Origin of the sequence: Pedobacter agri PB92 (assembly GCF_000258495.1) — a bacterium.
Taxonomy (GTDB): domain Bacteria; phylum Bacteroidota; class Bacteroidia; order Sphingobacteriales; family Sphingobacteriaceae; genus Pedobacter; species Pedobacter agri.
On record NZ_AJLG01000006.1, the window covers coordinates 1 to 57671 of the forward strand.

Genomic DNA, 57671 nt, shown 5'->3' on the forward strand with positions numbered 1-57671 from the left:
ACGTACACACTATTGAACAGCTTTTTACTATAACACCTCAACCTTTCATAGGGAGAAGTGTTGTAACATTTCCATTTCCTTATAGATTTAGCACCTGCATTATCTAACTTGCAGCATCCAAACTAAATTCATGAAGAAATATTTACTTTTCCTACTGTTGTGTACAGGAGAATATACTTTTGCGCAACAAATAGCCCCATTAACAGTCGAAAAAATAATGCGAGACCCAAAATGGATGGGAACCTCCCCTACTAACTTCCGCTGGACAGGAGATAGCAAAACATTATACTTCAATTGGAATCCAGATAATAGGGCTAAAGAAGAGTTGTTTAAAATTTCAAACTCATCAACAAAACCTGTAAAAGCTGCTGAGAAAGAAGATGAGAAATTGTTAGGTTTAAATTACATCTACAATAAGGATAAATCGTTAGGTTTAGTAGAAAAAAGTGGCGATATCTATCTTCAGAACTTCAAAACGAAGAAAGAAACTCGTTTAACCAATACGATGGACAGGGAAAGCAACCCTGTTTTTTTAACCAATGGTGATGTTGCTTATCAATTGGGCGACAATATTTTCCAGTTGAATATGAAAACTGCCGAAACCAAACAAATAACCAATTTTGTTAAGGGAAAAGCAGCGGGAAGAACACCAGCAAAACCTACTACTGAACAAGATAGCTGGCTAAAGGCTCAGCAAACTGAATTATTTGATATCATTAAGAAAAGAAATGCTGAAACGCGTAATGGCGGTGCTCGTGGAGGAAGAGGTCGTTTTGGTTCATCATCTAGTGAAACCAAATCTTTAAAATCACTTTATACAGATGACAAGTTTCTTAATGGAGTAGTGATTAGCCCTGATGGTAGATTTGTAACTTACAAATTGACTGCGCCGGCTCAAAACAATCGCAGCACCATCGTGCCAAACTATGTTACAGCTTCTGGTTATACGGAAGATATTCCTGGCAGAACAAAGGTTGGCGAAAATGAGAATATCTCTCAGGGATTTATTTTTGACACACAAAGAGATACTGTTTATGCCATACAAACGGCAACTATTTCCGGCATTAAAGACATTCCGGATTTCTACAAAGACTATCCTAAGCAATTAGATTCTCTGAAAAAGAAAAACGCTGACAGGCCTGTTAATTTCTTTGGGCCGATTTGGAACGAAAGCGGCAGTACCGGAATTATGGTTGCTACATCAGCTGATAATAAAGACCGCTGGATTTTAAAATTAGATGAATTAACAGGAAAATTCGATTTAATCGACCGCCAGCATGATGAGGCCTGGATTGGAGGCCCCGGTATTAGTGGATTCTATCAGGGAAGCACAGGGTGGATTGACAACAATCGTTTTTATTACCAGAGTGAGGCTACTGGCTATTCGCATTTATATGTTGCAAATGTTTCAACCGGAAATAAAAAACAGCTGACTTCCGGTAAATGGGAAGTTCAATCTGTTCAACTATCAAAAGATAACAGTACCTTTTACTTAAAAGCAAATAAAGAGCATCCTGGAATTACCAATCTCTTCAAAATTAGCGTAAACGGGGGAGAACTTGTTCAAATTACAACCATGAAAGGTTTAAATGACCTTACACTTTCTCCAGATGAAAAATACGTAGCCATAAATTATTCCTACCTGAATAAACCCGGTGAATTGTATCTGCAACCCAATAAAGCTGGTGCAAAAGCAATAAAGATTACCGAATCTACAACTGCAGAATTCAATTCTTACAAATGGCGTGAGCCCGATATGGTTTCATTTAAAAACCGTTACGGTGCTGATGTTTATGCAAGGGTTTACAAATCTGATAAGCCTCATCCTAATCATCCTGCTGTAGTTTTCGTTCACGGTGCGGGCTATCTTCAAAATGTACATTTTGGCTGGAGCACTTATTTCCGTGAGTTTATGTTTAATAATTTACTGGCTGATAATGGTTACACGGTAATTGATATTGACTATACCGCAAGTTCAGGTTATGGCAGAGACCACAGAACCGGGATTTATCGGCACATGGGTGGAAAAGATTTAACGGACCAGGTTGACGGAGTTAAATTTTTGGTGGACAAGTATGGCGTTAATCCTAAACATGTTGGCTTGTATGGTGGGTCGTACGGAGGTTTTATCACCTTAATGGCCATGTTTAATGAATCAGATGTTTTTGCCAGTGGTGCCGCCTTGCGTTCTGTTACAGATTGGGCACATTACAACCATGGTTATACTTCGAATATTTTAAACGACCCTTTCAACGACCCGATTGCCTACAAGAAAAGCTCTCCTATTTATTTCGCTGATAAGCTGAAAGGAAACTTATTAATGGCGCACGGAATGGTTGATGTGAATGTTCATTTTCAGGATATCGTTCGCATTACCCAACGTTTTATCGAGCTCGGAAAAAATAATTGGGAGCTGGCTGTTTACCCTGTAGAAGACCATGGTTTTATCGAACCTAGCAGCTGGACGGATGAATACAAAAGGATATTTAAATTGTATGAAAATACATTGAAGAAATAGAACTTCGAAACCCTCTTAATCTTAATTAAGAGGGTTTTTTTGTTTTCCGTCGGCTGAAGCCAGACGGCAATGAAATAAAACCATGTACCTTATAAGCTTTTGGGATTCCATTCCGTTGGTTTCAACCAACGGAATGAATGATAATAATAGTGCTGGCTTTAGCCGAAAGTGCAAATGCATTTAAATCCAACCCAAGAATTACCATAATTTATTAATAAACCCGATAGAAGTGAAAATACTTTTTGTAGTACAAATAAAATAGATTGCCACGTCGTTCCTCCTCGCAATGACGACCATAGTGTACAACAGAAGCCAAAAAGATTGTAACGAATAGCGGGACTGCAAACTGCCAAAAGCATCATCCGTTCATTTTCAAATAATTAAATAGCGACAAATTATAAATTTCAAAATGAATATAGTTTTTGACTATATCGTTATCAATAAATACGATGAATAATTAATAAATCCGGGTTGATTAGGAGTTCTTTTCGCCGTACCTTTGTGGCACAAAATTAAAGACAAAAAATTATGGCAATAGTAGGTAAAAAATTCCCGAGTGTTAGTATTGATGCAATGTCAGACATGGGTGATGACTTGAAAATCAACGTATTTGAAGAAGCTGTTAGTAAAAACAAAAAAGTTATTTTATTCTGGTATCCAAAAGATTTCACTTTCGTTTGCCCTACAGAATTACATGCTTTCCAAGCTGCTTTACCTGAATTTGAACAAAGAAATACAATTGTAATTGGTGCATCTTGCGATACTAACGAAGTTCACTTTGCTTGGTTAAATACACCAAAAGATAACGGCGGAATTGAAGGTGTTACTTACCCAATTTTAGCTGATACGCACAGACAGTTATCTGGAATTTTAGATATTTTAGATCAAGAAGTTAATTATGATGAAGAAGGAAACGAATCATTCTCAGGTTCAAATGTTTCTTTCAGAGCAACTTATTTAATCGACGAAACTGGTAAAGTTTTCCACGAAAGTGTAAACGATATGCCTGTTGGCAGAAACGTTAAAGAATATTTACGTTTAATTGATGCTTATGCTCACGTTCAAAAACATGGCGAAGTTTGCCCTGCAAACTGGGAAGAAGGAAAAGAAGCAATGAACGCAAACAGAACTGGCGTTGCTGAATATTTAGCTGCTAACTAATTAAATAAAACATTATGTTTTTAGAATTAACAGAAGATAATCTTCAACAGTATTTAGCCGATAACTCGAAAGTTATGGTTCAGTACGCTGCATCATGGTGCGGTAACTGCAGAATCATGAAACCCAAGTTTAAAAAGCTGGCTGCTGAAAATGAAGATGTAGCTTTCTTAATTGTTGATGCCGAGAAACTTCCAAACTCACGCAAATTTGCTAACGTTGATAATTTACCAACTTTCGCAGCTTTTGAAGGTGGTAATTTGGTAGACCAGGTTCAAACCAACAAAGCGGAAGGTTTAATTGAACTTTTTAACAAGATAAAGTAATGAAGATTCCGGTTATAAGACAATTATTTCAAAACACGACTCCTGCTCAATTGGAGACAACTTTAGAAGTGTTAGAGGCTTTCTGCGAATTCAGAGGCGTTAGCGAACATGAAGTTGATGTTGCTGGCGAAATGATTACCAATATTTGCGGTGCGCTTGAGGTGCATCAAATGGTAAGCGAAGGTGCTGCTGAAAAAGATGCACTTAACGCTTTCGGCCAAAAAGTAATGGGTTCGATTGATAGATAATTTCTTTAATCAGGCTCTTTAAAAATAACCCCTTTGCATTCCTGCAAAGGGGTTTTGTTTTTTTAGGCATCTCATATCGGGAACGGATATAGCCACCACGTCATTGTTGCGAAGCACGAAGCAATCTTAGTGCAGCAAACGTTTTAATATTGCTTCGTGCCTCGCAATGACTACCGTTAATGGTTAGAAACAAAAAAAGGTCTGTGAAAACACAGACCTATAAACGCTTTAAACTTATATTTTCTTAAATGTTATATGGTAAATTAAACCGTGACTAAACCTTAAGCTAAATTCCTGCCTGCATTTACAATACCAAAAACCGTTCTAACAGCTAATTTTTCTAAAGCTGCTTGATCTTTCTCGTTCTGGTCGTGCTGTAGTTTTTCTAAAGCGAAATGCTGAATTAAAACTAATGGCAAAATAATCTTTTCACGGGTAGCGATAGATTTTTTATCAACCGGATAATTAGCCATTAAAACTTCCTGTCCTGATAGTTTTAGAAGCATTGTTTTAGTTAATTCAAACTCATCGTGTAACTGGGTCCAAAAGGCACCAAACTCTTTGTCGTTGGCTAAATGAGCTGTAATCACAAAGTCTGATTTGCTCATGCTCATCATACAATTATCTACAATGGTTTTTAGATAATCAGAATCTTCATAAGCCTTTACAACCTTATCCCAATTACCGGCTTTTTCCTGATTCCTCATAGCAGTTCCCATGCCGTAAAACCCTGGAACATTTTGCTTCAGCATGCTCCAGGCTGTAACGAAACTAATCGCCCGCAAATCTTCCAGCTTCATTTCTCCGCCGCCATTTCGTTTTACCGGTCGACTGCTGATATTTGCCTGAGAAAGTAATTTCAATGGAGAAAGCTTTTCCAAATAACTTACAAAAAAGCGGGTGTTCGCGTAAATCAACAAAAGCTTTGTAACCATCTTCTGCCATTTCATCAAGGAGCGCTTTATTTTCAGCGTCTAGAAGCACATTATGTTTTTCTTTTAATCCTGATGAAATACCGGCATTAATTAATTGTTCAATATTAAATTCAGCACTTTCCACTGAACCATATTGAGAACTAATGGTTTGGCCCTGAACCGTTAATTGAATATTTTTATTTGCAATTTCTTTACCCATTGAGGCATAAAAACGATGGGTTTTACCTCCACCGCGAGCTGGCGGACCACCTCTGCCATCAAAAAATGCCAGTTGAATATTATGCTTTTTAGAAATTTCTGAGAGTGATGTTTTACCATTAAAAATAGACCAGTTGGCCATTAAATAACCTCCATCTTTTGTACTATCGGAGTAACCAAGCATAATATCTTGTTTATTACCACGAGTGGCCAAATGTGCTTTATAAAACGGATTGCTATAAAGCGTATCCATAATCGCCCCAGCTCCTTTTAAGTCGTTAACGGTTTCGAAAAGCGGCACAAAATCAATGGTTAAAGCATCTTTACTCCAGCCATTCCAAAGGAAAAGTTCTATCAGTTGCAGGATATCGCTAGCCTGCTGGCAATTACTGATGATGAAACGATGGCATGCTTTCTCGCCGTTTCGTTGTTGAATACCTTTAATTTCTTTAATCGTTTGAATGGTATCCTCAATCAAAGCATCAGCTTCTGTAACATAAACAGGTGTCGCCTCTTTAAATGAAATCAGTTTCAGTTTCTCCGCTTCAGAAAGCTTATCATAATTTTCTGGATATAAAGATGAAATCGGTTTATTCTGGCGACAATAAGCATGCACACTTCTCAATACGCGGCTATCCTGACGGATATCTAAAGAAGCAAAATAATTGCCGTACAAATCAATTTTACGGATTAAATCGTTCACTAAATCAACAAACAGACCCTCATGTTCCTTTAAAAGTGTTTCCTTAATCTGATTGAGGTTTTCTCTCAATTCATCAGAAATATCATGAATTTCACAAGATTGGTCGAAGGCATTTTTGTAAAGCACATCTTGAAGTTTGGAGATGTTTTCTTCCACACCTCTAAAAGTTATGCGGCGTTTAATTACCCTAAAATCACGATAGTAACAACGGAAGAGAATTTGGCGCAACATTTTAGAAACCTCCAAAGTGGTATCGGCATGGATATTCGGATTTCCATCTCTATCGCCACCCGGCCAGAAACCCAGTTCCAAAATCTTTTTGGTTTCCAAATTATACTCATCCAGATTCTGGTCAATTTCTTCCTGAATATTTGCCGCAGCGAAGTAAAATGTATTTTCTAAAAACCAGGCCAGGTTCAATGCTTCATCGACAGGCGTCGGCGATTTTTTGTTGAAAAATGGCGTTTTACCCAACTGCTGCAACAGGGCGTTCATAGAAGTGATATCATTATCTCTAATGGCTTTTGTTAAATCTGTAATAATCGCCAAAACACTTCCTGGATAAAACTGAGTAGGGTGTGCTGTTAAAACCAAACGTAGAGAAAGTTCATCAATTAACTTTTCTATCTTAGCCAGCATAGGCTTATTATCAGCATTCTTTTTTAAGATAAAAGCTAACGTACTTTGCTCATCTGTAGTGTTTAACTTAGTGAATGAAGCATCCTCAACCGCATCAAAAAGCACAACCTGACGCTCTATGTATTGAATGAAACGAAAGAGCAAATCGGTAATATCTTTCCTATCGGTATAGCTTGTAAACTTTGCAAAAAACTCTTCTATTATTTGAGCAGGTTTTTGTCCGTTAGCTATTCCATCTTCACAACTTTTAAAGAATAGTGGCAGCAGTGTTCCGGTATCTTTAATTTTATAAAAAGGAAGGGTTAAAAAAAGACTGTTAAAGAGCTCGAATTTTGAGATTACCTCATTGTTAAAAATAGATTCCCGTTGTGTTGTTAAACGAAGTTTAGGCATAGCTTAAGCAATAGTTTTGTATATCGTAATACTACAAAAAATGCGTAAGGTATTAAAATTCTAGGGCTTACAATTTGGAAAATTATAGAATAATTTTTAATTTTAGAATCTTATTTGGCTACTAGCTAGCTTAGTAAGAACATTTGCAATGTTTAAGGGCATTGCATTGATTGTTAATTTTTTGGGTTAAAACAGCCGATGTAATAAAATACACCGGCTGTTTTTATTTTATGATATTTTTCAGGCTAATTTCTTGCCAATTTTAATGCGCATCGGTTACAATGTTTGCATTTTTCTTAAATTTCTGAAGATATAGTAGTGGAATAGAGAATAACATAGTTAACCCTGCCACCCAATATGCATCGTTGTAAGTTAATAACATGGTTTGTTTAATTACGCTTCCTTCTATGGCTTTCATCGCCATCAGCTTAGCATCAATAAACGATGAACCTTTGGCCATAAACCCGCTTGTTAGTGCATTTAATTTTTGAATAAATGCAGGGTTATATTCGTTAATATTGGCAAGCAAACTACTTCTATGAAAGCCCGAACGAACATGGATTAAGGTGGTTAAAGCTGCGATACCAAAAGAACCACCCAGCTGTCTGCTCATGTTATTTAAACCAGAACCCTGGCCAATCTCTGCTCCAGATAAATCCTGCATCGCCAGAGTTGTTAACGGCACAAATAATAAAGCCATACCAAAACCTCTAATTACCAACGGCCAGAAAAAATCTCCAGTTCCGGAAGCCAGAGTAGAGTTACTTAACATCCAACAGAAAACGAAGAACAAAAACATGCCGCCGGTAGCCATAAATTGGGCAGGAACACCCTTTTTAAGCATAATACCAATGAATGGCATCATGGCAATGGTACAAATTCCGCCTGCGATAAATAATTTTCCGGTTTGTAATGGTGTAAAACCTAGCAAGTTTTGTGCAAAAACCGGGAAAACAAATACCGAACCGTATAACCCAAATCCTAAGATAAAGGAAGTAAACATTCCGATAGAGAAACTTCTCTTCTTCATAATGCGAAGATTCACAATGGGGTGGTCTGTTGCGGTCTCTCTCCAAATAAATAACAATAATCCAAAAACAGAAACCACTGCTAATGCGGTAATGTATGGTGTAGAAAACCAGTCTTCGCTCTCGCCTTTTTCCAACACAGTTTGTAAACTACCTACAGCGATCGCCAAAAGTGCAATTCCCCACCAATCTACAGGTTTACCCTGTCCATCCTTGGGCGTTTCTCGAATAAAGGTGTATGTACAGTAGGCGGCGAGGATTCCGACGGGAATATTCACGTAAAAAATCCATGGCCAATCGGCAATTTCTAGGATATAGCCACCAATAGTTGGACCAACTGTTGGACCAACAACGGCACCCAAACCAAATAAAGCGGTTGCAATACCTACATCTTCACGTGGCCAGGTTTCAATTAAGATTGCCTGTGCCGTTGAAATTAAACCACCACCAGCAACGCCCTGCAAAATCCTGAACAAAATCAGCTCATTTAAGGATGTTGCGTTACCACATAAAAAGGAAACCAGGGTGAAAACGATAATGGAGGTTAAGAAATAATTTTTACGCCCGAAACGACTACCCAACCAACCTGACATGGGTAGGATGATAACGTTCGCAACGGCGTATCCAGTAGATAACCAGGCAATATCCTCGAGGGTAGCGCCCAGGTTTCCCTGTATTTGAGGGATTGCTACGTTTACGATGGTCGTATCAATCAACTCCAGTAAAGAAGCTGTGATTACCGTAAAAGTAATAATCCACTTTTTTAAACCTACTTCGGCCATTTGACTATTAGTTTGTAGAAACTGAAGCTTTTACGCTCATTCCAGGGCGTAATTTTGCTAACAATTCTTTTGATGGATGAATTTTAATTTTTACAGGAATACGTTGTACAACTTTAACAAAGTTACCTGTAGCATTATCTGGAGGTAGCAAAGAACCTTTTGCACCAGTAATTGGAGAGAAATTGTAAACTTCACCCTGAATTTTTTCTTCAGGATAAGCATCAACCTCGATTTCTACTTTCGAACCCGTTTTGATTTTTTCCAATTGAGTTTCTTTGAAGTTAGCGGTTACGTAAATGCTACCATCATTCACTACAGAAAATAAAGATTGACCGGCTTGCACCAATTGCCCTTTTTGCACATTCTTTTTAGAAACAATACCTGTTGCCGGCGATTTAATATCAGTATAAGATAATTGAAGTTTCGCAAAATCGATATCGCTTTGGCGTTGGCTAATCACATTACTGCTTACTGCCAGTTGCGATTGTGTTGTTCCAACCTGTTTAACGGCGGCGTTGTATTGGTCTTGCGCTGCCTGAAATGCGGCCTGTGCAGACTGCCTTGCTGCTTCCGCAGATTCTTTATTTGCTTTTGCCTGGTCAAAAGCCTGTTGTGTAATCGAACCGTCTTTTACAAGGTTTGCATAACGAGCGTAATCCTTTTGTGCTAAATTAACTTTAACGTTTGCTGCCTGTACATTTGCTCTGGCCGATTCTACATTTGCTTTAGCCGTGCTTGTATTGGCTTGTGTGGCCACAATTTGCGATTGCGCAACACCTACACCTGCATTAGCACCTTTTTGACCAGCTTGAGTTTGCTCTAGTTTAATTTTGAAATCAGCATCATCCAGTTTAACTAAAATTTCACCTTCAGTTACGCGGGTATTCTCTTCGAAATTAATGTCTTTAACATAACCACTAACACGAGCAACAACCGGACTGATGTCACCATCAATCTGAGCATCATCCGTATCTACGTGTTTGCTAAAATAATTCCACTCGGTGATACCGAAAACGATACCAATGATTAGTAAAACACCTAAAATGATGGGTACTACTTTGCTCTTCTTTTTATTTTCAGTTGTCATTGTTGTATTTATTGCGTTATTTTTCCTGTTGATTTTAGTAATGTGTAGTAAGCCAAACCTGCATCAGCTTTAGCTATTTCTAAATTTATTTTTGCCTGATACAATAAGGTTTCAGCATCAATTCTATCCGTAACAGATGCTACGTTGTTTTTATATTTTGATGCCAGTAACTTATCATTCTCGGTAGCCTGGGCGATGGAAGTTTCCAAAACCTGAATCTTATTCATTGCTACCTGGTAATTTTGAAAGTTTTTGTTGATATCCGTTTTTACATTATCAGATAAAATATCTTTTTGGATGCTAATTTCGCTTTGCTGAATTTTAGCTTCCTGTACTTTATTTCTATTGTTCCAAATACTACCAATATTCCAGCTTACTGTTGCGCCTAGAGTTATAGGCATTAAGTATTGGTTTACTGGCGGAATAAAATTACCGCTTGGGTTAATGTAGTATAAGTTTGCACCCACGCCAACCGTTGGCAACGTATTCGCTCTGATGGTTTTGATATTGTAATCAGCAACTTTATTCTGCGCATCAAGTTGTTTCAGTTCCTGGCGGTTTGCCATTGCCAGGCCAATATATTCGTTTAATGAACTGGTTGCTTTTAAACCTGCGTTCGGATCGCTGATTTTAACTTCGGTATCTTCTGGCAAACCTAAAAGAATGTCAAGATTGTAATTGATAATCTTGCGGTTGCTCTCAATGTCTAGCTGCGTAAGCGTAACATTTGCCTGTTGCAATTGAAAGCGCAACACATCGTTTTTAGTTACAATGCCTTGCTCAAAGAAACGTTGCGCTTGCTTAATTTGAGCCGCAATTGATTCTAAATTCTGGCCAACTACTTTTTTACTTTGCTCTACCTTATACAAAGCATAATACGTACTAATTACCGCGTAAGTAATTTCTTCTTTGTTTTTATCTGCATCTAAACGGGCAACATCGGCTAATAACTTGGTCGACTCTTTTGCATATTTTAATTTTCCACCGCCATAAACCAATTCCTGCACTGCTGCTGTACCTACAAAAGCATCAGCTCTGCGTGGTAAATGTAAAGAAGAACCACCGCCCGGCAACGTAAATGTACTGGTTGGAATTTCTGCGTGGTTATACATAAAGCTTGCGTTTGCCGTTGGCAGTACATTATCTTTTACCACTGCTAACTGCGCCTCGGCTTGCTGTATTTTATTCTGAGATAGTTTTAAGTTTTTACTATTGGCTATACCAAGTTCTATTGCCTGATTGATATTTAGTTCTTTAGTGCTTTGCGCAAATAAAGCCGCTGGAACTAATGATGCCACAAGCATTAATCTAATCGATTTGGGTATCATTTTTTTGATGTTAAATAAACGGTTACAAGGTTTTGTAAATGAGCAATGGCTCGCTCTTTAATAAGTTTGTTATCCTTCGGGTTGCTTAAATCGATAACCTCTCCCTGAGAAATTTTATGTGGCGCAATTACAACATTGGTTAGTGTACCCATAATGGTAGAAATTACCATTCTAACATCCACATTGCTGAAACTACCGTCTTCAATTCCATCTATGATAATTCTATCCAGGATTGCCATGTTGTGGCTCATCGCATTTTTGATTTTATCATACATTTCGGGCCTTTGTGTAAGGGAAAGCTCACGATGCATCATTTTATGAAAAGCGATGTTGGAGAAAATTCTGTTTGCATAGCCTTCAATAACCTTGTGTAATTTCTCAAGTGAAGAGATTTTATCTTCATTAATAATTTTTAACTGAGATGCGAATCCCGCGATGCGATTATTCATAATCTCAATAAATACGCCCTCTTTCGAGCCGAAGTAATAATTAATCATGGCCATGTTGGCACCCGATTCTTTCGAAATCTGTCGGGTTGAAGTTCCCTCATAACCCGTTTCACAAAACAACTTCTCAGCAGCTTCTAAAATGGCTTGTTTTTTATCTACTTTTTCTGTCTTCATTTCTTTATTAGGTGGGACAAAATTAATCAAACGATTGATTAATTTCCAAATGTTTATATATATCTTTTACATTATCTTGATAAAAGCCTAATTTTAAGAGAATAAATCTTTCTAAAATGAAAAACCGCTCAATTTTCTGTGTTGCAATATTCCTTTTAGCGGCATATTTTATTTCTTTTAAAAGCGCTAATAAACTAGAGCAGCAAAGCTGGATAAGAATAAATTTACTGGGTTATTCTCCTTCAGGAATAAAAGTTGCAATATGGGCAAGCAAGTCTGATAGGGTTCCTGTGTTGTTTGAATTGGTAGATGAGCAAACCAATAAAGTTGTTTATACTTCTTTAAATATTAAAACATTCGGTAAATATGGTCCCTTCAAGCAAACAGCAAGGATAAATTTTTCTGGCTTTCGAGGTTCTGGAAGGTTTTACATTAAAGCAGATGGCATTAAATCACCTTTGGTTATTATAAATGACGATGTTTATAAAGGTGCGGCTGACTTTTGCCTGCGTTACATGAGGCAGCAAAGAAGTGGATTTAATCCTTATTTGAAAGATAGCTGCCACACTCATGATGGTTTTGCATTGTATGGTGCTAAAGCCGGCATTAAAGACAGCACCCATTTCGATGCTTCGGGCGGCTGGCATGATGCAAGCGATTATTTACAATATTCCACAACTTCTGCAAATGCAACCTATCATTTACTAATGGCTTATCGAGATTTTCCTCAGGTTTTTAGCGATGAGAAACAAGCAAACGGACTTGATGGGCAAAATAATATTGCCGATGTTTTGGATGAAGCCAGATGGGGATTGGATTGGTTGCTGAAAATGCATCCTAAAAGAAATATTATGTTCAATCAACTTGCTGATGACCGGGATCATATTACTATGCGCATCCCTAAAGAAGATAATCAGTACGGTAAAAATTTTGAAAGGCCATTATACTACATATCTGGAGAGCCGCAGCAACGTGGAAAATTTTTAAATCACACCACTGGTACAAGTTCTACGGCGGCAAAATTTAGCAGTGCGTTTAACCTTGGCGCATTTTTATTTAATAAAATTGATGTTAAGTATTCAAAACGACTTAGTGCCAAGGCTGGTACAGCCATGCGATTTGCAATGAAAAAGCCGGGGGTTACACAAACTGCCTCCGTAAAATCGCCTTATATCTATGCAGAAGACAATTGGGTTGATGATATTGAACTTGCCGCTGTAGCATCAAACTTCAATAAACCCAAACCAGTTAAAAATAATTTGTTAGCCGCTATAAACTTTGCAGAAAGAGAAAAAATTACGCCCTGGATGGCAAGAGATACCGCAGCACATTATCAATATTACCCATTTATCAATATTGGACATTATGAACTTGCAAAACAGTTAGATGGTGAGGAAAAACTCAAAATAACAGATTATTATAAAGCCGGAATAAATGAAGTATGGAACCGGGCAAAACAAAATGCTTTCTATCGTGGTATTCCATTTATTTGGTGCAGCAACAATTTAACGGTTTCTTTCGCAATTCAGTGTTCGTGGTATGCAGATTTAACTGGCGATAAAAGTTTCATGGAACTTGAGCAGGCTAATTTCGATTGGCTTTTCGGCTGTAACCCATGGGGAACAAGCATGGTTTACGGTTTACCAAGCTGGGGCGATACCCCTATCGATCCGCATTCGGCCTTCACGCATTTAAAAAATTACCCAATTGATGGTGGGTTGGTTGATGGTCCTGTTTATACGAATATCTACAACAGCTTGATTGGAATCAAACTATCTGATGCAGATGAATATGCTGAATTTCAAAGTGACTTGGCGGTTTACCACGACGATTATGGTGATTACAGCACCAACGAGCCTACCATGGATGGAACGGCATCACTCATTTATCTCCTGGCGGCAAAAGAACATCAGGGCAAAGCAATCCAGCATAAAACCTACAGCTTAGGTGCGAATACCAGGGGCGATTCTACCGTAAAAAAGATTTCATTAATTTTTACTGGCGATGAATTTGCGGATGGCGGAGAGAAAATATTAAAAACACTGCAGGAAGAAAATGTAAAAGCAGCCTTTTTCTTAACAGGTAACTTTTATCGAAACGCCAATTTCAAATCCTTAATAAAAAAAATAAAAGCAGCCGGGCATTATCTTGGTGCCCATTCTGATAAACACTTGCTTTATTGCGATTGGAAAAATCGCGACAGCCTGTTACTTACCCAAAAACAATTTAGCGATGATTTAAATGCTAATTATGCGGCGATGTTGAATTTTGGTGTTGAAAAGAAGGACGCGAAATATTTTTTGCCGCCATACGAATGGTATAATGAAACCATAGCTAATTGGACAGCCAAGCAAGGATTAACGCTAATCAATTTTACACCAGGAACCCGTTCAAATGCAGATTATACCTTTCCTGAAATGGGCAAAAGTTATCGCTCCAGCGAGGAGATTTTTAAATCAATAACCAATTTTAATATACAGAAAAATAATGGCCTGAATGGATTTTACTTGTTATTGCACATAGGCACTGATCCAAAACGAAAGGATAAGTTTTATGATCGGCTACCAGAGTTGATCCGTTATCTCAAAAAAGATGGATATAAATTAGAAAGAATTGATAATTAATTAGAATATTGAGAGGCATTCACAAATTAAAATTTAAAATAAATACTAACTTTGCCTCCAAATAACAAAAACATGAGTGTACAAGAAAACAGCAACAATAATTTTAACTGGTTATATTATGCCTTAGGTTTATTCTTCGGAGTTTTAACTGGAGCAATCATTACACAAAATTACATATTTGCACTTTTAGGTGGCGTTTTAGGTTTGTTAACTGCAGGCTTATTTTTAAATGCTATCGTTAAAGGAAGAAAATACTAATCTATCCCCATAGTAAGACATCCCTTTTTAAGGACATTTTAATTATACCACAGCAAATGAAAAATATCTTCATTGTTGTTTTCGCTCTTTTGTGTTTTAGCGTAAAGGCTCAGGAAATGTCATCCAGTGAGGTTAAGTTCCCTGTTGCAGATCCAAGTCCGGCAGATATTGTTTATTTTCCGTTAAATGCACCTAAGGCTAAAGATGCAACTAAACCTGTCATCAAAATTGTTTATTCTCGCCCACAGCGCAAAGGCCGTGAAATTTTCGGCGTTTTAGAGCAATATGGAAAAGTTTGGCGTTTTGGCGCTAACGAAAATACAGAAGTTCGTTTCTTTAAAAAGGTAAGCATTGGCGGCAAGAAAATCAAAGCCGGAACTTATAGTTTGTTTGCCATTCCAAATAAGGATGTGTGGACAATTATTGTAAATAAGCAGACCGATAAATGGGGAGCCTTTAGTTACGATCAGACGATGGATGTTGCCCGGGTTAATGTTCCTGTTAAAGCATTATTAAAACCGCTAGAGTACTTCTCCTTAACCTTTACCGCAAAAGAGGGTGGCGCAAACCTGATTATTGGGTGGGATAAAACCCAGATAGAATTACCGATTTCTTTCTAAATATAAAAAAATTGGAGGCTTCAGAACTAAATCTGAAGTCTTTTTATTTAAACAACATTTCCCATAAACGGATCTGAAGTCGTAACCTCTCCGGTTTCTACCTTTCCGGCATAGCGGTGTTTGAAAATTGAATTTCCGGCTTCGGTGATGCTGAAATCATACCAGTTTGCATTTTTTTGAAAGTTTCACTGCTACTTTGGTTAGTTGTTTTGGTTTGAGGCTTAAACGCTGAACGGCTGCTTTAAACTTGTTGTCTACGATCTGAATTTTTATTGGCGAGGAACTTCTATTCTCTATTGAGAAAATTAAATTCCCGGTTGACTTTTTGGTAAGCAGCCCACTTTGTTCTGCCTTTGCTTTTATATTGATGTGATTTTTGTTACTTCCAACAAATTGTCTGTAAAATCCGTTCGGACCAGCAATCCTAAAATCGTAAATCTCATCATCAAAATCTTCAATATTAACTTTATCAACAAGAGTTTCACCAGCTTTAACACCATAAGCCCAAACTTTGCCTTTAACACCTTTAAAACTAGCAATGGTATTCATGGTAAAAGGTGCACCAACGGTTTCAGTTTCACTTCCAAAAAGCGTTTTCACAGAAGTGAAAGAGAGTTCAATTTCATTACCAACAACAGCTGCATCTACCTCAAGTTGATACGGCAAGGCGCAAGCAGGTTTAGTTCCTTTCTCCTGCTTTGGTGCATGCACTGATGTTTCTGGTGAGAAAGCCTCGAATCTATTAATTTTTGCAACTTCTGTTTTATTTAAGGCTGTTGGATTTACCTGAGCGGGTTTGTTCTTTGCATTTCCAATATTGGTTACAACTGTTTCGCGTTTCAAAAATTCGGGAGATTTTATTTCTTCGCCATTATATGGTCTGAATGCGGATGTTAAATCGCCGCAAAAATTTCTTCTCCAATCGCTGATATTATTGCTCTTAATGATTTTTCCAGTTTTCTTACTCAACCATTTTTCCATAAACATCAATGAAGAAGTGTGGTCGAAAACCTGTGAATTAACAAAGCCCCCTTTACTCCATGGTGAGGCAATAACCATTGGCACACGGTAACCTAAGCCGATCGGACTACCTTTCCTGCTTTCAAAATCAGTAGTATAGTTTATTCCTTCCGAAACCTTTCCACTTGAAGGATCTTCGGGATTTGGTACCACAAATGGAGGTTGATGATCAAAATACCCATCATTTTCATCGTAGGTTAATACGAATATTGTTTTTTTCCAAACTTCCGGGTTTTGAGTTAAAATATCCAAAGCCTCACTTACATACCATGTTCCGTACAATGGAGAGCTGGTATGATCTGAAAATCGTTGTGGTGCCACCAACCATGAAACAGTGGGAAGTTTACCTTCATCTACATCCTTTCGGAACTGATGAAAAATATCACCTTTAGGAATATTGATGGTCTCTGATTTTCCCTGATCGTTGGTGAATGTATATGGAGCCAGTTCTAAATAGTCCTTTTGACTAATATTCGTTTGAAAAGCTTTATCAATGAGGTTTTTTTCCCGTTGGGATAACTGATTATATTTCGCCTGAACTTCGGAAGGAGTTAAAACCGGTTTTACAGTATGATCACCATTCTTCCTAAAGTAAGCAGAAAGTTTAACATTGTGCCTGGTTACATATTCAACAGGATTGTCGCCATAGTTGCCTAACCAGTCATCAATTTCCCCTTCAGGAAGTTTTGATGTCCACAGTTCATTCTGATAAATGCGCCAGTCAATTCCATTATCTTCTAGCGTTTCCTGAAAAGTTGGCCAATCTACAAAAACATTATTTTGAGATTCTGCCTGGTCGTTATTTACCACGGCAACTTTGTTCAGGCTTTTTTCACCCCTTACTGTTCCGGTAAAAAAGAATAATCGATTTGGTGTAGTTCCGGTTAATGAAGAGCAGAAATGTTGGTCGCAAACAGTAAATGCATCGGCTAAGGCGTAATAGAAAGGTACATCGTTCCGATCATAATAAGATAAAGTCATTGGTGCTTTAGCAGGCAACCATTTATCATATTTGCCTCCATTTCTGGCTGCAACCTGATCATTCCAGGAGTGTGGCAAACCACCTTGCCAAGTAATTTTAGTTTTGTTGATATCAACATGAAACGGTGCGTAGGTATACCCCTGACCATCTTTCTGCAACCAAACTTTATTTCCGTCGGGTTGAATGTGGGGATGGGGATCATTAAAGCCACGAACACCTTTCATTTTGCCGAACATGTGGTCAAACGATCGGTTTTCCTGCATTAGGAATACAATATGTTCTGCATCGTAAAAAGTAGTTCCGGGTTCGGCATTAATTGCCATCGCTTTTAAAACAGAACCCGGCAAGGTATTGGCCAGGCCTGTGGCGCCTGTAAACAAAGCTGCTTTTTTCAGAAATTCTCTGCGTGAATCCATGTTAAGCTTTAATGATGATTACTTTTGAAAAACCCTGACGTAATCTACCTTCATCGTTGCAGGAAAGATTGCATCGTCAACTCCATTTTTTCCACCCCAATGTCCACCAACTGCCAGGTTTAAAATGACATGAAAGTTTTGATCGAAAGGCCAGTCGGCGGCGCCTTTGCCGGTATTTTTAAAAGTCAGGTATTTTTGGTCATCTACAAAGAAATCAATTCGATCTTTAAACCATTCCACAGCATAAATGTGGTAAGCATTATAAGGATTAATTTTAACACCCTTACCCACCTGTGTTTTCAATACGTGATTAAACTTTTCGGTGTGAACAGTTCCGTAAACGCTATCGGGTTCGTAACCTACATGTTCCATAATATCAATTTCACCACTTTTTGGCCAATCTCCGTATTTCCAATCGGTTGGAAGTGCCCAAATTGCTGGCCATAATCCCCTGCCTTTTGGCAACATAGCCCTCACTTCTACCCTTCCGTACTTAAAATCGAATTTATTCTTCGTTACTAACCGGGCTGAAGTGTATTTACTATTTTCTTTGTTTGCTTCAACTGCTGTGATATTCAAATTTCCTTTAACAATTTTCACATTTGTAGTATCTGCCTCGGTATAATATTGTAATTCATTATTGCCCCATCCTTTTCCACCAACATCGTAACCCCAGTTTTTGCTCAGTGGCAAACCTTTATCATCAAATTCGTCGGCCCATTTTAATTTCCATCCACTTTTAACGGGCGTTTTCTTTAACTCTTCGAAAGTAAGCTCTGGCTCATTGGTGGTGATGTAATCTACATTATGGGCCAAAAGCCACTGCATTTCCGGGGCGGTGTTTACCGTCCAGGCGTTAACTGTTAAACCTAACTGATGTGCATTTTCAATCCAACCATCTTTTTGATAAACGCTGTAATGATAATCTACACCCGTTAATTTATCAGCTTTCAATTGCGCTGCGCTAATTTCACCCCGTAAATAAGCAACTTTAGCTTTTGGTAAAACTTGTAAAATGCGTTTACAGTAATCATAATCAAAGCTGATATATTCTGTCCAATCTAAAACACCCACCTTTTTAACCATATCGATACAGGCATTGGTAAGTTCAATACCGCGTTCTTTGCTAATGAGCGATGGTTTTATCTCTAAGATGAGTTTGGTTGTTTTTTGCTTTTTACCTGCTGTTAAATAGGCTTCTAACGTTGGTATCTTTTCACCATTGCTCATGGTTTTGGTAAGCAACTCTTCATACTTAACTTTCTCAATTGTTAAACCTTGAAACTCGGCATCATGGTTTACCACTAAAACTTTGTCTGCCGTCATCCAAACATCGAATTCAGAGCCGTAGCAACCTAAACGCACTGCTTCATTTAGTGATGCGATTGAATTTTCGGGGAATTTATTTTTTTTCCATGCACCGCGATGGGCAATGACCTGGTTTTTATTCCAGTTAAACTTTTGGGCAAATGAGCTGGTAAAAACGAATACCATACAGGTTAAAATAAGTGCTTGTTTCATATTTGGTATGATTGTACAAAAAGTCAAAAGTAGATTTTTAGGAGAATACTCGCTTAAAATTTATGTAACCTTTGTATTAATAATAACAAGGTAAAGATTTTTAAATTAATATAGGTGTTATTGCCTGGAGCTATAAAAGAACTAGTTCACCGAAGCCAAACGGCAATGAATTAATGGCGAAGTTCATTCTTTCAAGGTTACTTTAGTTGCCTGTATTATGTTGGAAAATTCAGACTTTAGCCAAAAGCAACAATCTTAGTTTAATAAACCCGATTGTAGCGGAAACAAAAGCTTTTTCTGCTTTTGTTGTAGCAAAAAGCGGGACTGAAAACCACCATGGAATACCAAACATTGTTTTCCAGGTTATAATTTTCGCTTTTGAATAAACTATTTGAAATAAACACGTTACCTTAAGGAGGTTTCTTTAAATTGCTGAGAACAATTTTTACATTTACGTTGATATGGTGAGCAATAATTACAACGATTTGTTGAGGAAGATAGATGAGTTTATCCGTAAATTTTATTTAAATAAGATTTTGCGGGGTGCCATTTATGCTGCCGCGATACTGCTTGCGCTATATTTGCTTGTATTTTTAGGTTTGTACTATTTGAACCCAACAGCCGGATTTAAAACCTTCATCTTCTTTGCTTATTTGCTGCTGGGTTTATTGTTAATAGGTTTCTTGATTATCAAACCTTTACTTTCGATGTTGAAACTGGGCAAACATTTGTCTTTTGATGAGGCTTCGGTTATTATCGGCAACCACTTTACTGATATTAAGGATAAGCTTTTAAACACCCTTCAACTGCATCAGCTTTCTGAAAATTTGCCAGAAAATAACCGGCTGATTCTAGCCAGTATTGACCAAAAGATTCTGGAGCTGAAGCCCGTTCCCTTCTACACCGCCGTTCGAATAAACGACAACAGGAAGTACTTAAAATACCTATTTATTCCGCTTTCTATCATTGTGCTGATTGCCCTTATTGCGCCTGCCATTTTACGTGAGGGAACCAATAGTTTCTTTAAATATGATGAATATATCGCTCCAAAAGCACCTTTTAATTTTACAGTGCTGAATAAAAAGTTAGCGGTTACGCAAGGCGATGACTTAACCATTAACTTAAAATTAACTGGTGATGAGTTACCTGCCGAAATTTATGTAGAGGATGGAAAAAATACCTACAAACTGGAAAAAGAAAACATCAGCCATTTTCATTACAGCATTAAAAATATTCAAAGTGATAAAAAACTTATTTTTAAAGGTGGCGGATTTAATTCATCGGCTTTTACGGTAAGCGTTAAACCTCGTCCTGAATTATTGAGTGCCACTGCAACTTTAAATTATCCGTCTTACCTGGGCAAAAAATCGGAAGTGATTGCCAACGTTGGCGATATTCTTTTACCCGAGGGCACGCGAGTGACTTGGAACTTTAAAACTGGCAAAAGCAATGCGCTCTTGTTTAATTTGAATGGAAAGGAAAATATGCTAAAAATTGAAGATAATGAAGCGGCCTTTCATGCAACAATTCACAATCATTCTAAATACAGCATCACGCCTAAAAATGATTTTGTAACACTTAGCGATTCTCTTTCGCACCAAATTTCGGTAATTAAAGATCAGGCCCCTACTATCCATGTTGAAGAAAAACCGGATTCTATAAGTAACAAAGCACTATACTTCAGCGGACAGGTTTCAGATGATTATGGTTTCAACAGGTTGACTTTTAAGTACAACATCAAGGAAAACAATAAGATAGTCAATACGGTAAGTAAGAACATCAGCATTAAACCAAATTCAACAGAAAATACATTTTTCTATTTTTGGGATTTAAAAGCATCGGCAGCCAAACCAGGACAAGAAATTGAATATTATTTTGAAGTAGCTGATAATGACGGTGTTAATGGTTCTAAAATTACCCGTTCTGAAATAAAAACATTTAAACAACCTACAAAAAAGGAAACTGCAGAACAGGTAAGTGCTAACAGCCAGGTGTTAAAACAAAAAGTACAGTCTGCTATACGCTTAGCCAACACCATAGAAAAGGAAAGTAAAAAAGTTGCAGAAAGCCTGATTGATAAAAAACAGATATCGTTTGAGGATAAAAAACAGATTGAGGCTTTGCTGGATAAGCAAAAGCAGTTGGACGAGGCCGTAAAAGAAATTAAGGCGCAAAACGATAAAAATATTCAGCAGCAGGAAGACCAAAAACAGACAGAGGAGCTTTTAGAGAAGCAAAAACAGATTAAGGATTTGTTTGATAACGTTTTGGATGAAAAGACCAAGGAGCTTTTGCAGAAGTTGCAAAACCTGATGAACGAGAAGAATAAAGACCAAACGCAAAACGAATTGTCGAAAATGCAACTGGATAATAAAACGCTCAAAAATGAATTAGACAGAATCTTAGAACTCTACAAACAGCTTGAATTTGAGCAGAACCTGCAAAATGATATCGATCGTTTAAATGAATTGGCTAAGGAACAAAAAGAGCTTAGCAAGGAAACCGCCGGTAAAAAGCAGGATAACGAATCACTAAAACAAAAGCAGGATGCCTTGAATAAGGAAATGAAAGATTTAAAGGATGATTTAAAGAAGCTCGAAGAGAAAAATCAGGCTTTGGAAAAACCTAATCCATTTGAAAATCCGGAAAAAGATGTGCAGGATATCCAAAAAGAACAACAAGAAAGTAAAGATGCTTTAGATAAAAAAGACTCGAAAAGTGCTAGTCAGAAACAGCAAAAAGCTGGCGAGCAAATGGAAAAACTTTCTAAAAAGATGAGTGAAATGCAGCAGCAAGGCGAAGAAATGGAAAACAATCTGAATGCCAGAGAGTTGCGTAAACTATTAGAGAATCTTCTCAACACGTCTTTTGAACAGGAGAAGGTAATGCTGACGTTGAAGAAAATGACCGCCGCAGATCCTTCATACGTGACCAATGTTCAAAAACAAAGAAGTATTAAAGATAATCTAAAAACCATTGCGGATAGTTTGTATGCTTTGAGTAAACGTGTTCCTCAGATAGAATCTACCGTTAATGAGGAAATGAATAAAATAAACTTCAATCTTGACAAGAGCTTAGAAAGCCTTGGCGAAAGAAGAACGCCTGAAGCCAATCGTTATCAGCAGTTTACCATGACTTCAATTAATAATTTAAGTTTAATGCTGAGTGAGGCTTTAAATCAGTTGCAGAATATGCAAAAAAATTCGAAACCTGGTAGTGGTAAAAAGCAAAAACAAGGAATGAAACAGCTTTCGCAAATGCAGGAACAGCTGAATAAAAGTATGCAAAAGGCTCGTGAGCAGATGCAAAAATCTGGCGGCAACCAGGGAACTGTTGGTAAAGGACAAATGAGTCAGGAGTTTGGAAAGATGGCACAACAGCAGCAAATGATTCGCCAGGCTTTAGAAAAAATAAACCGGGAAGAAAATAAAGATGGTTCTGGCAAAATGGGTAATCTTAACGAGGCCATTAAGGAGATGAAACAAACGGAAAGTGACCTGGTTAACAAGCGTTTGCAGCAGGAAACATTAAATCGCCAAAAAGAATTGTTAACCAAGCTATTAGAAGCCGAAAAAGCAGAACGTGATCAGGAAGAAGATTCCAAACGCGAAAGTAAAGCGGCAAAAGAGTTTCCGCCATCATACCGAAAAATGTTAGATGATTTTAAAAAGCAGCAGCAAAATGGAAATGATATGCTACAAAAATTACCTCCTAGTTTAAATTATTACTACAAAAATAAAATTGCTGAGTATTTGAAATCATTGAATACTGTCAGGTAAGTTCGATAGCTATAAAATTCTTCGCTGTCTATTGAATGACAAAGACGACGAATATTTCTTAAATTTGCGGCTTTAAACCTCATCAATATGCCTGCGATTTCATTTTTTACTGAATCTGTTCGTTACAATCTTCCACAAAAGTTAAAGGTTAAAAAGTGGATTAAAGCGACCATCGAAAAAGAGGGTTTCGAATTGCAGGAACTAAATTTCATTTTCTGCAGCGATGAATATTTGCTGGGCATCAATCAACAGTATTTAAATCATGATACCTACACCGATATTATTACTTTCGATAATTCGGACGTAGAAAAACAGATTGTTAGCGACATTTTCATCAGCATTGAGCGTGTTAAAGAAAACGCAAAAACTTTCAAAATAAATGAGTTTGATGAAGTTTGCCGCATTATGATTCATGGAACCTTGCACTTGCTTGGCTATAAGGATAAAGGCAAAGCAGCGAAAACCCTAATGACTCAAAAAGAAGATGAATATTTAAGTTATAGAAGTTTAGTTGAACTGATTTAACCTTTCACTCCCCAAAAAGAATCGCGAAAGCAATATTGATTATTAAGTGATGTAAAGCCCGCTATTGCCATGCTTGTTCTACCATGGTCATTTACTTAATATAGATCTTCTCTACATTTTCTTGTCATTCAAAAGTCCATTTTCAATGTATTAACTTCCTGTTCGTCTAACAGTTTAACACGTTGGTCGATTAATTAGCTATGCTGGTATATTCTAACCATATCTTGTGCAACATTTATCGCTTATTGCAGTCATATAGAAAAGCAGCAAGATAATATGAGCGGTGTACAAAACTAGTTGTTAGCCTCATGAAGATAAAGTTTAGTTTTAGTTAATGATTGAAGCAGCGGCGGAGCGATTCCAGCCGCTGTTTTCTTTTAATTTCTTCCTGGTTAACAAGTAGCTACCTTTAAAAAATCAGCACTCTGCCATTTTTACCCTCATAAAGCAGCTTTGCAATAACATTTTAGTCAACCAATTATTTTATCCGTACTTTTGCACTAATTTTCTTTTATAAATCCGAAATACAAAAAATTTGAGCACACTAATTGCGGCAGAAGGTCTGGGTCATGGTTATCATGACGAATGGCTATTTAAAAATTTAACTTTGGGTATTAACTCTGGTCAGCGTGTAGCGTTGGTCGGCATTAATGGCGCTGGTAAGAGTACACTTTTGAAATTACTGGCAGAGAGATTTCCTCCACTCGAAGGTAAGATTGTTAAAAATAAAGCTGTTAAGATTGGCTTCTTAGATCAGGAACCTCAGTTTACGGAGGGTTTTTCAATCAGCGATCATATTTTCTCTTTGGAGAATAAGCAACAACAGTTGATTAAAGAATATGAAGAACTAATTGAAAATCCTAACCCGGATGAAAAAACGCTCAATCGTTTATACGAAGAATTAAGTGAGCATAATGCCTGGGAATATGAGCATGAGATCAAAACCATTTTAAACAGAATGGGCATTACTCATTTGCAACAAAAAATTGCTACGCTCTCTGGTGGACAAAAGAAGAGGTTGGCTTTGGCTAAACTTTTAATTGAAGATCCTGAAATTTTAGTGTTGGATGAGCCAACGAATCATTTGGACATTGATACCATTGAGTGGCTTGAAAAATTGTTGACTACCGGACAGAAAACCATCCTATTGGTTACACATGATCGATATTTTTTAGATAATGTTTGCAATACAATAGTGGAACTGGATCGGGGCAAGATTTTCAATTACAACGGAAATTATGCTTATTTTCTAGAAAAGAAATCCGAAAGAGAAGCTTTAGACGCGACTGTTCAACATAAGAATCAGCAGCTACTAAAGAAAGAATTAGAGTGGATGAGGCGTATGCCACAGGCTCGTGCAACTAAATCTAATGCCAGGATCAATGCTTTTTACGAATTAGAGGAAAAAACAAAGAAAAAGTCTGATAATCAGACTATTAACCTCCAAATGAAGATGTCTCGTCAGGGAGGCAAAATTATTGAACTTGATCACATCGCGAAGTCGTTTGATGGACGTGCCATCATTAACGATTTTAGTTATACTTTTAAAAAGGGAGACCGCATTGGCTTAGCCGGTAAAAATGGTACAGGTAAATCAACATTACTAAATGTTATCACCAGTCAGCTAACGCCTGATTCTGGAACGGTTGATACCGGAGAAACTACAGTTTTTGGTTATTACAAACAAGGTGGCTTGACATTCGATCCTAAAGAAAGAGTGATTGATATTGTAAAGTCAGATGCGGAATATATCAAAATGGCCGACGGTTCCGTGATCACTGCTTCTGCCCTATTAACACTTTTTCTCTTCCCACCGAAGAAACAACATGGCATGGTAGAGAAGTTAAGTGGTGGAGAAAAGAAGCGTTTGAATCTGATGAAAGTTTTAATGCAGAATCCAAACTTCCTGATATTAGATGAGCCAACAAACGATTTAGATATTGATACGCTAAATGTGCTTGAAGAATTTTTAGAAAATTTCCCAGGTATATTAATGTTGGTTTCACATGATCGATATCTTTTAGATAAGATGAGTGATCAACTTTTTATCATGGAAGGTGAAGGTGTAGTTAAGATTTACAACGGTAATTATTCAGAATATCGCCTAAGTCTGGAACAACCAAAGACAAAGAATGAGACTAAAAAAGTAGCCGAAATTTCAGCAGAACAAGTATCAGTTAAAACTATAAAAAAATTAAGTTTTAAAGAACAAAAAGAACTTGATGATAGTGAAAAAGGAATGGCTGATACTGAAAATAAAATCGCTGAGTTGACTGAAAGCTTACTTAAAATTGATACTTCAGATTATATCAAAATTCAGGAAGTATCAAGTGAAATCGAAAAACTGAAACTAAAACTGGATGAATTTACAATGCGTTGGTTAGAACTTTCTGAGTAGTTTTCTTTATAATTTCATTAAGATTTAACCGTATGTTTCACGTGGAACGTTCAAGATCGTAGACCTAAATTTGCATTGGGTATGAGCAATCTTGAAAACCACGAAGTATTACAAGTTACCAAAATGTTCCACGTGGAACGTTATTAGAAATAAATAAAATGTTTTCAAAGTACGATTTGATTGTTGTTGGTGCAGGCCATGCGGGATGTGAAGCTGCTGCTGCTGCTGCCAATTTAGGATCATCTGTTTTATTAATTACAATGAACATGGGCACCATTGCCCAGATGAGTTGTAACCCTGCAATGGGTGGCGTAGCAAAAGGACAGATCGTTCGTGAAGTAGATGCGATGGGCGGTTATTCAGGCATCATATCTGATAAATCAACCATTCAGTTTAGAATGCTAAATAAATCTAAAGGCCCTGCGATGTGGAGCCCAAGAGCGCAAATAGATCGAATGCGTTTTGCAGAAGAGTGGCGTTTGGCTTTGGAGCGAACACCTAATTTAGATATCTGGCAAGATAGTGTGGTTGGATTATTAGTGAAAGATAATACAGTTTATGGCGTAAAAACTTCATTAGGTATTGAGATTGAAAGCACAGCCGTTGTATTAACAAACGGTACCTTCCTGAATGGCATCATTCACATTGGAGAAAAGAAATTTGGCGGAGGCAGAACAGCAGAGAGAGCATCAACGGGCATTACGGAGCAGTTGGTGGAACTCGGAATGGAAGCCGGCAGAATGAAGACCGGTACCCCACCACGGGTGGATGGTAGAAGTCTTGATTATACCAAAATGGAAGAACAGTGGGGAGATGAAGACCCAGGAAAATTTTCTTATACTGATACAGGAGTTTCGAAAGACCAGCGTTGTTGCTGGATCACCTATACAAACGGTGATGTTCACGAAACCTTGAAGGAAGGCTTTGAAAAATCGCCAATGTTCACTGGCCGAATTAAAGGTTTAGGTCCTCGCTATTGTCCGTCTATCGAGGATAAAATCAATCGCTTTGCGGAGCGTGATCGTCACCAGATTTTCGTTGAACCTGAAGGATGGAATACTTGTGAAATCTATGTAAATGGATTTTCAACTTCTCTTCCGGAGGATGTACAATTTAAAGCCTTAAGATTAATACCTGGTTTTGAAAATGCGAAAATGTTTAGACCGGGATATGCCATTGAATATGATTTCTTCCCACCTACCCAGTTATCGTTAACATTAGAAACCAAACTGATCAGCAATTTATTTTTAGCCGGACAGATTAATGGTACCACAGGTTATGAGGAGGCAGCATGCCAAGGCTTCATGGCTGGGATTAATGCTCACCAAAAAATCAATCAAAAACATGAGCTGATTATGAAACGATCAGACAGTTATATTGGTGTTTTGATTGATGATTTGGTAACCAAAGGAACAGAAGAACCTTATCGTATGTTTACTTCCAGGGCAGAACACCGTTTATTGTTAAGACAAGATAATGCAGATATCCGCCTATCTCCTATTGGTCATCAGTTAGGGTTGATATCTGATGAACGTTTAGCAAAAGTTAATCAAAAAGTTTCAGCTGCTGATGCATTAGTAAAATTTACCAAGTCTCAAGGTATAGAAATGGCAGATGCTAACCCAATGCTTGAAAGCTTGGGATCTAGTATATTAAATCAGAATGTTAAGATTCATAGTTTGGTGGGTAGACCGCATGTAGGCTTGCAAGATATTATCAAAGTAAGTAAGCCGTTAGCTAATGCAACTGTTAGTTTAGATAGTGAAACGATAGAACAGGCCGAAATTAAGATTAAGTACGAAAGCTATTTTGAAAAGGAAAATGAGATTGTAGCCAAAATGTTAAAAATGGAAGACAAAGAAATTAAGCCTGATTTTGACTATAATAAAATTGTTTCTATATCAAAAGAAGCCCGTGAAAAATTATTTAAGATAAAACCTCGGACTTTAGGTCAGGCATCGAGAATTTCTGGTGTTTCTCCTTCTGATATTTCCGTTTTGATGGTTTATATATCTAAGTAATTGATAATCAATACCTTAAATAAAAAATTTATAGATTAAAATAAAGCGATATAAGCTGAAAAAAACATTTTTTAATATTATATCTCCAAAAACAGTAAAAATTCGTCAGAACGCTTAAAATATGCCAAATTTAAAAGCTCAGTATTTTCACCTTAGAAATTTATTGGTTGTCGTTACTTCACTCCTACTTTCTGGCTGTGCAAGTATGCAAACGCCACAAGGTGGACCAAAGGATACTACTCCACCAAAAATTTTGAGCATGACGCCAAAAAATCAAACACGTAATTTTAATGCAAAAAAGATCACGATAGAATTTGACGAATATTTTAAACTTGTAGATGAATCCAAAGAGTTTAGTATTTCTCCGGAACAAGAGCGAGCACCTATTTTAAAGGTGAGGTCAAAACGCCTGGAAATTGAACTTCAGGATTCACTGGAGAAAAATACAACCTATACGTTAAATTTTGGTAAGGCTGTTGCAGACATCAATGAAAGCAATGTCGTTAAAAATCTTTCATACGTCTTTTCAACCGGTAACGAAATTGACTCTTTATCCATAAGTGGAAATGTTAAAAGCTCCCTTAATGATGAAGCGGAAAAGGACGTTACGGTACTTATTTTTCCTATTGAACGCGATACACTTTTTGGAAAGAAACGACCATCAATTTATACCTTAACAGATAGCTCCGGAAATTATAAATTAAATAATCTTCGTGCAGGCTCGTACAAAATTTATGCAATTAAAGAAAGTAGTGGTGGAGGTGATAAAATCTATCAGCAGGTATCAGATGAGGTTGGTTTTCTAAAGGATCCTATTAAAGTAGATAAGAATCTTGAAAATATCAATCTGCAAGTTTTTAAGGAAGTTGCTTCAGATTTCAGGGTTCTTGATCGTAAATTGGCTAATGATGGTATCATCACTATAATATCCAATCAACAACTTAAAAATCCGAAAATTACAGTAACTGATCCTGCCAAAGTTGATGTAGGCAAGTATGTACATTTCAGCAAGACGAATGACACGGCGAAAGTGTGGCTCACAGATTTTGGATTTGACTCTGTTAAGGTAGCGATCCAGTCGGACGGAAAGATTTTACAAACCCTAAATTTTAACCGAGGTAGAAAGGACACTTATGTACGCGATGTTACCATCACAGATAATGCAGGAAACGGAAAGTTAAATCCTTTTCAAACATATACATTAACCTTCCCCTTTCCAATCACTTCAGCAGATGCGACAAAAATCACACTATTAGAAGATTCAGTAAAGAGAACGACATTCCAGCTGGTAAAAGACAGCACTGATTTTTTAAAGTATTATCTACGATATCCCTGGAAGCAGAAAAGAACATACGACATCATGTTTGCCGCTGGAACTTTTACCGCAATATTTAATGCTAAAAACAAAGAAATAAACAAAACTTTTAAACTTGAAACTACTGACAGTTACACCACACTGGTATATAATGTAAGTGTACCAGATTCCAGTAAAAATTACATTGTCCAATTTCTATCCGAGAAAAAAGATATCATAAAATCGTTCCCGATTAAAGGAAATACGAAATTACGTTTTGCTAACTATCCTGCCGGAAAATATATGATCCGTGTAATTTATGACGAGAATAGAAACGAAATTTGGGATACCGGAAATGTTAAACTGGGTACGCAACCAGAAAAAGTGTGGTACCTGAAGGCATTACTAGATCTTAAACCAAACTGGGAACGGGAAGATCCTTTAGCGATACCTCCACCTCCCAACGAATAACTATGGGTTAGTGAACCACCCTGAATACATGATATAATTATCCGGTAATTTATTTAATAAAGCCCTTTGCTCATCGGTAATGGGCTTTATCTTTTTTGCAGGAGTTCCGGCATAAAGAAATCCTGTTTCGCATACTGTATTTTCCAACACGACTGCACCAGCTGCGATGATACAGTATTCTTCTACAACAGCGTGATCCATTACAATAGCGCCCATACCGATTAAAACGTTATCCTGGACTGTGCAACCATGTACAATAGCATTATGCCCAACTGAAACTCGATTACCAATATGTGTTGATGCTTTTAAATAGGTAGCATGAATTACGGCACCATCTTGTATATTAGATTCATTTCCAATCGTAATCGCGTTTACATCGCCTCTAATTACCGCATTAAACCAAACGGAGCAATTGTTACCCAATACCACATCGCCTACAATAGTAGCATTTTCTGCAATAAAATTATCTGTACCTATTTGAGGAACTTTATCTTGAACTGGAAGTATTAAAGGCATATTATAATTATTTTTTGTTGTCCTATTAAGATTGATTAACTATTCTAAAAACTAACAAACTAGAATACAGTATCAATCAATTCTTTTGCATGATCAGGGTAATCAGTAGTGAAATGCAACCCTCTGCTCTCCTTACGTTGCATGGCAGATTTAATGACTAAATAGGCGGTTTGAATCACATTACGCAACTCACAAAGTTTAACAGAGACCTTATTATTTTTATAGAATTCTTCCGTTTCCTGATAGATTAGAAATAATCTCCTGTGTGCTCTTTCTAACCTGAAATCAGAACGAACAATTCCAACATAATCACCCATAACTTTTTGTAACTCACGCAGATTATGTGTTACCAGAACATCTTCATTACTTTGTGTTACACCTTTAGCGTTCCATTCAGGAATATTATCAGGAATTACGTTGTTCTTAAAGTTTTCAATTGCATCCTGATAAATGCGATGAGCGAACACGGTAGCTTCTAATAAAGAGTTGGACGCCAAACGATTGGCACCATGTAAGCCTGTCGAAGAAACCTCACCACAGGCATACAAATTTTTAATTGATGAACGACCATATTCATCAACCATAATACCTCCACACATGTAATGGGAAGCTGGCGTAACCGGTATATAATCTTTAGTCATATCAATACCGATAGATAAACATTTCGCATATATATTAGGAAAATGTTTCAAAATATCGGCTTTCTTACGCATGGTGATGTCCAGATAAACAAAATCATCACCAGATTTTTTCATCTCGTTATCTACGGCTCTGGCTACAATGTCACGAGGTGCTAACGACTTACGCTCATCATATTCATGCATAAACTCCTCACCATTCTTACGACGAAGAACACCACCAAAACCTCTAACTGCTTCAGAAATTAAGAACGAGGGATACTCTCCAGGATGGTATAAAGCGGTTGGATGGAACTGAATAAACTCCATATTTCTAACTTTTCCCTTAGCACGATAAACCATTGCCATTCCATCTCCTGTTGCAATTACAGGGTTTGTTGTAGCAGAATACACATGTCCGGCACCGCCAGAGGCCATAACCGTAACGTTTGCCACAATCTTTTCCACATCGTTAAGCTCTGTGTTAAAGGCATATATCCCATAACAGTTGATATCTTCAGTGCGTTTATCCACAAACTCACCCAGGTGATGTTGCGTAATTAACTCGAGTGCAAAGTAGTGTGTTAATATCTCTATGTTCGGATTCTCGTGAATTTCCTTCAATAATACACGCTCAATCTCATAACCTGTGATGTCTTTATAGTGCAAAACACGGTGTTCAGAATGGCCACCCTCTTTAGCTAAGTCGTAAAATCCAGAGTTGTCTTTATCGAAATTTATACCGTAGTCAATGATCTCCTGGATTCGCTGAGGTCCCTCTTTTACAACGATTTCCACAATTTTTTCATCGCATAATCCGTCACCGGCAATGAGCGTATCCTGAATATGTTTCTCAAAAGAATCATCTTTATCCACCACAACGGCAACACCGCCTTGAGCATATTTTGTATTCGATTCATCTTCATTTGACTTCGTTACGATTAAAACCTTACCAAATTTGGCAGCCTTCAATGCAAAACTCAAACCCGCTATACCTGAACCTATTACCAGAAAATCTACTTTTCTCATCTAAAAAACATTTACTTTATCAACGCTGTTGATAACTATAGAACAACTGTTAGCTTTATGTAGAAATAAGACTAACAAATAAATTTGAATGTTTAAAGCTACTCTAAAAAGACAATTTGCCACAATCTTTTACCCAATTTTTAAGCACATTTGTACAAGTAATTAACTTTTCACACACTTATAAACAATTAACATTCCAATATTGATAAAATTTAAGTCACTTTTCGATAGTGCTGAAAATCAATCTTATCATATTACAAAAATGTAATTCAAATGTTAGTAAACGATTAACAACTTAGATTAAAGAACTTTTTTTCGAAACTTGCCAACAATACTAACACACTAATAAACAAACAAGATTTATTTATTTAAAATAACTTATTAATTATTGAGACGTGGAAAGCTTTATCTTTGGCCAACGTCAAAATTCAAAAAAGGAAAATTTAAAAATGAACATAGATGTATTAGAAGAAATCAATAAAAAAGGTTTCGTAGATGAGGAGATAGATCCCACATTGGATCTGTTTGATGAAATTGAAAAATTAAAAAAAGAAAAAAATGCGATCATATTGGCGCATTATTATCAAGAACCTGATATTCAAGATATTGCAGACTATATTGGTGACAGTTTAGGTTTATCTCAAGAGGCTGCAAAAACTGATGCTGATGTAATTGTATTTGCAGGTGTGCATTTTATGGCTGAAACGGCAAAGATTTTATCGCCTTCAAAAAAGGTTTTATTACCAGATGTAAAGGCAGGTTGTTCTTTAGCTGATAGTTGTCCGCCTCATTTGTTCAAAAAGTTTAAAGAAAAATATCCAGATCATTTGGTGATCACTTATGTGAATTGCACAGCCGAATTGAAGGCTTTAAGTGATATCGTTTGTACCTCAACAAATGCCGTACAAATTGTGGAGAGTTTACCAAAGGACCAGAAAATAATTTTCGGTCCGGATAGAAACCTGGGAGCCTGGGTGGCAAAAAAAACAGGTAGAGATTTGGTGCTGTGGAATGGTGCCTGTATGGTTCATGAGATTTTTTCGAAAGAGAAAATTACCAAATTAAAAGAACGCCATCCTAATGCGAAGTTTATCGCTCACCCTGAATGTGAAGAGGCAGTACTTCAAATGGCTGATTATATTGGGTCTACAACTGGTTTATTGAAATATTCTATCTCGAATCCTGCTACAGAATTTATTGTAGCCACTGAAAGTGGAATTATTCACCAAATGGAGAAAGCCTGTCCGGATAAAACTTTTATTCCGGCACCTCCAAATAACAGTTGCGCTTGTAACGATTGTCCGTACATGAAGCGAAATACTTTAGAAAAACTATATTTATGTCTTAAAAATGGATTGCCGGAAGTAACTGTTCCTGAACATATTATTGAACAGGCTCGTAAACCAATTCAAAGAATGCTTGATATTTCAGCAGAACTAGGACTGTAAACAACAAAATTAACGTGCTTAAAAAAATATTTTTTCTCTCCATTATTACTTTTTGTTTTGCCTGTAAGTCAGTCGATAAAATAAGTAAGTATAATGCTTCAATCACAACGGATAAACATGCTGTTGCTGATTTAAAAAAGGATGTTGACTTTACTCATACACTGCTTAAAGATGGCCATCCAGGTTTGTATTGGTATATCTCTAAACAAAAATTAGATTACAAGTTCGACAGTTTAAAAAATTCGATTGTTGAGCCTTTAACCAGTGCAGAATTTTATAAAAAATTAACGCCGGTTGTAGCTGCAATAAAATGTGGGCATACGTCTGTAAAGTTTCCCGCTATTCAATACAAGAAAGAGGAATTGAAGGATTTGAGTAAAAAAACATTTCCTATAAATCAATTCACCTATAGCATTAACAACGATAAACTTTATGTATTGGAGAGCAAAAGTGAGAATAAATCCATCAGGCCAGGTACTGAAATTGTAGCAATAGAAGGCATTAACACACAGTCAATCTTGAATGATTTCTATAAATTAATCAGTTCTGACGGGTATAATACCACCCATAATAGCAGATCTCTAGAAAGAAATTTTGCTCAATATTTTAAAATTTATTATCAAATAAAAGACAGCGTAAATTTTCAGTTCAGAACTGTAAAAGACAGTATAGGAGAAACTTACATTACTACATTAAAGAAGAGTAAAGCAGATACCTCAAAAAATCAGATTAAGTCTAAGCAAGCAAGATATCCAAAATATGTAGGCCAATATAAAGACGGAAAAGCACAAATGGATTTTAGGTTTTTGGATGAAAAACGTAACTATGGTTATCTAAAAATTCAAAGTTTCTCCATTGTTGGTGCTGATTATAGTCGTTTTTATAAACAAGTATTTGATAGTATTGCAAAAGTAGGCACTGATCATTTAGTTATCGATTTGCGGGGCAACGGTGGAGGATCACTGGAACATAGCAGAAACCTGTTCTCCTATTTAACAGATAAAGATTTTGTTTATTTACAAAAATCGTTAACCAATGGTCAATACGATTACCGTAAATATGGGAATAAATGGCAGAGGTTTATGTATTTCATCAACGGACATGATGATAGAGATTATGTAAGGCAGGATAAAAACGGCAATCTTTATTCTTTTATGAAAGGAATTTATCCGCTTTCGGCAAACCCTAAAAATTTTAAAGGTAAACTTTATGTTTTAATTGATGGATATACCTTTTCTGCAGCTTCTTTACTAAGTGCAAATTTAAAAGGAATTAATAGGGCAACGTTTATTGGAGAAGAAACAGGTGGTGGTTTTAACCAATGTGTAGCTGGTAATTTACCTGTGGTAAAGCTTAAAAATTCAAAATTGGCCATACGATTTGGTTTATACAAAATGTCGCCTAATGCTAAAAGCGATGTTGTAGGTAGAGGAATTTTTCCTGATGTGGAAATCACGTCATCTTTAAACGATAAAATTACGGGTTGTGATAGAGAAATTGATTGGATTTTGAATAATGGAAATGGCTAAAATTTAAGACAATGAAAAACAGCATTCTTAAAAATTATTCGGGTTTACTTTGGCTATTGGCAGGTATTACGGCAGGTAGCATTGTAGGTTTAATTTTTGGAAAGCGTGTGGAAAGTATTAAGCCTCTAGGCGATATTTTTCTAAATTTATTGTTTACAGCAGTAATTCCATTGGTATTCTTTGCAGTTTCTTCTGCTATTGCAAATATCGATCGAACGAAAAAACTAGGAAGACTATTGACAATAATGGTTTTGGTTTTTCTTTCTACTGTATTAATTTCTGCGGTATTAACCTTGGTTGCTACTTGGCTTTTCCCAATTCATCAGGCGCTTGGCAATAATCCTATCCCTACAGAAACTGAAAAAATTCAATCGTTTGGAGAACAAATGACGCAACTTTTGACAGTTGGGGAATTCTTTGAAATTGGGAGCAGAAAAAATATGCTTGCGCTAATTATTTTCTCTGTGCTGGTCGGATTTTCTACTTTATATTCAAATAAAGAAGGAGATGGATTTAAGAATTTTTTGGTTTCGGGTAATGAAGTGATGAAAAAGCTCATCATCTTAATTATGAAACTTGGTCCGATTGGTTTAGGTGCTTATTTCGCTTACCAGGTTGGTGTTTTTGGCCCGCAGTTATTTGGAACTTATGCGAAAGCATTAGGCTTATATTACGGAGTTGGAGCCTTCTACTTCATTGTATTTTTTACCTTATATGCCTTTATAGCAGGTGGCTTTAAAGCCATCAAAGTATTCTGGAAAAATAATATTGTTCCATCTTTAACATCAATAGGAACCTGTAGTAGCATTGCTACTATTCCTGCAAATTTAGAGGGAACATTGAAAATGGGCGTTCCGGCCTATATTACCAACGTAACCATTCCATTAGGATCAACATTACATAAAGATGGTTCAAGTATCAGTTCAATTATTAAGATAGCGGTTGTATTTGCTATTTTTGGAAAAGATTTGGTGCATGTTGATACGATTATTCTGGCTTTAGGGATAACCGTTTTAGTGAGCATTGTGGAAGGTGGAATACCGAATGGAGGATATATCGGAGAATTATTAATGATATCTGCATACCAGTTACCACCAGAAGCATTACCACCAGCGATGATCATTGGTACCTTGGTTGACCCAATGGCGACGCTTTTAAATGCTACTGGCGATAATGTTGCGGCGATGTTGATTGCCCGTTTTACTGAAGGTAAAAATTGGATGGAAAGTAAGATTTTGTCATCCTGATGAAATAGGAATCTGCAAAAAATGAATGGCTAGTGCTTTTTAAAGGGCAGATTCTTTAGTCCTCAGAATGAGAAGATTAATTTAAAAAAAAATCGGGGCTTCGCCCCTTTATTGCAAAAAGAAATAAGCATATGTTTGAAAATAAAGAGCGTACAGATATTAATGAATTAGGTGAATTTGGTTTAATCAAGCACCTGACGTCTAATTTTAAAATCAGGAATGATTACTCGGTAAAAGGCGTTGGCGACGATGCGGCTGTTCTGGATGCAAAAGGTAAACAAACCCTCATTTCAACTGATTTACTTTTAGAAGGTATCCATTTTGATTTGGCGTATGTACCTCTAATGCATTTAGGTTATAAGGCGGTTCAGGTTAATCTGAGCGATATTTATGCCATGAACGGAAAAGCGAGCCAGATTACGGTTTCATTGGGTTTATCCAGCAAATTTCCGTTAGAAGCTGTTGAAGAGATTTATAAAGGAATTGAGTTGGCCTGTAATAAATTTAATATCGATTTAATTGGCGGCGATACTTCATCCAGCAAACAAGGTTTAGTAATTAGCATCACCAGTATTGGTTACGCTGATGCTGATAAAGTAACTTACAGGAATGGTGCGCAAGAACATGATTTACTCTGCGTATCCGGCGATTTAGGTGGTGCCTATGTTGGTCTACAGATTCTGGAAAGAGAAAAGTTGATCTATCTTGAAAATCCACAAATCCAGCCAGATTTAGAAGGTAAAGATTACATCATCGAAAGGCAATTAAAGCCGGAAGCACGCATGGACATTGTGGCACTTCTCGAAGAAATGGACATCAAACCGACTTCAATGATTGATGTTTCTGATGGTTTAGCTTCTGAAATTTTGCATTTGGCCGAACAATCTGATAAAGGAATTACCATTTATGAAGAGAAGATTCCTTTAGATCCGATGACGTATGAAACCGCCCGTGAATTAGGAATAGATCCAACGGTTTGTGCCTTAAGTGGTGGCGAGGATTATGAATTATTGTTTACCATCAGCCAGGATGATTACAAGAAGCTAAAGCACGATGTGGATATTACCGTCATTGGCCATGTAACAGATAAAAATTCCGGCTGTAAAATGGTTTCCAAATCTAATAATGTTCATGAATTGAAAGCACAAGGATGGAACGCTTTTAATAAGTAGATATGAGAGTATGCGTTATTGCGAGGCACGAAGCAATCTTAATGCTTGGGTATTATAATCCATCGTTGTAGGATTGTTTCGTGCCTCGAAATGACGAAATTTCTCCTTTCGCTATCGATGGGTTTCCTAACTAACCGATAATAATCTATTCTCCATCCAAATATTTCATATCGATTTGCTTGGTAGCTTTGGCACCTAACCTTTTAATTCTCTCTGAAGTATTGGTCAAATTGCCAGAACCAACAGACAACTTATTTAGGGCTTTATCATAAGCATCCTGACCATTTTTAATGTGTTTACCGATGTTTTCCATATCGGCCACAAAACCCACAAATTTATCGTACATCGCACCGCTTAAACGGGCAATTTCCATAACGTTCCTATTTTGCCTTTCTTGTTTCCACATACTGGCAATGGTACGTAAAGTAGCCAATAAAGTCGAAGGACTCACAATCACTACCCGCCTATCCCATGCAAAATTAAATAGTTCTGCATCTTTCTGCACCGCAATACTAAAAGAAGACTCGATTGGAACGAACAACAAAACAAAGTCTGGAGAATTGATTTTATATAAATCCTGGTAATTTTTTGAAGACAGCTCCTGAATATGATTTTTAATAGAAGCCAGATGCGCTTTTACGTAGCCCTCACGCTCTTCTTCTGTCTCTGCAGATACAGAACGTTCATAGGCAACCAAACTCACCTTAGCATCAACCACAAGATGTTTATCATCTGGTAAATCGATGACTACATCCGGCTGGTATCGTCCGCCTTCGGCGGATGTATGCGAAGCCTGAATGCGATACTCCTGATCCTTAACCAGGCCAGATCGTTCTAAAACCTTTTCTAAAATCACCTCGCCCCAGTTTCCCTGACGTTTATTGTCGCCTTTCAACGCTTTGGTTAAGTTATTAGCATCTTCCTGAATCATTTTACTTTGGATCTGTAATTCAGAGATTACCCCTTTCAATATGTTGCGCTCATCAGATTCTGCCTTGTAGACCTTTTCTACCTTATCTTCAAAAGCTTTAATGTTTTCTTTTAAGGGATTCAAAATAATATCGAGGTTAGTTCTATTCTGTTCGATAAATTTCGATGATTTTTCTTCGAGTATTTTATTGGCAATCAGTTCGAAATCTTTATTAAGTTTCTCTTGAGATTGTTCGTAGCTCAGTTTTTGTTCCGCGAGTTTTTCCTTTTCGGCCAGGTAAAAAGACCGCGTACTTTCCAACTCGCGGTTAGCATCAGCCAAACGATCGCGTTCAGCCTGCAACTCATCAATTAAACGTTGCTGTTCTTGTTTTAATAGGATGGTGATATGATCTTTTTCTGTACCGAGATTGGAAACGCGTTCATCAGCTTTGGCCAAAGCTATTTTCAACGCATCGTTATCTGCTTTAATTCTTTCAAATTCATCAATAGAAATAATATTTATGGCAGTCTGCGGTTTTTTGAAGAATAAAAGAACTAAAACCAGTAGTATGATAACGAGAAGCCCAATTGCGGCAATTTCCATAATGATAAAAATTTTAGTAAAAATCGAAATTTAAAACAGCTTTACCAAAATATTTTGCTATGATTAATTCTATCGTGACAACAGCTGTTTATAATTTTTGATTTTTATGATGAGTTTCAGAAGTAAAAATGGCTCATCAGTTAATAAATATTATACGCTGATAAAATTTCTGCCAATGAATTTCTTATCATTGGGTATAAATTATGATTAATGAACGAATTAACCATCCTCATTTCCTGTCCGGATCAAGTCGGACTTGTTACTAACATCACCAGCGTATTAGCGGCTCATCAACTGAATATCATAGCCATGCGAGAATTTGTTGATGAAGCAAACAAAGCATTTTTTACCCGCATAGCCTGTACCGGTAATTTAGAGAATAAAACCCGTCTGGAGCAGAAACTTCTAGAATCGTTACCACCCGAAGCGGAGGTGAATGTAATTGATCAGCAAGAAAAACAAATTGCCATTTTGGTTACTAAAGAATATCATTGCCTGGCAGAGATTCTAATTAAAAACCAATTTAAAACGCTTGGTGCAAATGTTAAATGCGTAATTGGCAACTATGAATCGCTTCGCGATTTTACTGAAAAACTGGGCATTCCTTATTTTTACGTCGATCATAACGGCAAGGATAAAACTCAATTTGAAAAAGAAATTAAAGCAATATTGAATCAGTTTGATTTAAATTACCTGGTGCTCGCCAAATTTATGCGCATTCTATCTGCAGAATTTGTTAAAGATTACGATGGTAAGGTAATTAATATCCATCATTCATTCTTGCCCGCATTTATTGGTGCAAATCCTTACCGCCAGGCATTTGAAAGAGGCGTGAAAATCATCGGCGCAACGGCCCATTTTGTTACAGATCATTTAGATGAAGGGCCTATTATTACCCAGCATACTACACACATTGATCATAATTTTGGCGTGAAAGAAATGGTTAGAGCAGGAAAAGAAATTGAAAAAAAGGTGCTTTTAGAAGCATTGGAGTTAATTTTTGAAGATCGGGTTTTTGTTAGTGGAAATAAAACTGTTATCTTTAAGTAACACACAAATTTCCTTTTATGAAACTGCTATTTTGCCTTCTTGTGCTCTGCTCAATTGGAGTAAAAGCCCAAACTGACCTAAAATTTGATAAACTTTTAATCGATTGTGAAGATAAATGGGTTGCGGTAAAGGCTGAAGATTCAATACATTACTACTTTGGTTTCATTTACCTTGATAATTCTGCAGGCTTGACATTTAACCTGGAGGGTACTTTTCGAATTGATAGTCTATCCAGGTACATAGCTAGAAAGAATAAGAATATGAAGTTAAGGTTGGCGCCTAATAAAGTTGTGGTGGCAGAAATTCCCGCTAGCCGGCTAGCGGAATTAAAAGTACAGGCCAAACCAGACTGGCTTAGCCGATTCCGGACAGATGATCAAAATGCAGATCGCTTATTTAGGTGGGGCAGCACTTACAATAGGTGGGGCGATGCTAAAAAAGCGCTAAAGTTTTTGAAACAAGCTCGAAGCAAAGACCGTAACTATCCGGGCTTAGATCGGGAGTTCTTCTGGGCCTATAATGGCCAAAAACAAGAAGTATTGGCCAACTTATATTTAGGAGAAGCATTGGCTGATGTTTCTGAAGGAAGACAAACTAATTGTGAATTATATAAGTCGCTTGTATTTAAGCAAACCAATTCAAACGAGTTAAAACAAGCAGAAGAAATGTATTATTATGCCATTAAAGAATGCATTGATGAAACTGCAAAAGCAGATATGGCTTTTAATATTGCCTTTCAGTATTATAAACTAATGAACAAGGAAAAACTGAAACAATGGGAAAATGAGGTTACCCGCTGGATCGTACCAAATGAAAGTTATTCCGAGAAAGTTAAAAAGATGAGCACTGCACTTAATTAAAGGCCGGATTTAATAACGAGTTCTGCAACATCTTCTCCACTTTGCGAACCTATTGCTATTCCCATGCCATTGCACCTGGTAGCGCAGAAAATATCATGCTCCACTTCAGCAATTAATGGTTCTAGTGTATTGCCAAAGGCCATAATTCCGCTCCATCTCAAATCGATCTCGAATTTTTGGTTTGGCAAAATCACGGTTTTAAGTAAATTTTCTAAAGCCAACTGAACAGATGGTGTCTGTCCGAATGTGGTAGTTTTCTCTGCCTCAAAATCGATATTTCTTCCTCCGCCTAATAAAATTCGGTTATTGATGTTTCTAAAGTAATAGTAGCCCTTATCGTAATGGAAAGTACCTGCGGCTTTTAGGTTCTTAATAGGTTTCGTGATGATAACCTGCCCTCTTCCCGGTTCGATATTAATAGATGGAATTAATTTTTGATGTAAGCATTTGTTGCTAAAATTAACTTTTTGCAGGTAAACTGACCTTGATTGGTGGATACAGTAATTTGTTTCGACCGGTTTATCTGATTTATCGAGCAGTTGTTCAGAATAGTAATCCCTATCGATTGCGCATATCGAATTAAGGCAAACATCATCTTTCCGGTATCAATCTGTGCTTCGTATTGGTTGGAGATTATATGGTTAATCCTTCCAAAACCAAACAAATTAATTTTATCATTACTTAAAGAAAAGGCATCTTCACCTACAATATTTTTAATCAGATAATTGAAATGTTCAATTTTCGATACACAAAGATTAAGTAGATCAACATCCTCATTCTTAAATAATTCATATCCTCCTAAAGGCTGATAATCTATAGTCTTATCGCCTAGCAGTTTCCGGAGTTTAAGTAGGCCTCGCCAGCGCCTTTCAATGATGCGATATAGGCCATCTGGATTGGTGTTTTTTTCCTGTTCGATCAGTTCAGAAACGCTGCCAAAACATGCAAAACCTGCATTTTTAGTGCTGGCGCCCGAAGGTAAAAATCCACTTTCCAAAATGGCAACATTCAAATTTGGAAAAGACTTTCTTAGGTGAATAGCAGCATTTAGACCAACAATGCCGCTGCCCACCACAATAACATCATAATTGAAAAAACTGCTTTTCTCCCAATAAGAAATATTATTATCCATGGTATAAATGTAAGATAAAATGAACACCAAATATTATGGGAACGCTTTTTGATATAAGTCAAATTGAAAAACATACAGAAAAGAAATGGGAGTTTATTTAGTCATAATCATCCCGGTATTATTGCTGAGCATGTTTGTGCAGTGGCGTTTTAGAAACAAGTTTTCTAGATATGCAGAAATGCAACTCAGCTCAGGTTTATCGGGCAAAGAGGTAGCAGAAAGAATGCTACATGATAACGGAATATACGATGTGAAAGTGATGAGCACCGAAGGACAATTAACCGATCACTACAATCCATCAGATAGAACCGTAAATTTAAGTACAGACGTTTATTACAGCCGTAGTGTAGCCGCTGCCGCAGTTGCCGCACATGAATGTGGGCATGCCGTACAACATGCGAAATCTTATTCGTGGCTCAACCTGCGCAGTACAATGGTACCTGTAGTAAGCATATCATCAAACCTGTTGCAATGGGTATTGCTGTTAGGGGTAATGTTATTGGTTTTCTCTGTAACGCCAATCGTTTTGGCTATCGGTGTTGTAGGATTAGCCTTGGTTACCATATTTAGCATCATTACCTTACCAGTTGAGTTCGATGCGAGTAACAGAGCACTGGCTTGGTTAAAGAACAATCCAGGTGTGATGCAAACGCAAGAGGAGAATTCTCAAGCAAAAGACGCCCTATGGTGGGCTGCGATGACTTATGTAGTTGCTGCTGTTGGTGCTTTGGCAAACTTACTTTATTATGCTTCGATGCTTTTTGGAAGAGGCAGAGATTAAATTAAAATATTATCTATGAAAAACGAAAGCGGTTTAGGAAATTCCTAGCCGCTTTTTTGTTGAACTATCTTTAATTTTCTGCTTGTATCAAAATGAGGATTCGAAGTTTTATTAATTCTTTTTCAAGATCGATTTTAAACGATAGAAATCATTTTAGATCTACGTGTCTTATCTGAGGCAATCAGTAAGAAATTATAAATGAAGAAGGAATTAATTTAATTTATACGGCGCCACCAACTGAAACTCCGGAATATCTACATCAAACTCCGATTCATCCATTAAACGTTTCATTAAATACATTCCTCTCATGCTACCCATATCTGTTTTTAGGTTACATCCTGAAACGTAAACATGTGTTTCTCCTGGCTGAATAATAGGTTGAAGACCAACAACGCCCTCTCCCTCTACTTCTCTCCGACTACTGTTAGAATCGAAAATAAACCATTGGCGACGCATCAGCTGAACAGCATAGTCAGATAAATTTGAAATTTCTACACGATAAGCAAACATAAAATGTTCATTAACCGGATTGGAGTATTCTGGTTGGTAAACAGTTTCTACCGAAACTTTAACACCGTCTGTAATTGCTGTAACCATGGTTGTAACGAATGTAAAAAAAATCAATTCAAAAATCACGCCAGTACTTTTGTGGCGTCATAGTTGGCAAACTTCTCTGCCACTTCTTCTAAAATACTGTAAATGTTATTGATATCTGGTTCTGCAACCAGGCGCATGCGATATGGTTTAAAATCAGGCAAACCCTTAAAATAGTTAGCATAATGCCTTCTCATTTCAAAAATTCCGGTTTTTGGACCTTTCCATTCCAGTGACTTATCCAAATGGGTACGGCAAACGTCAATTCGCTCTTCAATGGTTGGTCCAGGTAAATGTTCGCCGGTTTTGAAGAAGTGTTTTACTTCACGAAAAATCCAGGGGTAACCAATGGCGGCCCTGCCAATCATGATGCCATCAACTTCATATTCCATGCGCCAGTTCGCCGCCTTTTCCGGACTATCAACATCACCGTTTCCGAAAATTGGAATCTTAATACGGGGATTGCGTTTGATTTCGCGAATCAAACTCCAATCGGCCTCCCCTTTGTATAATTGTGCTCTTGTTCTGCCGTGGATGGTGAGCGCCTGAATGCCAACATCCTGCAAACGCTCGGCAACTTCATAAACGTTTTTGCTATCGTCATCCCAACCTAAACGGGTTTTTACCGTGACAGGTAAATGCGAAGCTTTAACCACGGCTTCAGTCATCTTAACCATTTTATCGATATCGCGAAGTAAGCTGGAACCGGCACCCTTACAAACTACATTTTTAACGGGACAGCCATAATTAATGTCCACTAAATCTGGCCCTGCAGCTGATGCAATTTCAGAAGCTTCACGCATGTGCTCGATATCGCCACCAAAAATCTGGATGCCAATTGGCCTTTCATATTCAAAAATATCTAGTTTCTGCAAGCTTTTTGCCGCATCACGAATCAAGCCCTCCGATGAAATAAATTCCGTATACATCAAATCTGCCCCGTTTTGTTTACACACATAACGGAAAGGCGGATCACTTACATCCTCCATTGGCGCTAGCAATAATGGGAACTCGCCTAAATCTATATTTCCTATCTTTACAGACATTCTCTATCTTCAACAATTAATAAAAACATACAAAGGTACAAATAATGAATTTTGTAACACCTAACAAGGAGGAAATCAATCCTTTCTTACAATTACTTTTACTTTTATTTTACGCAGTAGCGGGAGCTTTTGTATTTGGTTTATTGGCAGTTGTAATCGTTTTAATGATTTATGGCCTGGGCATGGTGAGTAATCTCGACCTGCTCATGTCTGGAGATCCAAAATATATTGATGGGTTAAAAATTATTCAAATACTCAGTTCAATAGGCACTTTTATACTACCGCCTTTAGCACTGGCGTGGACAGAACGCAGGAAAGTAAATGTATTTTATAGTTTTCGTAAACCTCAGTTTCTGCTGGTTGCTTTGGTTGTCATCATTATGATTGCAAGCATGCCATTTATGGAATGGACGGTGCTGATAAATCAGAAAATGGTTCTTCCTAATTTTTTAAAAGGTGTCGAACAATGGATGAAGGAAAAAGAGGAAGCTGCAATGAAGCTTACTATAGCGCTGATCACTGTTCGGGGTAACCTTGATTTCGTGGTCAACCTGGTGATGATTGCTCTTCTGCCTGCTATCGGTGAAGAACTGATGTTTCGTGGAGGCGTTCAACGTTCGCTAACCAAAGCATTTAACAGTCCGCATTTAGCAATATGGTTAACGGCCATTATTTTCAGCGCCATTCATGTTCAGTTTTATGGCTTTATTCCCCGCATGCTTTTGGGCGCTGGTTTTGGTTATTTGTATTTTTATAGCGGAAGCCTTTGGTACGCCATGATTGCACACTTTATTAACAACGCTTACGCAGTTTGTGCGGCCTTTTACATGCAAAAACATAACATGCCATTAGATAAAGCAGATGAACCGATTGGTTTTCCCTGGTATGGCTATTTAATTAGTGCAATAATTACCATAGCTTTGTTTAAATTTTTTAAAGATAACGCAGAACGTGAGCGAAAACTGGATTAAAGTATATACTACAAGCAACACCTTCGCTGCTGAGGTATTAAAGCAGGGATTAACGGAAGCGGGAATTCCTGCCGTGACGATTAATAAACAACTATCGGCTTACAATATTGGTGAGATAAATGTTTTAGTGAATAAGTCAGATTTCGATAAAGCCATAGAATACATCGTTGAAAACGAAATTGAGTAAGGAACATCGTCACCTTAAATCCTACACCTTTTACCTCAAGCCTTAATGAAAACCAGAGCAATAACCGCTTTCTTTTTTACCATCGTGATGTTGGGTTCCATCTTTTTGGGGAGCTACACTTTTACCATATTTTACCTTATTTTAAGCGTATTATCGCTATTCGAATTTTATAAACTAATTAAAAACTCTGGCATTCGTCCGCATAGAAACATCGGTTTGGCAGCGGGAGCGTTAATATTTTTCATGGCAGCGGGTTTACATTATTTGCAATACGATGTTAAATACCTCTTGCTTTGTATTCCCTTAATCTTTTCGGTTTTTATCACTGAGTTATATAAAAAGAATAAAATTCCCTTTGCCAATATTTCATACACATTTGTTGGCTTTGTGTATGTAACCATTCCGTTTTGCTTTTTCCATGCACTGGGATTTTTAAAGAACTGGCACGAATATAACTTCCACTTTCCATTAGCATTTTTATTAATGCTTTGGGCAAATGATACAGGCGCCTATCTCTTCGGCGTAAAATATGGTAAACGCAAACTTTTCGAACGTCATTCGCCGAAGAAGAGCTGGGAAGGTTTTTTTGGTGGCGTATTCACTGCCGTTTTAGTGTCTTTCGGTTTATCATTTTTATTTATAGAAAACCAGGCGTGGGTTTGGGCAGGAATGGCGGTTTTAATTGCTTGCTTCGGTACCTTAGGCGATTTAGTAGAATCGATGTTAAAACGCAGTTTGGATACCAAAGACAGCGGAGGTTTACTTCCCGGACATGGTGGCCTGCTCGATCGTTTTGATGGATTATTGTTAGCCGCACCAGTAGTTTACGCCTATTTGTATTTGATTTTGTATTAATTCTTTGGAATTAATGGTTGATGCTCCTGGCGGCCATTAGTCCCGCTTTTCGCTATATCCCAAATAGAAAAAATTTGGGGATGCCGCTGCAATCGGGTTTAATAACATAGGTAGATTACCTATTAACAGCCAATCACTACATAATAATCTCTTTCAACCATCAATCCTACATTACTTTTTATATGTTCCGTTTTCTTTTCGAATTTACCGTTACTAAAGCCAACGTTTTTTAATAAATCAATCACAGCTTCTATCTCATATAGGGTGAAGCCATATTTTGTGAAAGGCAGATTTTCCATGAAGGTTTTATCAGCGAAACACAACACAAACTTACCACCTGGTTTTAATACCCTAACAATTTCTTGAATGTAGTAATGAGGACGATCCCAAAAGTAAATGGTATTCACTGTAAAGATCTTTTCAAACTGATTATCGGCAAAAGGTAAATCTATTCCATTGGTTAAGTGGAAATATACAGTTTCATTGGTTAAAAAGTCTTGATTTAATTTCTTTGCTTCAGCGATAATGGTCTCCGAAATATCTGCACCAGAATATTTCAAATTTTCAGCCTTACTCAACAAATCTGCAATATGCCCGCCATTTCCATGTCCAATTTCAAGAATGTTATCTCCATCGTGGAGATTCAAAGCCTCAATAGCGGCATTGGTCATTCCAATATTACTGGCATTCATGGTTTCGCCAGTTTTAATTCCATATTCGCCTTCCGGATGACTGAGTTGTTTTGCGATATTTTTTAAATCTTCTTCAGAATATTGATGCTGCATGAACCAAAACTAAAAAATAAACGGTATTAATTTTTATAACTTTTTAGCGAAACGTTACAACATTATTTTATCACCTGTACCGGTTTTTTGTTTTCATCAATGGCAACAAAAGTAAAATCGCCGTGTACCGCTAACTCTCTTCCTTCGGCATACATCTGTTCGATATAAATCTCCACATTTACTTTTAAGCTTGTATTTCCAACATGGTTTACCTTACCTATGAGCTCAACAATGGTTCCGGCCGGGATGGGCTTTTTAAAATCGATCCGGTCGCTACTCACCGTTACCATAATCTGACGACTAAAACGGGTGGCAGTGATAAAAGCAACTTCATCCATCAAATGCATAGCGGTACCGCCAAAAAGCGTATCATAATGATTGGTAGTGTTTGGAAACACAGCTTTAAAAATGCTGGTTTTAGAGTATTCAATTCTTTCTTCTAGGGTCATGATTGGTTTTATAAATATTGCCACGGAAACAGGAATACAAAATGAAAATGATTACATCTTCTTTTTCCATCATTTCCGTGCTTCCGTGGCAAAAGTATTAATTTATCTCAGGCTCGGTAACTAAAACTTCTTCTGTTTTGCGCATTTCTTTCGCCGCTTCAACCATTTCGATTAAAGCTTTTTTGGTTTCGTCCCAGCCACGAGTTTTTAGTCCACAGTCTGGATTAACCCAAAGCTGATCTGACGGAATAACCGCTTTCGCTTTCTTTAACAAATGGACCATTTCTTCCCTTTTTGGTACACGGGGAGAGTGGATATCATAAACACCCGGACCAATTTCATTAGGATATTGGAAATTGGCAAAGGCATCCAGCAGCTCCATTTGCGAACGCGAAGTCTCAATCGTAATCACATCGGCGTCCATATCAGCAATGTTCTGAATGATATCATTAAACTCTGAATAACACATATGGGTGTGGATTTGCGTTTCGTCTTTCACGCTGCTGGCCGAGATTCTGAAGGCTTTTACTGCCCAGTTTAAATAGTGCTGCCATTCTGCTTTGCGCAAAGGCAAACCTTCTCTGATGGCAGGCTCATCGATTTGAATGATTTTGATTCCTGCTTTTTCTAAATCTGAAACTTCATCACGGATGGCTAAAGCGATTTGTGTACAGGTTAATGAGCGAGGCTGATCGTTACGTACAAAAGACCATTGTAAAATGGTAACCGGGCCTGTTAACATGCCTTTCATATATTTCGAAGTTAGCGATTGCGCATAGGCAGTCCATTTTACGGTCATAGGGTGCGGGCGGGAAACATCTCCATAAATAATTGGAGGTTTCACACAACGTGATCCATAACTCTGCACCCAGCCGTTTTTGGAGAAAGCAAAGCCATCCAATTGCTCACCGAAGTATTCAACCATATCATTTCGCTCAAATTCACCATGAACCAATACATCCAGGTCAATGTCTTCCTGCCACTTTACCGCTTTTGCGGTTTCTTCGGCAATTAAGGTATCATATTCCTTTTGTGAGTATGTGCCATTTTTAAATTTTGCCCGCCAGCTTCTCACTTCTGTGGTTTGCGGAAAAGATCCAATGGTCGTGGTCGCAAAGCGAGGCAAATTCAGCGATTGTTGCTTTACTTTCCTCAAAGAAAATGGGCTCAACCTTTCTGCATCGCTATCATCTAAGTTTGCAACACGTTCTTTAACAATGGGGTTATGAATTAAGTTTGATGTTTTTCTGTTGCTTAAAGCTTTTTTATTCTCTTCAAGTTTTTGCGTGGTAGATGCAGGGCTTTCGTTCGTAATCAGCTTTTTTAATGTAACCACTTCAGCAACTTTTTGCCTGGCGTAGGCTAGCCATTGTTTAATTTCTGGAGATAAATGTTTATCATCGGTTTCATTTTCGAGATCAACCGGACAATGAATTAGAGAGCAGGACGGTGCAATCCAAACGCGATCTTCTCCCAACTTTTGTAGGGCATGGTTAATAAGTGATAGCGAATGGTCGTAATCGTTTTTCCAGATATTCCGGCCATCAACTAAACCTAGCGATAGGATAGTTTTTTCATTTAATCTGCGCAAAACTTCCGCCAGTTGTACCTCAGCACGAACCAAATCGATATGTAGTACCTTCATGGGAAGCGATGTCACCAAATCCAAGTTGTTATCTAGCCCTTCAAAATAAGTTGCCAGAACAATTTTTAGCTTTGGAAATGCTTTTTTGATTTCTTTATAGGCATATTCATAGGCTTTTTGCTCTTTTTCAGACAAATCTAAAGTCAAAAATGGCTCATCAAACTGCACATATTCCACGTCGAGTGAGACTAATCTTGTCAGAATATCCAGGTAAACCGGAAGAAGATTTTTAATCAGATCAATTTTTTCAAAACCTGCTTCTTTTTCTTTGCCTAATAAAAGATATGAAATTGGGCCGATTAGAACAGGTTTGGTGATGATGCCAAGTTGCTTGGCCTCATAAAACTCATCAATTATTTTAGTTGAAAATAACTTAAATGGCTGATCTTTGTAGAATTCCGGAACGATGTAGTGATAATTGGTATCAAACCATTTTGTCATTTCCATGGCTACTACATCCAGGCCATCTTTTTGGTAGCCTCTGGCCATTGCGAAGTACAAATCGAGTTCAGAGTTTCCTTTTTTGAGGATAACCTCATTGTACCTCTTCGGAATTGCGCCAAAAGTTAATGAATGGTCTAAAACATGATCGTAAAATGAAAAATCATTGGATGGAATAATATCAACTCCTGCTTCCTGTTGAAGTTTCCAATTTTCGTGGCGGATGTTTTTCCCTACCTGAAGTACATTTTTGTACCCCGTTTTACCTGCCCAATAGTTTTCGCAGATTTTCTTTAATTCGCGGTGGCTACCAATTCGCGGATAGCCTAGATTTTGCGTTAGCATCTCTTTTAAAGATTAAGTGAATAAATCGTTAAAAGCCCTCAAAGCAATATTTTTAATGTTTTCTTGTCAAAATTAAAAGGAAAAGTCAGGGCACAGAAAATCCAGTCTGAGCAAAAGCTTAGAGAAATTAATAAAACGGTTAATTTTATTGTACCTATCAGACCTGACCAGTTTCTTTTTACGCGAAAGCACCGTCAATTCGATATTTGGCAGGTCTCCTGACTTACGCCCCGTTTTATCGCCTTCCCATACCCGAAAGTACAGTGGCATGAATGATAAAACAGTTGTTCGATGAACAGCGTTTACAGTTGCGCGACAGCTCGTGATTTGCACACGATTCCCTTTTAATTCCAACATTACATCGGAAACCTCTATCGGTTGATGAAAAATAAAGTTAAGAACTTACATCGAAACAAATGTATCGAATAACAAGGAGGAATTTTAATGGTTGGCAAATATTATTCTGAATTTATCAAACCGAAGCCGCTAAACATTGCTAATATTTGGAAAGTTAAAAACTGTAACAAATTTACATCAGCAATAATATAGATCGTTTTCTAATTATATTTGAATATCCAACAAACACCCTAAATTATGATTAAAAGACACTTTAGAAAGCTATCCTTAGCTTTTCTAATCGTAAGTAGCAGCGCCATTGCACAGGAAGTGCCATCGCCTAAATCTCATTTTGGTTTTGCAATCGGCGATGATTATCAATTGGCAACTTACACCCAAACGGAAGCTTATTTTAAAAAGCTTGCTGAAACTTCAAAACGTGTTAAGTTAGTAGACATAGGAAAAACTGAAGAGGGAAGAAGTCAATATATGCTGGTTGTTTCCTCTCCTGAAAATATTCAGAATTTAACCCGGTATAAAGAAATTTCTCAGCAACTGGCTCATGCAGAAATTACGCCTGAGCAGGCAAAGGCACTAGCACAAGAGGGGAAAGCAGTGGTTTGGATAGATGGCGGCTTGCATGCGAATGAAACCGTTGGTGCACACCAATTGATTCAAACAGCTTATGAATTTGCTTCTAAAACAGATCCGGAAACCTTGAAAATACTGGATAATGTGATCATTTTGTTTACCCATGCCAATCCAGATGGACAAGAGTTGGTAAGCAACTGGTACATGAGGGAAAAAGATCCAAAAAAACGAGTGCTTTCTGGCTGGCCAAGGCTGTATGAAAAATACGCCGGACACGATAATAACCGTGATTTTTTCATGCTCAATTTAAAAGAAACTCAAAATATGGGGCGCCAGCTTTTTGTTGAATGGATTCCGCAGATTATGTACAACCATCACCAGGCTGGTCCAGCAGGAACAGTTGTTGCGGGGCCACCTTATCGCGATCCTTTTAACTATGTTTTTGATGCGACACTTTTAACCAGTTTAGATGCTGTAGGAGCAGCGATGCATACCCGACTCAATGTGGAAAGCAAGCCTGGTTATACACAACGTGGAGGGTCGGTGTTTTCTACCTGGTATAATGGTGGTTTGAGAACGACAACTTATTTCCACAATATGATCGGTTTGTTAACTGAAATTGTGGGCAGCCCTACCCCATCAGAAATTCCGCTGGTGCCATCGCGATTGTTGCCAAATAGTGATTCACCAAACCCGGTTACCCCGAGAAAATGGTATTTTAAAAACTCTATTGATTATTCTGTTTCATTGAATTACGCGGTGTTAAATTACGCCCAACGCCATGCTGATGAGTTGCTTTTCAACATCTATCAAATGGGTAAAAATTCGATTGATAGAGGTAAAAAAGATACCTGGTCATTCTCACCAAAGAAAATAGAAGCCATTAACGCTGCGGCTAAAAAAGGCGGTTCTGGTTCAGCAGATGCTGGTGATTCGGAATTTGGATCAAGAAGGGCAATGAGCGTAAAATATTTCGATACCGTAATGAATGCGCCTGCAAACAGAGATCCGAGGGGTTATATTTTGTCTGCTGACCAGGCGGATTTTAATTCGGCGATTAAATTTCTAAATGCGTTAATTAGAACTGGTATTGTCGTGCAAAAGGCAATGGCTCCATTTACCGTTGAAGGCAAAAATTATCCGGCAGGGAGTTATGTCGTTAAAACCGATCAGGCTTTCCGTCCACATGTTTTGGATATGTTTGAACCGCAAGATCACCCCAATGATTTTAAATACGAAGGTGGCGCACCTATTCCGCCTTACGACGCTGCAGGATGGACCCTAGCCTATTTAATGGATGTGAAGTTCGACCGGATTCAGAACGATTTCAATGGACCGTTTGAGCGCAATCCGTACGGAAAATTACTGGTTCCGGAAAATAAAGTAGCGGGATCGAGCTTCGTTTTAAGTGCAGCTCAGAATGACTCTTACACAGCGGTTAACGACTTATTAAAAAACAAAGTAGAAGTTTATCGTTCAAATGAGAATGGCGATTTTTATGTATCATCTGCTGGAAAATCAATACTGGAGAAAGCCAATGTAAAATTAAAATCTGCTTCAGCACCGAAAGATAAAATGAAGATTACGGCTTCCAGAATAGCCTTATGGGATAATTACGGTGGTTCAATGGCTTCAGGCTGGATGCGTCTCATTATGGAACAGTACCATTATAACGCAACAGTGATTTACCCTCAGGATATTGACGCAGGAAATTTGAAATCGAAATACGATGTGATCATTTTTGTTGGCGGAGCAATTCCTTCTGTTCAGGCTGGTGGTTTTGGTTCGAGAAACTTTGGTCCGAAGGCGGAGGAAATCCCCGAGGAATTTAGAAATCGTTTAGGCAGAATTACTGCAGAAAAATCTATCCCTGAGTTGAAAAAGTTTTTAGAAGCCGGCGGAAATGTGGTGACTATTGGAAGTAGTACCAGTTTAGCCTATCATTTAAATCTTCCTGTTCGCAATGCAGTTGTTGAGATTGTGAATGGCGAAGAAAAAAGGCTTCCGGCAGAGAAATATTATGTTCCGGGAAGTGTATTAAACGTTGCTGTTGACACGAAGCAACCAGCCGTATGGGGAATGGAAAAAGAGGCAGATGTTTATTTTGACAACAGTCCGGTATTTAAATTAACCGGCGATGCAATATCCGCAGGGAAAATTAAACCTTTAATGTGGTTTGCATCTGGAAAACCTTTACGCAGCGGCTGGGCATGGGGACAGGCTTATCTGCAAGATGGTGTAACCGCTTTTGAAGCTCAAGTGGGTAAGGGAAAATTACTGGCTTTCGGTCCGGAGATTGCTTTCAGGGCGCAAACACATGGTACATTTAAATTGATTTTCAATCAGTTATATAAATAAATTTAGAAAAACTAACTCTGGGGCGCTATCCATTTAGATAGCGCCCTTTTTACTTTATGCTTACCAAGCTTTATGCTTAAAGTACCTACTTTTATGTCATGAAAGTAGAAATCTGGTCGGATGTCATGTGTCCGTTTTGCTATATCGGTAAGCGTCATTTCGAGCAAGCCATTGAAAACTTACCTTTTAAGGATGAAATTGTTGTGGATTGGAAAAGTTATCAGCTTAATCCTGAATACCACAACACCGATAATGAAACCATATACGACTACTTGTTTAGAAGCAAAGGAATGCCAATTGAACAGGCCAAACAAATGACCAGGCAAGTGGTAGACATGGCTGAAAATGCTGGCCTAACAATCAATTTTGATACAAATATTCCTGCCAATACGTTTGATGCCCACCGGTTAATTCATTTAGCTTCAAAGCATGGCTTACAGGATTTAGCGGAAGAAAAACTATTTGAAGCGCATTTTGTGAATAGCAGAAATATAGGTGAAAAAGAAGTATTGATTGATATTGCTGGTGAAATGGGTTTAGATAAAAATGAAGCTGAACAGGTTTTAAATGGTGATCAATTTGCTGAAGCTGTTCGTTATGATATTTATGAAAGTCAGAATTTGGGTATTCGTGGTGTACCTTATTTCGTAATGGACAGGAAATATGGTGTTTCTGGCGCACAACCTGTAGAAGCTTTTACTGAGGCATTGACGCAAAGTTTCACGGAATGGAAATCGGCACAACCAAAAACACAGATCACTTCGCTAAATACAAACAATGATGCCGTTTGTGATGAAAATGGCTGTGAGATATAGGCTTCCGTTATTGCGAGCCACGAAGCAATCTTAATGCTTTTGGTATTGTAGTGATCGTTGTAGGATTGCTTCGTGCCTCGCAATGACGATTTCAGAAAGGAGTTACCTATTCCCATTCTTCAATGGTGTTAACAGATACTCCAATCCGTTAACTCTGATCTCGAACATTGTGGCCATTAAATCGCCCAGTTTACCCTTGGGGAAACCTTTATCCTTGTACCAAAGCAAATAACTTTCCGGGATATTACAAATCAAATAACCCTTATATTTTCCATAGGGCATTTGCATTTTTACCAAATCAAGCAATAAAGTTGGATCCATTTTAATCGATTAACGCCAAAGTTTGAATAGCCTCTTCAACCGTGCTTACATTATCAAAAGCGATACGTAAAGTATTCTTAACCTCCTTTAAGTTACACATCCGTGGATGATTTTGAGCAAAGGTTAAAATCTTGGTAAAAGTAGTGGAATCAAAATAAGCCGATTGCTTATCACTTAAGAAATAACCGCGTAAACTATTTTTCTTGAAACTGATTTTCTCGAAGCCTAATTTTTTGCCCAGCCATTGCAAACGGACCACACTCAACATGGTTTTTACCTGAGGTGGAACCGGACCAAATCGATCGGTTAAATGTTTTTCAAACACCGCTAACTCCGTTTCATTATCAAGCTTAGAAAGCTCGGTATATAAATTATAACGCTCTGTAATATTGGTAATGTAGGCATCAGGTATGTAAAGCTCCAAATCGGTATCAACTTGTGTAAACCCAACAAACGGACGAGCAGGTTCATTTTCAAACAAACCTTTGAATTCAGCTTCTTTCAGTTCCTGAATAGCCTCATCTAAAATTTTATGGTACATTTCAAAACCAATTTCAGCAATGAAACCACTTTGCTCTGCACCCAATAAGTTTCCGCTGCCGCGGATATCTAAATCCCGCATCGCTACGTTGAAACCGCTACCCAAATCAGAAAACTCTTCAATGGCGCTCAAACGTTTTCTGGCTTCAGAAGTTAAAGTTGAAAGCGGTGGTGATAACAAATAACAGAAAGCTTTTTTATTGCTCCGCCCTACCCGACCACGCATTTGGTGCAAATCGCTCAAGCCGAACATATGCGCATGATTGATAATAATCGTGTTGGCATTCGGAATATCCAAACCCGCTTCGATAATAGTGGTTGCAACTAAAACATCTTTTTCGCCGTTGATAAAATCAAGCATCACATCTTCCAGGGCGTCGCCATCTAACTGACCGTGAGCAATACCAATCCTGGCTTTTGGCACTAATTTTTGAATCATTCCGCCCAGTTGCATCAAATCATTTACCCGGTTATGGATGAAGAAAACCTGTCCGCCACGATCCAGTTCAAATTGAACCGCTTCCTGGATCAGTTTGTCATTGAAAACATGTAGCTCGGTGCTAACCGGCTGACGATTCGGTGGTGGCGTACTGATGATGGATAAATCTCGGGCGCCCATCAACGAAAAGTGTAATGTTCTCGGAATTGGCGTTGCGGTAAGCGTTAACGTATCTACATTTACACGAACAGCTTTTAATCTCTCTTTGGCAGTTACGCCAAATTTTTGCTCTTCATCAATAATCATAATACCCAGATCTTTGAACTTCACATCCTTGCTCAGCAAACGGTGGGTGCCGATCAAAATATCAACCTTGCCAGCTGCGGCCTCGGCCAAAGTATCTTTAATTTGTTTATTGGTTTTAAAGCGGTTGATATAATCTACCGTAACCGGAAAATCTTTTAACCTTGAAGAGAATGTTTTGAAATGTTGTAAAGCCAGGATAGTGGTGGGGACTAAAACAGCGGCTTGTTTGCCTTCTGCAACAGCTTTAAAAGCTGCACGAACGGCAATTTCTGTCTTCCCGAACCCCACATCACCACAAACCAATCGATCCATCGGATGTGGCGATTCCATATCTTTTTTTACTATCCTGAGTGGCTTTTAACTGATCCGGAGTATCCTCATAAATAAAAGAAGCCTCCAATTCAGCTTGTAAATATCCGTCAGGAGAAAAGGCAGTACCAGCCTGGGTTTTACGTATCGCATAAAGCTTAATCAAATCCCGGGCAATGTCTTTAACTTTTTTTTTTGTTGTTTTCTTGAGTTTATCCCAGGCGTCGGTACCTAATTTATTCATTTTAGGTACGCCACTTTCCTTACCACTATATTTCGCAATGCGATTTAAGGAGTTAATGTTCACATAAAGCAAATCATTATCAGCATAAATCAAGCGAATCATTTCCTGGGTTTTGCCATTCACTTCAACTTTTTCCAATCCGGCATATTTTCCGATACCGTGATCAATATGGGTTACATAATCACCCGATTTTAGCTCACGAAGATCTTTAAGGGTAATGGCCTGACTTTTCTGATAACCCTTTTTAAGCTTGTATTTATAGTAACGATCGAAAATTTGATGGTCAGTGTAGAAAGCAGTTTGAATTTTTGGGTCGACAAAACCCTCACGCAACATGCTATTGATCGGGGTAAACTTTGCAGTTTTATCGATATCCTCTAAAATGGCATACAAACGCTCAATTTGTTTTGGCGAATCTGTAAAAATGAAATTTACAATCCCCTCCTTTTCGTTCTCTTTTAAATTGTGGATTAAAAGGTTGAAATCTTTATTGAACGATGGCTGCGGTTTTGTTTCGAACTCAAAGCGATGATCTGTTTTGTAGAAAAACTGCTTGCCAAATTCCACCAAAGGGAAATCATGCAAATGATCGCCTAATAATTTCTCATCACTAAAAGCAAATTTAGGGTCAATCCACTCTGGATTTTTGTTTTTATCATCCAGCGATAATGCTTTCCACAGTTCAACTGCCTTTTTGTAGCCAGCCTTTACAATATCTAAAGTAAACTCTACATCTTTGAACCAGAGTTGTGTATCCTGATCAATATAATCAAGAATGCTGATGTTGCTTTCCGTTAAAAACTTTGCCTGTACATTTGGCACAATGGTTAGCGATTTCACATCGGTTACTGAAAGCTGACTTTCGATTTCAAAACTTCGAATACTCTCTACTTCATCTCCAAAAAACTCGATGCGGTAAGGTAAATCAGAAGAAAAAGAAAAAATATCTACAATACCACCACGAATTGAAAATTGCCCGGGTTCGTAAACAAAATCTCGTCTGTCAAAATCGTAATCGATTAAAAACTCATTAATAAAATCTATGCCCAGCTTAGCGCCTAAAGAAATCTCCAAGGTATTTTTTTCTAAAGCAGAACGATCGATCACTTTTTCAGCAATGGCTTCCGGGTAAGAAACTACAATTTTGCCATATTCCGAATCATGATTCAATTCATTTAAAACCTCGGCACGAGCCAAAACGTTAGCGGTATCAACCTGGGTAAAATCAAAGGACTTCCGGTAAGAAGACGGGAAAAGTAAAACCTGTTTATCCAGCACACTTTCCAGGTCAGATTGAAAATA

43 protein-coding genes, 1 pseudogene and 1 riboswitch (1 of these 45 running past the window's edge) are annotated in these 57671 nt (G+C 37.6%); of the genes and pseudogenes, 24 read left to right on the forward strand and 20 right to left on the reverse strand.

From position 1 onward, the window contains the following. The first annotated feature begins 130 nt into the window (after positions 1 to 130). The 4 genes from ON09_RS01685 (at position 131) to ON09_RS01700 (ending at position 4250) form a co-directional block, all read left to right on the forward strand. A complete protein-coding gene (locus ON09_RS01685; protein WP_029204048.1) occupies positions 131 to 2518 on the forward strand; it encodes a S9 family peptidase in 2388 nt (795 codons plus the stop codon). A gap of 528 nt (positions 2519 to 3046) precedes the next feature. Continuing rightward, complete coding sequence (locus tag ON09_RS01690) at positions 3047 to 3679, forward strand: peroxiredoxin (RefSeq protein WP_010599334.1); 633 nt, start codon at positions 3047 to 3049, stop codon at positions 3677 to 3679. A gap of 14 nt (positions 3680 to 3693) precedes the next feature. Continuing rightward, the gene (locus ON09_RS01695) at positions 3694 to 4002 is read left to right on the forward strand and encodes a thioredoxin family protein (RefSeq protein ID WP_010599335.1); all 309 of its coding nucleotides are present in this window, start codon (positions 3694 to 3696) and stop codon (positions 4000 to 4002) included. Continuing rightward, on the forward strand, positions 4002 to 4250 hold the full coding sequence (locus ON09_RS01700; protein WP_010599336.1) for a DUF6952 family protein: 249 nt from the start codon (positions 4002 to 4004) through the stop codon (positions 4248 to 4250). Before ON09_RS01695 ends, ON09_RS01700 begins: the two co-directional genes overlap by 1 nt. A gap of 281 nt (positions 4251 to 4531) precedes the next feature. On the opposite strand, the gene ON09_RS26555 is transcribed toward ON09_RS01700, so the two are convergent. The 6 genes from ON09_RS26555 to ON09_RS01725 all read right to left on the reverse strand — a co-directional run bounded on the left by ON09_RS26555 (position 4532) and on the right by ON09_RS01725 (position 11966). Beyond that, complete coding sequence (locus tag ON09_RS26555) at positions 4532 to 5131, reverse strand: phosphoenolpyruvate carboxylase (protein WP_316927766.1); 600 nt, start codon at positions 5129 to 5131, stop codon at positions 4532 to 4534. After that, on the reverse strand, positions 5022 to 7118 hold the full coding sequence (locus ON09_RS01705) for a phosphoenolpyruvate carboxylase (protein ID WP_316927767.1): 2097 nt from the start codon (positions 7116 to 7118) through the stop codon (positions 5022 to 5024). The genes ON09_RS26555 and ON09_RS01705 overlap by 110 nt, the downstream gene beginning before the upstream one ends. A gap of 262 nt (positions 7119 to 7380) precedes the next feature. Then, positions 7381 to 8928: a DHA2 family efflux MFS transporter permease subunit gene (locus ON09_RS01710; RefSeq protein ID WP_010599337.1), complete on the reverse strand. Its 1548-nt coding sequence runs from the start codon at positions 8926 to 8928 to the stop codon at positions 7381 to 7383. A gap of 7 nt (positions 8929 to 8935) precedes the next feature. After that, the gene (locus ON09_RS01715; RefSeq protein ID WP_010599338.1) at positions 8936 to 10015 is read right to left on the reverse strand and encodes an HlyD family secretion protein; all 1080 of its coding nucleotides are present in this window, start codon (positions 10013 to 10015) and stop codon (positions 8936 to 8938) included. Between the two features lie 8 nt (positions 10016 to 10023). Further along, positions 10024 to 11343, reverse strand: a complete 1320-nt coding sequence (locus tag ON09_RS01720) for a TolC family protein (RefSeq protein ID WP_010599339.1) — start codon at positions 11341 to 11343, stop codon at positions 10024 to 10026. Continuing rightward, the gene (locus ON09_RS01725; protein WP_010599340.1) at positions 11340 to 11966 is read right to left on the reverse strand and encodes a TetR/AcrR family transcriptional regulator; all 627 of its coding nucleotides are present in this window, start codon (positions 11964 to 11966) and stop codon (positions 11340 to 11342) included. The genes ON09_RS01720 and ON09_RS01725 overlap by 4 nt, the downstream gene beginning before the upstream one ends. Positions 11967 to 12082: 116 nt before the next feature. Between ON09_RS01725 and ON09_RS01730 the strand changes: the two genes are divergently transcribed. The 3 genes from ON09_RS01730 (at position 12083) to ON09_RS01740 (ending at position 15468) form a co-directional block, all read left to right on the forward strand. Continuing rightward, the gene (locus tag ON09_RS01730) at positions 12083 to 14590 is read left to right on the forward strand and encodes a glycoside hydrolase family 9 protein (RefSeq protein ID WP_010599341.1); all 2508 of its coding nucleotides are present in this window, start codon (positions 12083 to 12085) and stop codon (positions 14588 to 14590) included. Positions 14591 to 14662: 72 nt separating this feature from the next. After that, positions 14663 to 14848, forward strand: coding sequence for a hypothetical protein (locus ON09_RS01735; protein ID WP_010599342.1), 186 nt, complete (start codon positions 14663 to 14665; stop codon positions 14846 to 14848). A 56-nt stretch (positions 14849 to 14904) separates the two neighbouring features. Next, positions 14905 to 15468 (forward strand): DUF2911 domain-containing protein, encoded by a 564-nt coding sequence (locus ON09_RS01740; RefSeq protein WP_010599343.1) that lies wholly within the window; start codon positions 14905 to 14907, stop codon positions 15466 to 15468. Positions 15469 to 15624: 156 nt separating this feature from the next. Here ON09_RS01740 and ON09_RS01745 read toward each other — a convergent pair whose 3' ends face one another. Both ON09_RS01745 and ON09_RS01750 read right to left on the reverse strand, forming a co-directional pair. Continuing rightward, complete coding sequence (locus ON09_RS01745) at positions 15625 to 17886, reverse strand: phosphocholine-specific phospholipase C (protein ID WP_010599344.1); 2262 nt, start codon at positions 17884 to 17886, stop codon at positions 15625 to 15627. An 18-nt stretch (positions 17887 to 17904) separates the two neighbouring features. After that, positions 17905 to 19407, reverse strand: coding sequence for a glycerophosphodiester phosphodiesterase family protein (locus tag ON09_RS01750; RefSeq protein WP_010599345.1), 1503 nt, complete (start codon positions 19405 to 19407; stop codon positions 17905 to 17907). Positions 19408 to 19868: 461 nt separating this feature from the next. On the opposite strand from ON09_RS01750, the gene ON09_RS01760 reads away from it, so the two are divergent. From ON09_RS01760 to ON09_RS01780, 5 genes are all read left to right on the forward strand, one after another. Continuing rightward, positions 19869 to 23186, forward strand: coding sequence for a DUF4175 family protein (locus ON09_RS01760; RefSeq protein WP_010599346.1), 3318 nt, complete (start codon positions 19869 to 19871; stop codon positions 23184 to 23186). 87 nt (positions 23187 to 23273) lie between these two features. Next, the gene (ybeY, locus tag ON09_RS01765) at positions 23274 to 23711 is read left to right on the forward strand and encodes an rRNA maturation RNase YbeY (RefSeq protein ID WP_010599347.1); all 438 of its coding nucleotides are present in this window, start codon (positions 23274 to 23276) and stop codon (positions 23709 to 23711) included. Positions 23712 to 24246: 535 nt separating this feature from the next. After that, the gene (locus tag ON09_RS01770) at positions 24247 to 26109 is read left to right on the forward strand and encodes an ABC-F family ATP-binding cassette domain-containing protein (RefSeq protein WP_010599348.1); all 1863 of its coding nucleotides are present in this window, start codon (positions 24247 to 24249) and stop codon (positions 26107 to 26109) included. A gap of 158 nt (positions 26110 to 26267) precedes the next feature. Next, on the forward strand, positions 26268 to 28130 hold the full coding sequence (gene mnmG, locus ON09_RS01775) for a tRNA uridine-5-carboxymethylaminomethyl(34) synthesis enzyme MnmG (protein ID WP_010599349.1): 1863 nt from the start codon (positions 26268 to 26270) through the stop codon (positions 28128 to 28130). A 121-nt stretch (positions 28131 to 28251) separates the two neighbouring features. Next, complete coding sequence (locus tag ON09_RS01780; RefSeq protein WP_010599350.1) at positions 28252 to 29895, forward strand: Ig-like domain-containing protein; 1644 nt, start codon at positions 28252 to 28254, stop codon at positions 29893 to 29895. On the opposite strand, the gene ON09_RS01785 is transcribed toward ON09_RS01780, so the two are convergent. Then, the gene (locus ON09_RS01785) at positions 29896 to 30411 is read right to left on the reverse strand and encodes a gamma carbonic anhydrase family protein (RefSeq protein WP_010599351.1); all 516 of its coding nucleotides are present in this window, start codon (positions 30409 to 30411) and stop codon (positions 29896 to 29898) included. It abuts the gene before it with no gap. A gap of 59 nt (positions 30412 to 30470) precedes the next feature. Further along, positions 30471 to 32057 (reverse strand): L-aspartate oxidase, encoded by a 1587-nt coding sequence (gene nadB, locus ON09_RS01790; RefSeq protein ID WP_010599352.1) that lies wholly within the window; start codon positions 32055 to 32057, stop codon positions 30471 to 30473. 407 nt (positions 32058 to 32464) lie between these two features. On the opposite strand from nadB, the gene nadA reads away from it, so the two are divergent. The 4 genes from nadA (at position 32465) to thiL (ending at position 37453) form a co-directional block, all read left to right on the forward strand. After that, positions 32465 to 33505 (forward strand): quinolinate synthase NadA, encoded by a 1041-nt coding sequence (nadA, locus tag ON09_RS01795; RefSeq protein WP_262495780.1) that lies wholly within the window; start codon positions 32465 to 32467, stop codon positions 33503 to 33505. 14 nt (positions 33506 to 33519) lie between these two features. Continuing rightward, complete coding sequence (locus ON09_RS01800; RefSeq protein ID WP_010599354.1) at positions 33520 to 35034, forward strand: S41 family peptidase; 1515 nt, start codon at positions 33520 to 33522, stop codon at positions 35032 to 35034. An 11-nt stretch (positions 35035 to 35045) separates the two neighbouring features. Then, the gene (locus ON09_RS01805; RefSeq protein WP_010599355.1) at positions 35046 to 36281 is read left to right on the forward strand and encodes a dicarboxylate/amino acid:cation symporter; all 1236 of its coding nucleotides are present in this window, start codon (positions 35046 to 35048) and stop codon (positions 36279 to 36281) included. A gap of 131 nt (positions 36282 to 36412) precedes the next feature. Further along, the gene (gene thiL / locus ON09_RS01810) at positions 36413 to 37453 is read left to right on the forward strand and encodes a thiamine-phosphate kinase (RefSeq protein ID WP_010599356.1); all 1041 of its coding nucleotides are present in this window, start codon (positions 36413 to 36415) and stop codon (positions 37451 to 37453) included. A gap of 145 nt (positions 37454 to 37598) precedes the next feature. On the opposite strand, the gene ON09_RS01815 is transcribed toward thiL, so the two are convergent. Then, complete coding sequence (locus ON09_RS01815) at positions 37599 to 38969, reverse strand: DNA recombination protein RmuC (RefSeq protein WP_010599357.1); 1371 nt, start codon at positions 38967 to 38969, stop codon at positions 37599 to 37601. Positions 38970 to 39179: 210 nt separating this feature from the next. On the opposite strand from ON09_RS01815, the gene purU reads away from it, so the two are divergent. Together purU and ON09_RS01825 are read left to right on the forward strand one after the other, a co-directional pair. After that, the gene (purU, locus tag ON09_RS01820) at positions 39180 to 40019 is read left to right on the forward strand and encodes a formyltetrahydrofolate deformylase (protein WP_010599358.1); all 840 of its coding nucleotides are present in this window, start codon (positions 39180 to 39182) and stop codon (positions 40017 to 40019) included. Between the two features lie 17 nt (positions 40020 to 40036). Then, positions 40037 to 40879, forward strand: coding sequence for a hypothetical protein (locus tag ON09_RS01825; protein WP_010599359.1), 843 nt, complete (start codon positions 40037 to 40039; stop codon positions 40877 to 40879). Here the strand turns inward: ON09_RS01825 and ON09_RS26435 are convergent. Further along, on the reverse strand, positions 40876 to 41418 hold the full coding sequence (locus tag ON09_RS26435; protein WP_202947101.1) for an FAD-dependent oxidoreductase: 543 nt from the start codon (positions 41416 to 41418) through the stop codon (positions 40876 to 40878). The two genes, ON09_RS01825 and ON09_RS26435, sit on opposite strands and share 4 nt — an antisense overlap. Then, complete coding sequence (locus tag ON09_RS26440; RefSeq protein ID WP_202947100.1) at positions 41307 to 42011, reverse strand: NAD(P)/FAD-dependent oxidoreductase; 705 nt, start codon at positions 42009 to 42011, stop codon at positions 41307 to 41309. The genes ON09_RS26435 and ON09_RS26440 overlap by 112 nt, the downstream gene beginning before the upstream one ends. An 85-nt stretch (positions 42012 to 42096) precedes the next feature. Between ON09_RS26440 and ON09_RS01835 the strand changes: the two genes are divergently transcribed. Then, positions 42097 to 42792: a zinc metallopeptidase gene (locus tag ON09_RS01835; RefSeq protein ID WP_010599360.1), complete on the forward strand. Its 696-nt coding sequence runs from the start codon at positions 42097 to 42099 to the stop codon at positions 42790 to 42792. A 210-nt stretch (positions 42793 to 43002) separates the two neighbouring features. On the opposite strand, the gene apaG is transcribed toward ON09_RS01835, so the two are convergent. Both apaG and dusB read right to left on the reverse strand, forming a co-directional pair. Continuing rightward, positions 43003 to 43389 carry a Co2+/Mg2+ efflux protein ApaG gene (apaG, locus tag ON09_RS01840; RefSeq protein WP_029204051.1) on the reverse strand — a complete coding sequence of 129 codons (387 nt, stop codon included), beginning with the start codon at positions 43387 to 43389 and terminating at the stop codon, positions 43003 to 43005. Positions 43390 to 43424: 35 nt separating this feature from the next. Continuing rightward, positions 43425 to 44432, reverse strand: coding sequence for a tRNA dihydrouridine synthase DusB (gene dusB, locus ON09_RS01845; RefSeq protein ID WP_010599362.1), 1008 nt, complete (start codon positions 44430 to 44432; stop codon positions 43425 to 43427). 44 nt (positions 44433 to 44476) lie between these two features. On the opposite strand from dusB, the gene ON09_RS01850 reads away from it, so the two are divergent. From ON09_RS01850 to ON09_RS01860, 3 genes are read left to right on the forward strand one after another with little or no spacing between them, the layout of a single operon-like run. Continuing rightward, positions 44477 to 45403, forward strand: a complete 927-nt coding sequence (locus tag ON09_RS01850) for a CPBP family intramembrane glutamic endopeptidase (RefSeq protein ID WP_010599363.1) — start codon at positions 44477 to 44479, stop codon at positions 45401 to 45403. Continuing rightward, complete coding sequence (locus tag ON09_RS01855) at positions 45384 to 45590, forward strand: putative signal transducing protein (RefSeq protein ID WP_010599364.1); 207 nt, start codon at positions 45384 to 45386, stop codon at positions 45588 to 45590. Before ON09_RS01850 ends, ON09_RS01855 begins: the two co-directional genes overlap by 20 nt. Positions 45591 to 45635: 45 nt before the next feature. Next, on the forward strand, positions 45636 to 46445 hold the full coding sequence (locus ON09_RS01860) for a phosphatidate cytidylyltransferase (RefSeq protein WP_010599365.1): 810 nt from the start codon (positions 45636 to 45638) through the stop codon (positions 46443 to 46445). A gap of 122 nt (positions 46446 to 46567) precedes the next feature. On the opposite strand, the gene ON09_RS01865 is transcribed toward ON09_RS01860, so the two are convergent. The 3 genes from ON09_RS01865 to metE form a co-directional block, all read right to left on the reverse strand. Beyond that, a complete protein-coding gene (locus ON09_RS01865; RefSeq protein ID WP_010599366.1) occupies positions 46568 to 47230 on the reverse strand; it encodes a class I SAM-dependent methyltransferase in 663 nt (220 codons plus the stop codon). Positions 47231 to 47292: 62 nt separating this feature from the next. Further along, positions 47293 to 47679, reverse strand: coding sequence for an acyl-CoA thioesterase (locus tag ON09_RS01870; protein ID WP_010599367.1), 387 nt, complete (start codon positions 47677 to 47679; stop codon positions 47293 to 47295). A 97-nt stretch (positions 47680 to 47776) separates the two neighbouring features. Next, positions 47777 to 50110, reverse strand: coding sequence for a 5-methyltetrahydropteroyltriglutamate--homocysteine S-methyltransferase (gene metE / locus ON09_RS01875; protein ID WP_010599368.1), 2334 nt, complete (start codon positions 50108 to 50110; stop codon positions 47777 to 47779). Positions 50111 to 50300: 190 nt separating this feature from the next. Next, positions 50301 to 50498: riboswitch (cobalamin riboswitch) on the reverse strand. A gap of 206 nt (positions 50499 to 50704) precedes the next feature. Here metE and ON09_RS01880 point away from each other — a divergent pair. Together ON09_RS01880 and ON09_RS01885 are read left to right on the forward strand one after the other, a co-directional pair. Continuing rightward, positions 50705 to 53395, forward strand: a complete 2691-nt coding sequence (locus ON09_RS01880; protein WP_010599369.1) for a M14 family metallopeptidase — start codon at positions 50705 to 50707, stop codon at positions 53393 to 53395. A 98-nt stretch (positions 53396 to 53493) separates the two neighbouring features. Beyond that, positions 53494 to 54210 carry a DsbA family oxidoreductase gene (locus ON09_RS01885; protein ID WP_010599370.1) on the forward strand — a complete coding sequence of 239 codons (717 nt, stop codon included), beginning with the start codon at positions 53494 to 53496 and terminating at the stop codon, positions 54208 to 54210. A 102-nt stretch (positions 54211 to 54312) separates the two neighbouring features. On the opposite strand, the gene ON09_RS01890 is transcribed toward ON09_RS01885, so the two are convergent. Continuing rightward, positions 54313 to 54531 carry a DUF3820 family protein gene (locus ON09_RS01890; protein ID WP_010599371.1) on the reverse strand — a complete coding sequence of 73 codons (219 nt, stop codon included), beginning with the start codon at positions 54529 to 54531 and terminating at the stop codon, positions 54313 to 54315. A gap of 1 nt (position 54532) precedes the next feature. Further along, positions 54533 to 57671: pseudogene (mfd, locus tag ON09_RS01895) on the reverse strand (transcription-repair coupling factor) (it continues 201 nt past the right edge of the window).

Coding starts and splice junctions, on each gene's coding strand:
- ON09_RS01710 (WP_010599337.1), bottom strand. CDS start 8,928: ATGGCCGAAGTAGGTTTAAAAAAGTGGATTATTACTTTTACGGTAATC.
- ON09_RS01860 (WP_010599365.1), top strand. CDS start 45,636: ATGAAAACCAGAGCAATAACCGCTTTCTTTTTTACCATCGTGATGTTG.
- ON09_RS01835 (WP_010599360.1), top strand. CDS start 42,097: ATGGGAGTTTATTTAGTCATAATCATCCCGGTATTATTGCTGAGCATG.
- ON09_RS01705 (WP_316927767.1), bottom strand. CDS start 7,118: ATGCCTAAACTTCGTTTAACAACACAACGGGAATCTATTTTTAACAAT.
- ON09_RS01785 (WP_010599351.1), bottom strand. CDS start 30,411: ATGCCTTTAATACTTCCAGTTCAAGATAAAGTTCCTCAAATAGGTACA.
- ybeY (WP_010599347.1), top strand. CDS start 23,274: ATGCCTGCGATTTCATTTTTTACTGAATCTGTTCGTTACAATCTTCCA.
- apaG (WP_029204051.1), bottom strand. CDS start 43,389: ATGGTTACAGCAATTACAGACGGTGTTAAAGTTTCGGTAGAAACTGTT.
- ON09_RS01735 (WP_010599342.1), top strand. CDS start 14,663: ATGAGTGTACAAGAAAACAGCAACAATAATTTTAACTGGTTATATTAT.
- dusB (WP_010599362.1), bottom strand. CDS start 44,432: ATGTCTGTAAAGATAGGAAATATAGATTTAGGCGAGTTCCCATTATTG.
- ON09_RS01695 (WP_010599335.1), top strand. CDS start 3,694: ATGTTTTTAGAATTAACAGAAGATAATCTTCAACAGTATTTAGCCGAT.
- ON09_RS01890 (WP_010599371.1), bottom strand. CDS start 54,531: ATGGATCCAACTTTATTGCTTGATTTGGTAAAAATGCAAATGCCCTAT.
- ON09_RS01690 (WP_010599334.1), top strand. CDS start 3,047: ATGGCAATAGTAGGTAAAAAATTCCCGAGTGTTAGTATTGATGCAATG.
- ON09_RS01850 (WP_010599363.1), top strand. CDS start 44,477: ATGAATTTTGTAACACCTAACAAGGAGGAAATCAATCCTTTCTTACAA.
- ON09_RS01825 (WP_010599359.1), top strand. CDS start 40,037: ATGAAACTGCTATTTTGCCTTCTTGTGCTCTGCTCAATTGGAGTAAAA.
- nadB (WP_010599352.1), bottom strand. CDS start 32,057: ATGAGAAAAGTAGATTTTCTGGTAATAGGTTCAGGTATAGCGGGTTTG.
- ON09_RS01740 (WP_010599343.1), top strand. CDS start 14,905: ATGAAAAATATCTTCATTGTTGTTTTCGCTCTTTTGTGTTTTAGCGTA.
- ON09_RS26440 (WP_202947100.1), bottom strand. CDS start 42,011: ATGGATAATAATATTTCTTATTGGGAGAAAAGCAGTTTTTTCAATTAT.
- ON09_RS01720 (WP_010599339.1), bottom strand. CDS start 11,343: ATGATACCCAAATCGATTAGATTAATGCTTGTGGCATCATTAGTTCCA.
- ON09_RS01750 (WP_010599345.1), bottom strand. CDS start 19,407: ATGAAACAAGCACTTATTTTAACCTGTATGGTATTCGTTTTTACCAGC.
- ON09_RS01685 (WP_029204048.1), top strand. CDS start 131: ATGAAGAAATATTTACTTTTCCTACTGTTGTGTACAGGAGAATATACT.
- ON09_RS01715 (WP_010599338.1), bottom strand. CDS start 10,015: ATGACAACTGAAAATAAAAAGAAGAGCAAAGTAGTACCCATCATTTTA.
- ON09_RS01780 (WP_010599350.1), top strand. CDS start 28,252: ATGCCAAATTTAAAAGCTCAGTATTTTCACCTTAGAAATTTATTGGTT.
- purU (WP_010599358.1), top strand. CDS start 39,180: ATGAACGAATTAACCATCCTCATTTCCTGTCCGGATCAAGTCGGACTT.
- metE (WP_010599368.1), bottom strand. CDS start 50,110: ATGCTAACGCAAAATCTAGGCTATCCGCGAATTGGTAGCCACCGCGAA.
- ON09_RS01880 (WP_010599369.1), top strand. CDS start 50,705: ATGATTAAAAGACACTTTAGAAAGCTATCCTTAGCTTTTCTAATCGTA.
- thiL (WP_010599356.1), top strand. CDS start 36,413: ATGTTTGAAAATAAAGAGCGTACAGATATTAATGAATTAGGTGAATTT.
- ON09_RS01870 (WP_010599367.1), bottom strand. CDS start 47,679: ATGACCCTAGAAGAAAGAATTGAATACTCTAAAACCAGCATTTTTAAA.
- mnmG (WP_010599349.1), top strand. CDS start 26,268: ATGTTTTCAAAGTACGATTTGATTGTTGTTGGTGCAGGCCATGCGGGA.
- ON09_RS01725 (WP_010599340.1), bottom strand. CDS start 11,966: ATGAAGACAGAAAAAGTAGATAAAAAACAAGCCATTTTAGAAGCTGCT.
- ON09_RS01760 (WP_010599346.1), top strand. CDS start 19,869: ATGGTGAGCAATAATTACAACGATTTGTTGAGGAAGATAGATGAGTTT.
- ON09_RS01815 (WP_010599357.1), bottom strand. CDS start 38,969: ATGGAAATTGCCGCAATTGGGCTTCTCGTTATCATACTACTGGTTTTA.
- ON09_RS01700 (WP_010599336.1), top strand. CDS start 4,002: ATGAAGATTCCGGTTATAAGACAATTATTTCAAAACACGACTCCTGCT.
- ON09_RS01745 (WP_010599344.1), bottom strand. CDS start 17,886: ATGGATTCACGCAGAGAATTTCTGAAAAAAGCAGCTTTGTTTACAGGC.
- ON09_RS01805 (WP_010599355.1), top strand. CDS start 35,046: ATGAAAAACAGCATTCTTAAAAATTATTCGGGTTTACTTTGGCTATTG.
- ON09_RS01865 (WP_010599366.1), bottom strand. CDS start 47,230: ATGCAGCATCAATATTCTGAAGAAGATTTAAAAAATATCGCAAAACAA.
- ON09_RS01730 (WP_010599341.1), top strand. CDS start 12,083: ATGAAAAACCGCTCAATTTTCTGTGTTGCAATATTCCTTTTAGCGGCA.
- ON09_RS01885 (WP_010599370.1), top strand. CDS start 53,494: ATGAAAGTAGAAATCTGGTCGGATGTCATGTGTCCGTTTTGCTATATC.